Annotated in this window: 55 protein-coding genes and 2 tRNA genes; 3 read left to right on the top strand and 54 right to left on the bottom strand. The window is 38.8% G+C overall.

What is annotated here, in order from left to right; translation table 11 throughout:
• Positions 1-242: 242 nt before the first annotated feature.
• The 17 genes from lysS to spoIIE form a co-directional block, all read right to left on the bottom strand.
• Positions 243-1,727, bottom strand: a complete 1,485-nt coding sequence (gene lysS, locus V7097_RS09295; protein ID WP_438824218.1) for a lysine--tRNA ligase — start codon at positions 1,725-1,727, stop codon at positions 243-245.
• Positions 1,728-1,877: 150 nt separating this feature from the next.
• Positions 1,878-2,879 carry a tRNA dihydrouridine synthase DusB gene (gene dusB, locus V7097_RS09290; RefSeq protein WP_335703325.1) on the bottom strand — a complete coding sequence of 334 codons (1,002 nt, stop codon included), beginning with the start codon at positions 2,877-2,879 and terminating at the stop codon, positions 1,878-1,880.
• Positions 2,880-2,917: 38 nt separating this feature from the next.
• Positions 2,918-3,130: a helix-turn-helix domain-containing protein gene (locus tag V7097_RS09285; protein ID WP_335703324.1), complete on the bottom strand. Its 213-nt coding sequence runs from the start codon at positions 3,128-3,130 to the stop codon at positions 2,918-2,920.
• A complete protein-coding gene (folK, locus tag V7097_RS09280) occupies positions 3,082-3,606 on the bottom strand; it encodes a 2-amino-4-hydroxy-6-hydroxymethyldihydropteridine diphosphokinase (RefSeq protein ID WP_335703323.1) in 525 nt (174 codons plus the stop codon). The genes V7097_RS09285 and folK overlap by 49 nt, the downstream gene beginning before the upstream one ends.
• Positions 3,599-3,967: a dihydroneopterin aldolase gene (gene folB, locus V7097_RS09275; protein ID WP_335703322.1), complete on the bottom strand. Its 369-nt coding sequence runs from the start codon at positions 3,965-3,967 to the stop codon at positions 3,599-3,601. The genes folK and folB overlap by 8 nt, the downstream gene beginning before the upstream one ends.
• Complete coding sequence (folP, locus tag V7097_RS09270) at positions 3,967-4,815, bottom strand: dihydropteroate synthase (RefSeq protein WP_335703321.1); 849 nt, start codon at positions 4,813-4,815, stop codon at positions 3,967-3,969. The genes folB and folP overlap by 1 nt, the downstream gene beginning before the upstream one ends.
• Before the next feature lie 43 nt (positions 4,816-4,858).
• A complete protein-coding gene (gene pabA, locus V7097_RS09265) occupies positions 4,859-5,458 on the bottom strand; it encodes an aminodeoxychorismate/anthranilate synthase component II (protein WP_335703320.1) in 600 nt (199 codons plus the stop codon).
• 213 nt (positions 5,459-5,671) lie between these two features.
• Entirely contained in the window at positions 5,672-6,601 is a 930-nt protein-coding gene (gene cysK, locus V7097_RS09260; RefSeq protein WP_335703319.1) for a cysteine synthase A, read from the bottom strand.
• 111 nt (positions 6,602-6,712) lie between these two features.
• A complete protein-coding gene (locus V7097_RS09255) occupies positions 6,713-7,636 on the bottom strand; it encodes a peptidyl-prolyl cis-trans isomerase (protein WP_335703318.1) in 924 nt (307 codons plus the stop codon).
• Positions 7,637-7,656: 20 nt separating this feature from the next.
• Positions 7,657-8,535, bottom strand: a complete 879-nt coding sequence (hslO, locus tag V7097_RS09250) for an Hsp33 family molecular chaperone HslO (RefSeq protein ID WP_335703317.1) — start codon at positions 8,533-8,535, stop codon at positions 7,657-7,659.
• A 39-nt stretch (positions 8,536-8,574) separates the two neighbouring features.
• Complete coding sequence (locus V7097_RS09245; RefSeq protein WP_335703316.1) at positions 8,575-9,348, bottom strand: type III pantothenate kinase; 774 nt, start codon at positions 9,346-9,348, stop codon at positions 8,575-8,577.
• A gap of 137 nt (positions 9,349-9,485) precedes the next feature.
• The gene (gene ftsH / locus V7097_RS09240) at positions 9,486-11,426 is read right to left on the bottom strand and encodes an ATP-dependent zinc metalloprotease FtsH (RefSeq protein WP_335703315.1); all 1,941 of its coding nucleotides are present in this window, start codon (positions 11,424-11,426) and stop codon (positions 9,486-9,488) included.
• Positions 11,427-11,556: 130 nt separating this feature from the next.
• Complete coding sequence (gene hpt, locus V7097_RS09235; RefSeq protein ID WP_335703314.1) at positions 11,557-12,096, bottom strand: hypoxanthine phosphoribosyltransferase; 540 nt, start codon at positions 12,094-12,096, stop codon at positions 11,557-11,559.
• A gap of 19 nt (positions 12,097-12,115) precedes the next feature.
• A complete protein-coding gene (tilS, locus tag V7097_RS09230) occupies positions 12,116-13,501 on the bottom strand; it encodes a tRNA lysidine(34) synthetase TilS (protein WP_335703313.1) in 1,386 nt (461 codons plus the stop codon).
• A gap of 63 nt (positions 13,502-13,564) precedes the next feature.
• Complete coding sequence (locus V7097_RS09225) at positions 13,565-14,593, bottom strand: serine/threonine protein kinase (RefSeq protein WP_335703312.1); 1,029 nt, start codon at positions 14,591-14,593, stop codon at positions 13,565-13,567.
• Positions 14,559-15,299 carry a vWA domain-containing protein gene (locus V7097_RS09220; RefSeq protein ID WP_335703311.1) on the bottom strand — a complete coding sequence of 247 codons (741 nt, stop codon included), beginning with the start codon at positions 15,297-15,299 and terminating at the stop codon, positions 14,559-14,561. The genes V7097_RS09225 and V7097_RS09220 overlap by 35 nt, the downstream gene beginning before the upstream one ends.
• A gap of 76 nt (positions 15,300-15,375) precedes the next feature.
• Positions 15,376-17,862, bottom strand: coding sequence for a stage II sporulation protein E (gene spoIIE, locus V7097_RS09215; protein WP_335703310.1), 2,487 nt, complete (start codon positions 17,860-17,862; stop codon positions 15,376-15,378).
• 338 nt (positions 17,863-18,200) lie between these two features.
• On the opposite strand from spoIIE, the gene V7097_RS09210 reads away from it, so the two are divergent.
• Together V7097_RS09210 and V7097_RS09205 are read left to right on the top strand one after the other, a co-directional pair.
• Positions 18,201-18,277 (top strand) — tRNA-Met (locus tag V7097_RS09210).
• Between the two features lie 9 nt (positions 18,278-18,286).
• Positions 18,287-18,358 (top strand) — tRNA-Glu (locus V7097_RS09205).
• A gap of 188 nt (positions 18,359-18,546) precedes the next feature.
• On the opposite strand, the gene V7097_RS09200 is transcribed toward V7097_RS09205, so the two are convergent.
• The 26 genes from V7097_RS09200 to metG form a co-directional block, all read right to left on the bottom strand.
• The gene (locus tag V7097_RS09200) at positions 18,547-18,969 is read right to left on the bottom strand and encodes a S1 domain-containing RNA-binding protein (protein ID WP_335703309.1); all 423 of its coding nucleotides are present in this window, start codon (positions 18,967-18,969) and stop codon (positions 18,547-18,549) included.
• Positions 18,970-19,049: 80 nt separating this feature from the next.
• Positions 19,050-19,424: an FtsB family cell division protein gene (locus V7097_RS09195; protein WP_335703308.1), complete on the bottom strand. Its 375-nt coding sequence runs from the start codon at positions 19,422-19,424 to the stop codon at positions 19,050-19,052.
• Positions 19,425-19,443: 19 nt separating this feature from the next.
• Entirely contained in the window at positions 19,444-20,079 is a 636-nt protein-coding gene (gene yabQ / locus V7097_RS09190) for a spore cortex biosynthesis protein YabQ (RefSeq protein WP_335703307.1), read from the bottom strand.
• On the bottom strand, positions 20,076-20,381 hold the full coding sequence (gene yabP / locus V7097_RS09185; RefSeq protein ID WP_335703306.1) for a sporulation protein YabP: 306 nt from the start codon (positions 20,379-20,381) through the stop codon (positions 20,076-20,078). The genes yabQ and yabP overlap by 4 nt, the downstream gene beginning before the upstream one ends.
• Positions 20,382-20,493: 112 nt before the next feature.
• Positions 20,494-20,754 carry an RNA-binding S4 domain-containing protein gene (locus tag V7097_RS09180; protein ID WP_335703305.1) on the bottom strand — a complete coding sequence of 87 codons (261 nt, stop codon included), beginning with the start codon at positions 20,752-20,754 and terminating at the stop codon, positions 20,494-20,496.
• Positions 20,755-21,072: 318 nt separating this feature from the next.
• Positions 21,073-22,521: a nucleoside triphosphate pyrophosphohydrolase gene (gene mazG, locus V7097_RS09175; protein ID WP_335703304.1), complete on the bottom strand. Its 1,449-nt coding sequence runs from the start codon at positions 22,519-22,521 to the stop codon at positions 21,073-21,075.
• On the bottom strand, positions 22,518-24,143 hold the full coding sequence (locus V7097_RS09170; protein ID WP_335703303.1) for a putative polysaccharide biosynthesis protein: 1,626 nt from the start codon (positions 24,141-24,143) through the stop codon (positions 22,518-22,520). The genes mazG and V7097_RS09170 overlap by 4 nt, the downstream gene beginning before the upstream one ends.
• A gap of 338 nt (positions 24,144-24,481) precedes the next feature.
• Positions 24,482-25,018: a stage V sporulation protein T gene (gene spoVT, locus V7097_RS09165; RefSeq protein ID WP_335703302.1), complete on the bottom strand. Its 537-nt coding sequence runs from the start codon at positions 25,016-25,018 to the stop codon at positions 24,482-24,484.
• 233 nt (positions 25,019-25,251) lie between these two features.
• A complete protein-coding gene (gene mfd, locus V7097_RS09160; RefSeq protein ID WP_335703301.1) occupies positions 25,252-28,788 on the bottom strand; it encodes a transcription-repair coupling factor in 3,537 nt (1,178 codons plus the stop codon).
• Between the two features lie 127 nt (positions 28,789-28,915).
• Positions 28,916-29,146 (bottom strand): anti-sigma-F factor Fin family protein, encoded by a 231-nt coding sequence (locus V7097_RS09155; RefSeq protein WP_335703300.1) that lies wholly within the window; start codon positions 29,144-29,146, stop codon positions 28,916-28,918.
• Positions 29,147-29,437: 291 nt separating this feature from the next.
• Positions 29,438-29,998, bottom strand: coding sequence for an aminoacyl-tRNA hydrolase (gene pth, locus V7097_RS09150; protein WP_335703299.1), 561 nt, complete (start codon positions 29,996-29,998; stop codon positions 29,438-29,440).
• 229 nt (positions 29,999-30,227) lie between these two features.
• Positions 30,228-30,857: a 50S ribosomal protein L25/general stress protein Ctc gene (locus V7097_RS09145; RefSeq protein ID WP_335703298.1), complete on the bottom strand. Its 630-nt coding sequence runs from the start codon at positions 30,855-30,857 to the stop codon at positions 30,228-30,230.
• Positions 30,858-30,965: 108 nt separating this feature from the next.
• Complete coding sequence (locus V7097_RS09140; protein ID WP_335703297.1) at positions 30,966-31,919, bottom strand: ribose-phosphate diphosphokinase; 954 nt, start codon at positions 31,917-31,919, stop codon at positions 30,966-30,968.
• 18 nt (positions 31,920-31,937) lie between these two features.
• Positions 31,938-33,317: a bifunctional UDP-N-acetylglucosamine diphosphorylase/glucosamine-1-phosphate N-acetyltransferase GlmU gene (gene glmU / locus V7097_RS09135; protein ID WP_335703296.1), complete on the bottom strand. Its 1,380-nt coding sequence runs from the start codon at positions 33,315-33,317 to the stop codon at positions 31,938-31,940.
• 377 nt (positions 33,318-33,694) lie between these two features.
• Positions 33,695-33,985, bottom strand: a complete 291-nt coding sequence (gene spoVG, locus V7097_RS09130) for a septation regulator SpoVG (protein ID WP_010285377.1) — start codon at positions 33,983-33,985, stop codon at positions 33,695-33,697.
• A 142-nt stretch (positions 33,986-34,127) separates the two neighbouring features.
• On the bottom strand, positions 34,128-34,502 hold the full coding sequence (locus V7097_RS09125; protein ID WP_335703295.1) for a RidA family protein: 375 nt from the start codon (positions 34,500-34,502) through the stop codon (positions 34,128-34,130).
• A complete protein-coding gene (gene purR / locus V7097_RS09120) occupies positions 34,499-35,359 on the bottom strand; it encodes a pur operon repressor (RefSeq protein WP_335703294.1) in 861 nt (286 codons plus the stop codon). Before purR ends, V7097_RS09125 begins: the two co-directional genes overlap by 4 nt.
• 303 nt (positions 35,360-35,662) lie before the next feature.
• Positions 35,663-36,529 carry a 4-(cytidine 5'-diphospho)-2-C-methyl-D-erythritol kinase gene (gene ispE, locus V7097_RS09115; protein WP_335703293.1) on the bottom strand — a complete coding sequence of 289 codons (867 nt, stop codon included), beginning with the start codon at positions 36,527-36,529 and terminating at the stop codon, positions 35,663-35,665.
• A gap of 339 nt (positions 36,530-36,868) precedes the next feature.
• Positions 36,869-37,054 (bottom strand): small, acid-soluble spore protein, alpha/beta type, encoded by a 186-nt coding sequence (locus tag V7097_RS09110; protein ID WP_335365994.1) that lies wholly within the window; start codon positions 37,052-37,054, stop codon positions 36,869-36,871.
• 154 nt (positions 37,055-37,208) lie between these two features.
• A complete protein-coding gene (gene veg / locus V7097_RS09105) occupies positions 37,209-37,478 on the bottom strand; it encodes a biofilm formation stimulator Veg (RefSeq protein WP_335703292.1) in 270 nt (89 codons plus the stop codon).
• A gap of 265 nt (positions 37,479-37,743) precedes the next feature.
• On the bottom strand, positions 37,744-38,613 hold the full coding sequence (gene yabG / locus V7097_RS09100) for a sporulation peptidase YabG (RefSeq protein ID WP_335703291.1): 870 nt from the start codon (positions 38,611-38,613) through the stop codon (positions 37,744-37,746).
• 141 nt (positions 38,614-38,754) lie between these two features.
• A complete protein-coding gene (gene rsmA / locus V7097_RS09095) occupies positions 38,755-39,633 on the bottom strand; it encodes a 16S rRNA (adenine(1518)-N(6)/adenine(1519)-N(6))-dimethyltransferase RsmA (protein ID WP_335703290.1) in 879 nt (292 codons plus the stop codon).
• Positions 39,626-40,189, bottom strand: a complete 564-nt coding sequence (gene rnmV, locus V7097_RS09090) for a ribonuclease M5 (protein ID WP_335703289.1) — start codon at positions 40,187-40,189, stop codon at positions 39,626-39,628. Before rnmV ends, rsmA begins: the two co-directional genes overlap by 8 nt.
• A gap of 142 nt (positions 40,190-40,331) precedes the next feature.
• Entirely contained in the window at positions 40,332-41,528 is a 1,197-nt protein-coding gene (locus tag V7097_RS09085) for a ubiquitin-like domain-containing protein (protein ID WP_335703288.1), read from the bottom strand.
• Between the two features lie 225 nt (positions 41,529-41,753).
• Positions 41,754-42,521, bottom strand: a complete 768-nt coding sequence (locus V7097_RS09080) for a TatD family hydrolase (protein ID WP_335703287.1) — start codon at positions 42,519-42,521, stop codon at positions 41,754-41,756.
• Positions 42,522-42,710: 189 nt separating this feature from the next.
• Positions 42,711-44,675 (bottom strand): methionine--tRNA ligase, encoded by a 1,965-nt coding sequence (gene metG / locus V7097_RS09075; protein WP_335703286.1) that lies wholly within the window; start codon positions 44,673-44,675, stop codon positions 42,711-42,713.
• Positions 44,676-45,293: 618 nt separating this feature from the next.
• Here metG and V7097_RS09070 point away from each other — a divergent pair.
• Positions 45,294-45,578 (top strand): AbrB/MazE/SpoVT family DNA-binding domain-containing protein, encoded by a 285-nt coding sequence (locus tag V7097_RS09070; protein ID WP_335703285.1) that lies wholly within the window; start codon positions 45,294-45,296, stop codon positions 45,576-45,578.
• A 47-nt stretch (positions 45,579-45,625) separates the two neighbouring features.
• Here V7097_RS09070 and rsmI read toward each other — a convergent pair whose 3' ends face one another.
• The 11 genes from rsmI to V7097_RS09015 form a co-directional block, all read right to left on the bottom strand.
• Positions 45,626-46,501: a 16S rRNA (cytidine(1402)-2'-O)-methyltransferase gene (gene rsmI / locus V7097_RS09065; RefSeq protein ID WP_335703284.1), complete on the bottom strand. Its 876-nt coding sequence runs from the start codon at positions 46,499-46,501 to the stop codon at positions 45,626-45,628.
• Positions 46,467-46,766 (bottom strand): GIY-YIG nuclease family protein, encoded by a 300-nt coding sequence (locus V7097_RS09060; RefSeq protein ID WP_335703283.1) that lies wholly within the window; start codon positions 46,764-46,766, stop codon positions 46,467-46,469. Before V7097_RS09060 ends, rsmI begins: the two co-directional genes overlap by 35 nt.
• Positions 46,753-47,496 (bottom strand): tRNA1(Val) (adenine(37)-N6)-methyltransferase, encoded by a 744-nt coding sequence (locus V7097_RS09055; protein WP_335703282.1) that lies wholly within the window; start codon positions 47,494-47,496, stop codon positions 46,753-46,755. The genes V7097_RS09060 and V7097_RS09055 overlap by 14 nt, the downstream gene beginning before the upstream one ends.
• Before the next feature lie 94 nt (positions 47,497-47,590).
• Positions 47,591-47,944 (bottom strand): DNA replication initiation control protein YabA, encoded by a 354-nt coding sequence (yabA, locus tag V7097_RS09050; protein ID WP_335395201.1) that lies wholly within the window; start codon positions 47,942-47,944, stop codon positions 47,591-47,593.
• A 13-nt stretch (positions 47,945-47,957) separates the two neighbouring features.
• On the bottom strand, positions 47,958-48,785 hold the full coding sequence (locus tag V7097_RS09045; protein ID WP_335703281.1) for a PSP1 domain-containing protein: 828 nt from the start codon (positions 48,783-48,785) through the stop codon (positions 47,958-47,960).
• Positions 48,778-49,782 (bottom strand): DNA polymerase III subunit delta', encoded by a 1,005-nt coding sequence (gene holB / locus V7097_RS09040; RefSeq protein ID WP_335703280.1) that lies wholly within the window; start codon positions 49,780-49,782, stop codon positions 48,778-48,780. Before holB ends, V7097_RS09045 begins: the two co-directional genes overlap by 8 nt.
• 19 nt (positions 49,783-49,801) lie before the next feature.
• The gene (locus V7097_RS09035) at positions 49,802-50,242 is read right to left on the bottom strand and encodes a YaaR family protein (RefSeq protein ID WP_335703279.1); all 441 of its coding nucleotides are present in this window, start codon (positions 50,240-50,242) and stop codon (positions 49,802-49,804) included.
• Positions 50,243-50,260: 18 nt separating this feature from the next.
• A complete protein-coding gene (locus V7097_RS09030; RefSeq protein WP_335703278.1) occupies positions 50,261-50,590 on the bottom strand; it encodes a cyclic-di-AMP receptor in 330 nt (109 codons plus the stop codon).
• 166 nt (positions 50,591-50,756) lie between these two features.
• Positions 50,757-51,389, bottom strand: coding sequence for a dTMP kinase (gene tmk / locus V7097_RS09025; protein WP_335703277.1), 633 nt, complete (start codon positions 51,387-51,389; stop codon positions 50,757-50,759).
• 15 nt (positions 51,390-51,404) lie between these two features.
• Positions 51,405-52,838 (bottom strand): aminotransferase class I/II-fold pyridoxal phosphate-dependent enzyme, encoded by a 1,434-nt coding sequence (locus tag V7097_RS09020; RefSeq protein WP_335703276.1) that lies wholly within the window; start codon positions 52,836-52,838, stop codon positions 51,405-51,407.
• A gap of 123 nt (positions 52,839-52,961) precedes the next feature.
• Complete coding sequence (locus V7097_RS09015; RefSeq protein WP_335703275.1) at positions 52,962-53,165, bottom strand: sigma factor G inhibitor Gin; 204 nt, start codon at positions 53,163-53,165, stop codon at positions 52,962-52,964.
• Positions 53,166-53,808: the final 643 nt, after the last annotated feature.

Below are 53,808 nucleotides of genomic sequence, written 5' to 3'. Positions count from 1 at the left end.
TTTTCAAAGAACTTTTTTGTTGCTCTCTCGAAGCAACTTTCTAATAATATCATCTATCTTTTTGATAGTCAATAACTTTTTTTATTATTATTTTAATTCGTTGCCACATCTCAGCGGCAGATATTTAATATACCACCTTGAAAGTTTTAAGGCAAGATTTTTTAGAAAAAAATTATATTAGAAAAGTTTTCCAATTAAAATACATAAAAAAACAGAGTGGAAATCCACTCTGTCTTCATAACTTATTTATGACGCATTTGCGGGAACAGTAATACATCTCTTATAGAAGGAGAATTCGTTAAGAGCATAACAAGTCGGTCTACTCCGATTCCTAATCCACCTGTTGGTGGTAACCCGTATTCTAATGATTCAACAAAATCTTCGTCCATCATATGAGCTTCGTCATTACCTTGCTCTCTTTCTTTTAGCTGAGCTTCAAATCTTTGACGTTGATCAATTGGGTCGTTTAATTCTGTAAATGCGTTGGCATGTTCACGACCCACTATGAATAGCTCGAAGCGATCTGTAAATCTAGGATCTTCTGGATTCTTCTTCGCAAGTGGAGAGATTTCCACTGGATGTCCATAGATAAATGTTGGTTGAATAAGCTTGTCTTCAATCTTTTGCTCGAAGAACTCATTCACAATGTGACCGTATTGCATATTGTCATTAATTTCAACATTATTTTCTTTTGCAAGTTGTCTTGCTTCTTCTAGGCTCATTTCCTTCCAGAAATCTACCCCTACGTATTCTTTAATTGCATCTACCATGTGGAGTCGTTTCCACTCTGGGTTGAGGTCAATCTCGTTTTCACCATAAGTGATCGTTGTAGTTCCTAGTACTTCTTGAGCAATATGGGCAACAAGGTTCTCTGTAAGGCTCATGATATCTTTATAGTCAGCGTATGCTTCATATAATTCGATCATTGTGAATTCAGGGTTATGGCGGGTTGAGACACCTTCATTACGGAATACCCTGCCAATTTCATATACCTTTTCTAATCCACCTACGATTAGGCGCTTAAGGTGTAGTTCAATCGCAATACGCATATATAATTCAATATCTAATGCATTATGATGTGTAATAAATGGTCGTGCTGATGCACCGCCAGGGATAGAATGCATCATTGGCGTTTCTACTTCTAAATAACCGTGATCATCTAAATAACGTCTCATCGCTCTGATGATTTTACTTCTTGTAATAAAGGTTTCTTTACTTTCCGGGCTCATAATTAAGTCAAGGTAACGTTGGCGATAGCGTTGTTCAACATCTTTTAATCCATGGAATTTGTCGGGTAATGGTCGTAATGCCTTTGATAAAATTTCAAATGAAGTAGCTTTAATAGAAAGCTCTCCTACTTTTGTTTTGAAGACAGTACCTGATACACCAACAATATCCCCAAGGTCTGCTATATTGAATATCTCATACTGTTCTTCTCCAACTGCATCAAGACGTACATATAGTTGGATTTGGCCAGTTAAGTCTTGGATATGAGTGAATCCAGCTTTCCCTTTACCACGCTTTGTCATAATACGACCAGCAATCGTTACACTGATTTCCTTTTCGTCCAATTGTTCTTTTGTAAATCCATCATATAAGTCGATAAGTTCGCGTGTACTATGTGTTCTTTCAAATCTTTTACCGAACGGGTCGACTCCCATTTCACGTAATGTATGTAACTTTTCTCTTCTGACAATCAATTGGTCATTTAATTCCTCATGATTCATTTTCATCAACTCCTATTTTGTTACATGATCTATAATAAAACGAATGCTTATAACTTGTCCTATTCCAATATAAACTTAAAGCAGAAAAACTGCCAGCGAAAACTGGCAGTAGGCTACTTACGGGTATTATAGTGTAGCGAACTTTTGATGTCAAACAACCTTCTCACTGTTTTGTTGCTTTTCTTCTTCATCTTCAACAAAGCTTTGTAAAAGTGACACTACTTCATTTCGTGTATTACAGTTGTTGATCTCAATCCGAACTTTTGCGCTACCACGGATTCCTTTTAGGTACCACGCGGCATGCTTTCTAAATTCCCTTACCGCAATCTTCTCATTCTTCAAATTTATTAAACGATCTAAGTGAAGAATGGATACATCAATTTTCCCTCTTACTCCTGGCTCTTCAGTTAGTTCACCAGATTCTAAATATTTAACTGTTTGATAGATCATCCATGGGTTTCCGAGTGCCGCACGGCCGATCATGACACCGTCACAGCCTGTTTCATCAAGCATACGTCTTGCATCCTGCGGAGTTTTAACATCTCCGTTGCCGATTACAGGGATATTTACAGATTGTTTAACTTGTTTAATAATATCCCAGTTTGCATGGCCCTCATACATCTGTAGACGTGTTCTTCCATGTAGAGCTACTGCATGACCACCCGCACGTTCTACGGCTTGGGCATTTTGAATAGCAAAAATATGCTCGTCATCCCAGCCCATACGCATTTTTACAGTAACAGGCTTGTCTACTGCGTCAACTACCGCTGAAACCATTTCATATATTTTATCTGGGTCTAACAGCCACTTTGCTCCCGCATCACATTTCGTAATTTTTGGTACAGGACATCCCATATTAATATCAATAATATCAGCAGTTGTGTTTTTATCGACAAACTTAGCTGCTTCTACTAGTGTTTCTTTCTCGCCACCAAAAATTTGAAGGCTTAGTGGTTTCTCACGTTCATCTATATAGAGCATTCCCATTGTTGTTGCATTTTTATATAGGATTGCTTTATCACTTACCATTTCCGCACAAACCAATCCTGCACCGAATTCCTTAACAGTTAGTCGGAACGCGGAGTTACAAACTCCAGCCATTGGAGCAAGAACAACTTGGTTTTTCATTTCGATGTCGCCTATTTTTAACAAGGTGATCCTCCTTCCTCATTTTCTTAGTAATCTATATACTAATCTAACCCTTTTGGGGTTAAGTCTTCGAGTGGTACTTTTAGTATTTCTGCAACCTCTTGTAAAAATGTTTTACTTGGCATTCGTGTTCCCCGCTCTACTTCCCCAACAAGGGATACGGATACCCCAAGGTCTTTTGCTAGACTTTCTTGAGTATAACCTTTCAACTTTCGAAAAGCACGAATACGTCTTCCCCACTTCTCCGCTTCCATATACGTACACCTTCTCTGTCTTGTAATTCATCTAGTAGTAAGGATATTGGTTTCGTTACTGCTGGAATTTGTAGGTTCTGGTCTATTTCAGCCAGTGGTACCAGAACAAATGCCCTCTCTGTCATTCGGGGATGTGGAACGATAAGACGCTCTGTTTCAATATTCTCATGATCATAAAGCAATATGTCAAGATCTAACGTCCTTGGACCCCATCTTATTTTCCTTTCCCTTCCAGACTCGAGTTCAATTTTTTGTAAAACCTGCAGCAAATCAATTGGTGATAAATCAGTATTAACTTTAATTACCATATTTAAAAATAGATCTTGATCTTCATATCCAACAGGATCTGTTTCATAGATTGAAGAAAAATCATTAATCATTATGTCTTGGTCTTGAATCGCTTTTAGTGCAGAACGTATATATATTTCCCGTTTCCCTATATTCGTTCCCAAGGCGATATATGCCGTATTATTCATGGTGTCGACTCCTTGTGATTTCAACAGCAACTGATTGGAGATGCCCGGGGATGGGCGGGTCTGGCTTTATGACTTTAATTGTACAGCTTGAGACCAGTGAAAAATGCTTCAAAATTTCCGCGGCAATTTTTTCAGCAACGGCTTCTAGTAGTTTATATGGTTTTCCCTCAACAATTTCTCTACATAGATTGTAAAGCTCTCCGTAGTGAACTGAATAATCTAGATTATCAGTCTCCCCCGCTTGTTTGACATCCACTTCCACCATTAGGTCGACAAAAAAGCGTTGACCTAATTTGGTTTCTTCCGTAAACACTCCATGATAGCCGTAAAATTGCATTTGGTTCACATAGATTATATCCATTATCGTATTTCACCTTTACCAACGAGAATATCCATCATTTTAGCCAGTCTTGCATTGACTTTCACATTATGGACTCGAACGATTTCACAGCCTTTTTGAATACCAAGACAAGTAGTGGCACCTGTTGCCTCATCTCGTTCCTGTGGCGGTAAATCAAATATTTGACCGATGAAGGACTTCCGTGAGGTTCCTAAAAGTACTGGATAACCTAGTTCACAAAAACGGTCTAGTTGCCGAATTGTTTCAACATTATCATCTAAGGTTTTAGCAAAGCCCACTCCTGGGTCTAGAATAATATTTTCATCTTTAACACCAGCAGCCTTTACAATTTCAATACTCTCTTGTAGGTCGATAATCATATCATCGATAAGATTTTTATAGTTTTTATCATCTCTATTATGCATCAAGATAATCGGCACATCATAGGCTGCCGCAACTTCTGCCATTTTAGGGTCAGCTTTTGCACCCCAAATATCATTGATGATATGAGCTCCCGCTTCAATCGCTTGCTTAGCCACCTCTGATTTATATGTATCGATTGATATCGGTACGTGAACTTCCGTTGCCAACGCCTTGATAATTGGAACCACTCTAGCAATCTCTTCCTCATCAGAGATTCTTTCATGTCCTGGTCTTGTTGATTCACCGCCAACATCAATAATATCTGCACCATCATTGACCATTTGTTTGGCGTGGTGAATAGCGGCCTCTAGGTCAAAATAAGAGCCGCCATCAGAAAATGAATCAGGTGTGATATTTAGAATCCCCATAATCATTGTCTTTTTGGAAAAATCTAATTGATACGGACCACATGTTATCGATGGTCTTTTGATTCTGTTTTGATCCATTTTTCAATCTCCTTTTTCACTGTTTACCTAGGCAAGTCCTATGTTATTTGAGTGGCACTGTTTCATTTTCACTTCTGATATATAATCTAATTACATTATTAATTAATTGTTTTCCTGCTGTAGTCATAATCGATTCCGGATGAAATTGAACACCCTCGATTGGGTATTCTTTATGGCGTATTGCCATGATTTCGCCAGCATCTGTTTCTGCTGATATTTCAAAGCACTCCGGAAGTGTTTCTTTTTTTACGATTAAAGAATGATAACGAGTTGCTGTAATGGTGCGTTCCATCCCTGAAAAAATGGTTTTCCCATCATGCTTAATTTCAGATGTTTTCCCATGCATAAGCCTTTGGGCTTTAATTACATCCCCTCCGAATGCTTGGGCAATCGATTGATGACCAAGGCAAACACCAAAGATTGGTATACGACCTGCAAAATGAGAAATCGTCTCCAGGCTTATTCCTGCCTCATTCGGTGTACAAGGTCCGGGTGAAATCATAATTAAATCCGGGTTTAGTTGTTCAATTTCCTGAATTGTGATCTCATCATTTCTTTTGACGATGATTTCTTCTCCTAATTCTCCAACATATTGTACTAAATTGAATGTAAACGAGTCATAATTATCAATCATTACGATCATTCTAGCTCACCTCATACTCAAATTTTTTTCTCACTCTACTTACTCAGCTCTTTGTTTAACTCTAGATCGTCTTAGATTTAAATGATGGTTACTTCATCCCTTAACTCTATTTCTATATTTTACATGATATACCCTTACTGGTACACCTTTGAATAGAAAAAAGAGCCTTCTCCTATTAGGATAGACTCTTTAAAATATTAACAAATATTATTATTATTGCTCGTCAAATTGATAAAGAACTGTACTTAAGTAACGCTCACCATTGTCTGGGACAACAGCTAGTACTTTCTTGCCTTTACCTAATTTTTTCGCAACCTGCAATGCTGCGTAAATAGCTGCTCCGGAAGAAATTCCTACTAGGAGTCCTTCTTCTTGGCCCGAACGGCGTGCATACTCAATTGCCTCTTCGTTTTTCACCGTAAACACTTCATCATACACTTCTGTGTTTAATACGCCTGGTACAAAGTTTGCACCTATACCTTGAATTTTGTGCGGGCCTGGCTTTCCGCCAGAAAGAATTGGTGAATCAGCTGGTTCAACCGCTACAATATGAATGTTTGGATATTTCTCTTTTAATACAGGACCTGCACCAGTGATTGTTCCACCAGTACCAATCCCTGATACAAACGCATCTAATTGATCGCCCATTTGCTCAGCAATTTCTTTACCAGTTGTTAAACGATGAACTTCTGGGTTTGCTGGGTTGTTGAATTGTTGTGGCATGAAATAACCGTGTTCCTTAACAAGCTCTTCCGCTTTGTTAACGGCACCTCTCATTCCTTCAGCACCCGGCGTTAAAACAAGCTCAGCACCATAAGCACGTAAAAGGTTGCGACGCTCCATACTCATTGTATCTGGCATAACTAAGATTGCTCTTAGACCTTTAGCAGCAGCTACCATTGCTAAACCAATACCAGTGTTTCCACTTGTTGGCTCAATAATAGTATCACCAGGCTTTAATTCACCTTTTTTCTCAGCTGCTTCAATCATTGATAAAGCAATTCTATCCTTTACACTGCTGCCCGGGTTAAAGAACTCAAGCTTCAAATAAACATCTGCACTATCTTCATCAACTAAGTGATTTAGCTTTACTACTGGAGTTTGACCGATTAATTCATATATTGAATTTGCTACTCTTGCCATGATTCCACCCTCAATCCCTACTATTTTTATTGGTTTTATCTACAATTTAGCAATTATTACCTTAAAAGTCAACGAATTTACTACGAGCAAATTGTGAATTTCCCCCAAAAATTACTGATGATTTTCAAAGAACCATTTGACACCAAGCTCTTTCCAGAAAGGCTCTACTGATATCGCTCCATTCATTTGGTCAATAGCAATTTGGCGCTTGATTTGGTCCTTAACATCATCATAAGAATAGGTTACCGCTTCAATTACTTCATGGAGAATAATGACCGCAAAGCCACCTTCCACCTCGATAGGCTCACTCCATTCATTTGACTTTAACTTACCAGCTACCTCTAAATAGCTATCCGGAGCATAGCCATTCTCCTTATTTGCAAATCCGAGTTCTCCACCCCGATTTGCTGAAAATTCATCAGTAGATTTCTCCATCGCAAGTGCTGTGAAGCTTGATCCATTTTCTAATTCATGACGTACTTGTTCAGCCGCATCTTTTGTTTTCACGACAATATGAGAAATGTGGTAAGACTTTGGAATTTCATATAAATGCTTGTTTTCCTCATAGAAATGTTTCATTTCTTCCTCAGAAATAACCGCGTCCTTTGTTAAGAGCTCTTCTAATAAAATGCTCAACTCAATTTGCTCTTTCCAATGCTCATCATCAATATTCTCATGATCGATAGTATTATACATTGTCTTGATTAACGTCAATTCACGGTCAACTGCATCCTCAGACAAAGCGATGTCATGCTTTTTAGCCATTTGACGAACAACTTCCTCATCAATCATTCCCTCTAAAATTTGTTTCCCATATCTGTCTTCAAGCTCAAGTAACCATTGTTGTCTTGTAATGGATGTTTCTCCGACTGTAGCCACTACCTCTTCTTCCCCGCTTGCAACTACAGACTTAGTCGCCTCAATCGTCTTTTCCTCAGACTTTCCTCCTGATTGACCAGTCACAAAGTACACAACAGACAAACAGTTCGTGATAAAGAGAGCACCGATAATTGACAATAATACCTTTTTATTCATTTTTCCCATCTCCCATTACCTTACTTTGCTTGGTCTTTTAATTCTATTAATTCATCTTTAGAAAAATGATATTTTTCGTTACAAAAATGGCATTGTGCCTCTGCTTTTCCTTCTTCCTCAATCATAGCTTCGATTTCTTCAGTTCCTAAGCTTATGATGGCACTCTCAATCCGCTCCCTTGAGCAAGGACAAACAAAGGATACCGGCATTTTTTCAAGAACTTTAAGATTTTCCTCGCCAACGACCTCGGCTAAAATATCTTCAGGTGTAAGCCCCTTTTCAATCATTTTGGAGATCGGTTCGATTTCCTGAAGTCTTTTTTCGATTAGCGTAATAGTTTTCTCATCTGTACCAGGCATAAGCTGAATTAGGAAGCCACCAGCAGCTAAAATGGAGTTGTCTGGATTCACTAAAACCCCTACCCCAACAGATGATGGAGTCTGTTCAGAAGATACTAGATAATAGGTAAAATCCTCGCCTAGTTCTCCTGATACAATTGGAACCTGCCCAGAGAATTGGTCCCTCATGCCGACATCCTTTACAACTGTTAAGGTTCCGTCTGTTCCAACAGCTCTTCTCACATCAAGTTTCCCATGTTCATTTAAATCAAAATGAGTTTGCGGGTTCGTCACGTATCCTCTTACTTCCCCTTTTGCATTTGTATCAACGAGAATAATCCCGATTGGACCGCCACCTTCAATCTTAATGCTGAGCTTAACCTCTCCCTTTAGAGTTGCTCCTAACATCACTCCTGCTGTCATCGTTCTTCCAAGTGCTGCAGATGCAGTAGGCCATGTATAATGGCGTCTTTGAGCCTCGGCAACTGTTTCTGTTGAATTTATTGCATATGCACGAACCTGTCCATCATAAGCTAACGCTTTAATTAAATAATCACTCATTTTATTACTCCTTTTCGTGTCATCACATCTGATGTATTTTTAATTAGTATCTTTATTACGTTGATAAATAAGCTGTAACCCTTTTAGGGTTAAAAATGGATCGACAACATCAATCGCAGTTGATTCAGCTGAAATCAGTGGAGCAAGTCCACCTGTAGCAATGACCCTTGGTTTCTCCGCGGCTTGGGCTTTAATGCGGGCGACGATACCTTCAACCTGACCAACGTAACCAAATAATATACCTGCCTGCATAGCACTTACAGTGTTTCGCCCAATCACACCTTCTGGACGAGCTATTTCGATTCTTGGTAGCTTTGCAGCCCTAGAATACAAAGCCTCTGTTGAAATTGCAATTCCAGGTGCGATTGCTCCACCCATATATTGCTTTTTCTCATTTATGTAGCAAAAAGTAGTGGCCGTACCAAAATCAACAATGATAAGTGGACCTCCATAAAGATGGATTCCCGAAACAGCATTGACAATTCGGTCTGCCCCCACTTCTTTAGGGTTGTCGTATTTAATATTTAACCCCGTCTTAATGCCGGGTCCCACCACTAAAGGCTTCATTCCAAAATACTTTATGCACATTCGTTCAAGTGCAAACATAATCGGCGGCACGACGGAGGACATAATAATGCCATTAATATCCTGAAAGGTTAATCCTTCATGTGCTAAAAGAGATTTTATAATGAGGCCATATTCATCCTCTGTTTTATTTCGGCTGGTTTCGATTCTCCAATGATGCTTTAAGTCATCATTTTCATATACCCCTAAAACCATATTTGTATTCCCTACATCAAAAACAAAAATCATGTGGTACCCCCTACCCCTGACTTCTAACCTCGCTTAATGGAAACATCATACCACACCTCGTTTTTATTATTCCACAATTAAAGAGCTTAAATGACACAAAAAAGGTGCCTACGTTAGGTTGTAGACACCTTTTAGGATTACTCTTCTTTATCTTTGTTTTCGCCTTCCGTTACTTCCTCTTCTTTTTTAGAGCTAATCGTAACTTTTACATCTTCTTTTGGTTTATCTGCATCGTTAGAAGCGACTGGTCGGTCAGGTAGTTTACCTTCTTCGAACAAGCTCTTAATTTGGGCAGCATCTAAAGTTTCAACCTCAAGTAATGTTTCTGCGATAAGTTTAAGTTTATCTTGATTTTCAGTAAGAATTTGTCTTGCTTTTTCATAGCTTTCTTTAATAAAGCGTTGAATCTCTAGATCAATTTCGTGCGCAATTGCATCGCTGTAGTTTTGCTCATTGTGGATGTCACGTCCTAAGAACACTTGACCACCCTGTGCCTGGCCGAATTGTAGTGGACCAAGTTTCTCACTCATTCCATATTCGGTAACCATTTTACGAGCAATACCTGTGGCACGTTGGAAGTCATTGTGGGCACCTGTACTCACTTCCCCAAATGTGACTTCTTCCGCTACACGACCACCTAAGAGACCTGTGATTTTATCTAACAATTCAGGCTTTGTCATGAAGTAACGGTCTTCCTTAGGAAGCATTACTGCATAACCGCCTGCTTGACCACGAGGGACAATTGTGACCTTATGAACCAAGTCCGCTTCATCAAGTACCATTCCAATAACGGTATGCCCCGCTTCATGGAAGGCCACGATATTGCGTTCTTTTTTCGAAATAACTCGATTCTTTTTCGCAGGACCTGCAATGACACGGTCTGATGCTTCATCAAGATCGGTCATATCAATTTTCTTTTTGTTTTGTCGAGCTGCAACAAGTGCTGCCTCGTTAAGTAAGTTTTCCAAGTCCGCACCGGAAAATCCTGGTGTTCTTGCAGCGATTGCCTTTAAATCAACAGATTCATCAAAAGGCTTGTTACGAGCGTGAACTCGTAATACCGCTTCTCTTCCTTTTACATCTGGACGGTCAACTGTGATTTGACGGTCAAAACGTCCCGGACGTAAAAGAGCTGGGTCAAGAATGTCTGGGCGGTTTGTCGCTGCAATAATGATGATTCCTTCATTTGCACCGAATCCGTCCATCTCAACTAGTAATTGGTTTAAGGTTTGTTCGCGCTCATCATGACCGCCACCAAGACCTGCACCACGCTGACGACCAACTGCATCAATTTCATCTATAAAAATGATACATGGAGCATTTTTCTTTGCATTTTCAAATAGGTCACGTACACGTGAAGCACCGACCCCAACGAACATTTCAACGAAATCCGAACCACTAATGGTGAAGAATGGAACTCCTGCTTCACCAGCAGCCGCACGGGCAAGCAATGTTTTACCTGTACCAGGAGGTCCAACAAGGAGGATCCCTTTTGGAATTCTTGCACCTAGTTCAGCAAACTTTCGAGGGTCTTTCAAGAACTCAACTACTTCAATAAGCTCTTGCTTCTCTTCGTCCGCACCTGCAACATCTTTAAATCTAACCTTTTTCTTTTCTTCGCTATATAACTTTGCTTTACTCTTACCAAAATTCATAACCCTACTACCGCCGCCTTGGGCTTGATTAAGTAGGAAGAAGAATAAAATAAAGATAATAACAAATGGAATAATCGACGTAAAGAAGGTTACCCAACCACTGGTTTCCTTTGCTTTAAGTATATCGACCTCTGCGATCTTCGCAGCCTCAGTAATCCGATCAACTTCATTTTGGCTACCGATGATGTTAGTGACAAAGAATGTATCCTTATCATAGCTCTTTAACTGCCCTCTAACCTCATAGACGCCTCTTTCAGGTTGGATCGTAATATTTTTTACATCTCCTGCTTCGAGATGTTGAACAAACTTGCCATATTTCATCACTTCGGGCTGGCCACCTGCTCCTTGGAAGAAGCTAACCACACCGATAATGACTAAAAATATGAGTAAATAGAATATGACATTTCTGAAAATCCGATTCATCCCTTACCTCCTCCCACGGTGAACAAACTATAGTAAATAGTATCATAGATAATAATTGCTATTCAAATGATATACGTTTAACCCGCAAATTGGTTTCAAAAAAAGTCCAAGTTTTTTAGTAGGAAATGAACTATTCTGAATACACCTCAGGTTTTAACACACCGATATACGGTAAATTACGATACTTTTCGGCATAATCTAGACCGTACCCTACAACAAATTCATCTGGAACAATAAATCCGACATAGTCTGCGCTAATATCGGCTTTTCTTCCCGTTGGCTTATCCAAAAGTGTAACAATTTTAATGGACTTTGCTTTACGATAACGGAATAATTCAACGATGTAGCTTAATGTAAGACCACTATCGATAATATCCTCAATAACGAGAATATCTCTTCCTTCAACAGATGTATCTAAGTCCTTGATGATTTTCACTTCACCGGAAGAAACTGTTGAGTTTCCATAGCTTGACACATCCATAAAATCCATTTCTAAGTATGCATCTACTCTTTTTAACAGATCGCCCATGAAAGGCATAGCCCCTTTTAAAATTCCAATGGCTAAAGGAAATTTGTCCTTATAATCCTCTGTTAAAGTATTGCCTAATTCCTTAATTTTTTGCTGAATTTCTTCTTCGCTAAATAAAACCTTCTCAATATCCTGCTTCATTCTTTTAAAGCCCCCTAAATCATTGCGTGTATTGTAGTACGATATAGTGTGATTTTGTTTTACAAGTTGCTTCATACGATGACTTTTTTAATCCTGGAAGCCACAAAATCTTTCCTTGTTCATCCTCGACAATCGGCCAATGGTCACGTCTGTGAAGAGGTATTTTTTCATCAATGAAAATATCCTTCACTTTTTTAGACCCATTCATTCCTTTAAGTCTCATTTTATCTCCAATTTTTCTCGTTCGGACATAAATTGGCAATTGGATAGTGTCTGGGTCAATGACGAAACAGTCATTTCCGACCAATCTCCCGGGATAGTTCTTCCACACTTGACTCTTTATTTCACTACCATCTTCAAGTTTATAAAGCCCAGGTGTATCAATGTGAAATCGATAGGGGCTTACTTTTTCCTTACAATCCGTATAAGTATATGTACAACTCTCATAAGATTTCACAATTCGCAAACCAGCAGGAAAATGCAATTCTCCGGATGGATGATCACTCGCCAAGAAGGTTAACAAATTGTCAATATGTACGGCAGAAAGAGAAGGAGGAAGTTCTTTGTAGAGATAGTTTAATATTAGTTGAATCCCTCTTCTTTGTAAAGATTTTGGTATCTCCAAAAATGGGGGAATTTCAATCTCTATTTCGTTGTCCTCTTTCCTTTTCATTACTTTATTCATTTTCTCAATTGTTAATTCATCTAAAACTTCATTATCCTCTGTTATGTACTGATTAAATTGCAAAAACTGCTCGTGAACCGCTGAATTTTCTTGTTTTAAAAACGGAAGAACATGATGCCTAAATCGGTTCCTTGTATAATCGTCTTGATCATTTGACGGGTCGTGTCTTGGCGATAGCTTCCAATCCTTGCAATATTCTTCTATGTCCGCTCTTGTCACAGCTAAAAATGGACGAATGATCGACCCACTTGAAAATGGGCGTTTCACCTGCATGCCTGCATAGCCAACTCCCTTACTACCGCGGACTAGACGCATTAAAATTGTTTCTATTTGATCGTCCCCATGATGCCCAAGTACTAAATAATCCGCTTTATGTTTTCGCATGACTTCGTCAAAAAAACCATACCTCACTTCCCTTGCTGCAACTTGAGAGCTTAAGCCATGTTCCTTTTTATAGGATGTCACATCAATTTGGATTGATTCAAAAGGAATTTGATACATTTGACAAAATTCTTTTACATAGAGTAAATCCTCTTCTGATTCTTTCCCACGAAACATATGGTCAACATGGGCAGCAATAACTGTTGATTCCTTCTGATAATGGAATAAATAATGCAGTAACGCGAGGGAATCCGGACCACCGGAAACCCCTACTATTAACGTTGAGCCCTTTTGAATTAATTCATTGTTTTCAATAAATCGGCTTACTTTTTCGATCATTGTCGGACCAATCCTTTTTTGTATCTTAACAGTGTATTTATCGTACCACTTTCCAAGTCATTTTTACAGAATTTGTCCATATAGATAGAGCAAATATCCGAGTGACACAAACAGTAGTAATAATACGGTTTCAAGGGCACCACCTTTTTGTGTCCTCGGTTTTGGTTGTGGATTTGCCCGTGATAAATTAGATAGAGGTTGGGAATGACTAGTTGCCTTTGTCTGAGCTTTCGACTTTCTTGTTGTTCGTGTTTTTTGCACAGGAGTATGATCCTTATTAGCTTGGCTTAATTTCATAACCAAATCTTTACGCATATCTGCCGCCCGGTGATATTTCCCATCAATCGCAGATAAGAGCACGGTATCGAATCTTCGTAGGGAGTCAGTATTTGCGATAATGGATTTTAATTGTTTCACTGGTTGGTCTGTTCGTGTAAAACGTTTTGGATAGGCTGCATTGATGATAATCATCGCTACCGCAAATAAATCATAGCTCGGCTCTGCTTTTCTAGAACCTGCTCCCCAATAGCCACGATCAAAGAACTCCGTAAACTCTTTTATTGCCCTTCCTTGTACAGTTGTTCCTCCGACATCAATACAGCGGATTTTTGGTGAATTCCCCGCAACAAGTAGATTATCAGGTTTTAAGTCACCGAAAACCCATCCTTCCTGATGGAGCCTGTCCAAATCAGAAAGTAATTGTAAGCATAAGATGCCTGTCCACTCTTTTCCTCTTTTTTCGATAAAAGATAAAAAGCTTTCCCCACGAATATATTCCATGACATAAAAGGAGATTGGCGCAAGGAATCCAGGTCTTATCCAATCATCTACATCTATGAAAGAAGGCCCAAGGGCAGAGCCTTGGACCTTAGAGAAATGTTTTAGCACATTTACTTCCGACGTAATTGTCACGCCATTTTCACTAATTTTTAAAGCCACAGGGCCATCAATGCTCTCAGCTAGGTAGACAATACCATTGGCACCTTGTCCTAAAGGTCTCACAATGCGATATGATTTTTTATGCCATTTTCCAGTAATGACAGTACCGGGAGAAACCTTACATGCCTGACTCTTCGTAGTATTGTTCATCATCACGAGACAACAAACTCCTTAATGATCTTTTTTTCTTGAAGTAGGTAAGTGCTTCCCGGATTGCCGGTCCTGTTGGAGTGATACCACCGGTCGTAAGCTTTGGAAAAATACTAGATAAGGATTCTAGTCTTGGCGTCCAATCTAATACCCTTTCTACTTCGACTCTTTTCCCCGGAAATACGAAAACAGAAAATTGATTGTCTCCCATTCTCGCATTTAAGCTTATTGATAGGTCAAGCAACGCTTCTTTGACAGTTGGCAATTTGTGCTTCATACTTGCACTCGTATCTACTAAAACCAGAACCTCTAAATCAACTGTTTCACCAAGTTCATCTACAACCTCCATCACTTCTCCACGCTGCTCCGGAGGCAGGTCTTCCATTGACGTTTTGGCTCCTAAGATTTGCTGGAGCTCCTTGTTGACCACCCCCTGCAGAGTTTGGGTCATCGCTTGTTTTGTTACCATTTGAACAGTTTGAGACAACTGAGTGGAATAAACAATTTGACTTACGCCTCCACCGGCAGTAGCCATTCCTTCTATTTCCTGCATTCCTCGTTCATCAATCGTATCCTGCTCCACTACACCGATTACATTAATGGTTACTCCTTGCTCCCTAGCAAGAGCTGCCATCGCAATCGGATCTTCCCCTTGATTTGAGCAACCATCCGTAATTAATAGAATTTGCTTCAATGTGCCTTTTTGCACGTTTCATCCCCTCCAACTAGGTAAAATTAGTATAAGGATGGACGAAATATTCATATTTTAAACCCTTTTAATAGAATCAAATTGCCTTACTCTTCGTTTTATGATATCCATATGCAGGGATGGCTGCCCATTTTGGTGTATTATGTTTGAGCTCTGTCACTACAACTGTCATATCATCTTCAATTTGACCAGATCTTGTCCGGATTACCTCCTCCATAATTAGATCCGCAATCTCTTGAGGATCTTTTGTTTGAATTTCTTTGATCTTACGTTTCATCCACATATCATAGTTTTCAACATGCTTTGGACCTTCAAAAATCCCATCGCTCATCATGATCAATAGGTCTCCAGCCTTCAATTGCTCATCTACTACCTCCACTTCAAAGTCCTCTATGATTCCCATCGGTAGATTACTTGCCTGTATTTTACTAATCTTATCTCCTCTCTTAATATAGCTTGGCGTAGAGCCGATTTTTAAGAACTTTGCACTGGCATCCTGTAAGTCAATCACCGCTAAATCAAGTGTTGAGAAAATCTCATCTGTTGTTCGTAATGAAAGAATGGAGTTTACGGATTTAATCGCTACTTTCTCTTCAATTCCAGATTGAAGAATCTTTTTTAACAACTCCAAGGTTTCATTGCTTTCGTAATGGGCTCGTTCACCATTCCCCATCCCATCGCTGATAGCAACCGCATGCTTTCCAGCACCTAACTCAATGGTTGAAAAACTATCCCCTGAGACTAATCCGCCATCCTTAGCAGCGTGGGCTACTCCCGTCTCAATGACATATGCTTTTGCAGAACCAAGTGTCACATGACAATACCCATTTGGATATGCTGAGCATTCTTCCTTTTTCACGAGGATCGTTTCTTCCAAAATATCAGATAGCATCGGTGCAATTAATTTTTCACACTCCCCACTTCCATTGCAATATGGAATACTCAATTCAATATCGACATTTCCTTGTTCGACACTATAAATTTCTACATGCCCAATTTGAATTCCAAACGACTGCAATGCATCTAAGATTTGCTCTTCTAACACATGGTGATTTTCACCTTCCCTTTGAATTTCCTTCGCAAAATCACTCATTACCTGGGAGACACCTAATAATTGGTCAGCTACTAGCTTTCTACTCTCCTTTACTTGTTTTTTTAGCTTTTGATTTGCCTGATAATAGGTCAACTCCTGTTCAATTGCATCAATTACTTTTTTCGATCGTACACAATGCTTGTCCCAGTCTCTCGTAAGCTTGTGATTGTATTGAAGCGAATTTGTATCACATCCATGCATAATATCATTCATAAAGTCATATGTTTTATTAAAGTTCTTGGACCAGCACGCCTCCTTTTTAAAACATGATTGACAGGTCTTTTCCGTTACATTGCTTAAAAACAAGTCGATTTCACGGTCTTTGTCCTCTTCATCAATGGGATATCCATATTCTGAAAAACTATTGGACAAAGCCTCAAACACTGTTGAAAACTGCGAAACACGATTAGCGGTCACATCACGAATTTTCCGCAGATATTGCTGTTGTTCTGCCTGATGCTCAGGTGTCCCTGGAATATTTTTCGCCACTTTGCTTATTAAGCTTTTAGGCGTTAGTAAAAATAATAGAATCGCTACACCGGATTCATATAATGTAGGAATAATTTGACTAGCCCCTTCACCGTAAAGGCCAATTAATAGCGTTCCTACAATGAGGCCAAGGGCAACTCCTGCTTTTTTTCCTTCTTTTAAAAGGCCACCTAGTAAACCAGAAAAAGCTAAAAGACTCATTTGGTACAAGCTCGTTACATTCGCTAAGCTTAAAATAAGTCCGGTTACAACCCCTACTGTTGAGCCTATCGTTGCTCCTGCAACAAACGCAAACAAGAGGACAACATAGCGTGAAAGAATATTGGAAATGGACATCTCATAGACGAGCCATCCCATTGTTCCTGTTAACACAGAGGCAATTAAGATAATCAAACAAATAACTTCTTCCGTTTTAAAGGATTGTCTCCTTCGTCTCTCTGTTAACAATGGTACACTTTGAAGGAAAATGAAGCTTAATATAAAGGCTAAACCGGATCCGACGCCAATCATTACCCCGTCATGGATGGTGATTGATCCTTGAGTAACATAAAGGACTCCCACCTTCGCAATCGCAGATGCGATTAACACCAGCACTGGTAGTACTTTGAGAAAATCTACTTTAAACCTTTGAAGTACCTTATAGATTACAAGAAATAAGGCAATTGATAGAAATGTAAAAATAGTGACATCTGCTGAAAGGGTAAATGATCCTGCGATAACGGCTGCCATCGCAAGTCCCGCTTTTCCTTTTTTCATCATAAATACACTTGCGAAAAATGGTAATGCAAAGGGGGTTAATTCATTCAGGATGAGGGCCCGTCCTAATAAAAACCCAACAACTCCTAGTAAAAGCCCTTTTAATAGAAATAGATTTTCAAGTTTGGCTTGAAAGCGTTGAACCCATCTGGACACTGTGTCCTGCGTTTTTTCAATGTTTACATCTGTGATTGGCCCGCTCAGATTCCTCTCTATTCTTTCCATTTACAAACACTCCCCTTGTTTAATAGTTGTTTGTAATTATACAGTTGAAGGAATTCGTATTTTGTCAAAACAACAGGAGCGAAAAGATAAATCATTCGACTGCTTGTCCAGTATTCCAACAAAATAAATGTCATATGGCGAAATTTAGGATTGTAATTTGGTAAAAATAAGGAAAGAATCATAGATTTATTGTATGTATTATGCGAATTTTTGTATTATTTACCTTCAAGACAAAATATATTGACGAACGAATACACACAAGGTATTATATTACTTGTGCTTACTTACTAGAGTTTGAGAAAGAGATTGTCGAACACTATTAAATAGCGAAAAGACATGGCGGTGTAGCTCAGCTGGCTAGAGCGTACGGTTCATACCCGTGAGGTCGGGGGTTCGATCCCCTCCGCCGCTACCATAAATTTTTGGCCCGTTGGTCAAGCGGTTAAGACACCGCCCTTTCACGGCGGTAACACGGGTTCGAATCCCGTACGGGTCATACAAACAGTGCGAGTAAATGCTCGCACTGTTTTTTTGTAGTTATTCAATTCGCAGAGATCACATTTACCTGAATTCAATTTTTGAAGATATCGGACAAACCCAACATTCATACCATTTTAAAAAACAGTACACAAAAAAGCACCCGATTAGGGTGCTTTATCTATATATTTAAGTTACAGCAGCAGGTTATCCTCTTCTCGCTCCACGCCCACCACGTTTTGACTCAGTATTACGCTTTAAGGAAGATAGACGATCTTCACTGTCCTTCAGAAAGCGATTCATTTTTTGCTCAAAGTTTTCAGTTTTGTTGTTGTTACGTTGGTCGTTTCTGTTATTACGCGGACCATTGTGTCGTGGACGTTGTGGTTGTTGTGTTTCTTTTGCTTTTTTAATGGATAAACCAATTTTTCCATCCTTCTCAACATTAATAACCTTGACCTCTACTTGATCGCCGACCTTTAAATGCTCATTGATATCTTTAACATAATTGTCAGCAACCTCACTTATATGGACAAGACCAGTTGAGCCTTCTGGCAGCTCCACAAACGCTCCGAAATTCGTAATTCCTGTTACCTTACCTTGAACCTTGCTGCCTACTTCGATTGACATAAAAAAAATGCTCCTCCTTAAGTTTAAAAAAAATCAATTTATTATATTATACATAATTTAAAAATCAAGTGTCAATAAGACTAAGACCCATCCCCAACTTTAAAGATGATTTCTCCTTCCTTAGATAGAAAATAATCCCTGCGAATGATCTTTTCAATATACTCATCACTGTTGAGTTTCACGACTTCCTCTTCAAGAAGAACTTGCTCATCTTTTAGTGTGTTGAGCTGTTCTTGTAATTGTTCCTTTTGAGCAGTCTTTTCATTCATTGTCTTATGCTGCGAGACAACCATTGAAATGAGCCCATAAGAAATGATTGTTGCCAAGACGAAAAAGGCAATCAATCTCCTCATCAAGCCTTTTCGTTTCACTTGATGGGCCTGTTCTTGCTGCTTATATTTTTCCATATAGGTTGATTGTAACTGTGTAACGTTTTTCTTTCGAACTGCACTCATTGTAGAGAATGCCTCCTACCTATTGTTTCCTAATCTTCTTCCACCATTTTACCAATATAGGTTTGATATTCTCTACTTTTTTCAAAAGTCCTGCACACTTTTGAAAAATCTTTTCAACATTTTTCGTAACAGTGGATGGCAACAGTCTCCAAACCAAGATTCCAATCCACTTAATTGGTGCAAAACAAATTTTAATGATTATCCAGCAGATATTGAGTAGGATTCTCCCAAATACCAGGATGACATTGAATATCCCCAAAAGAATCACGATAATGAGCTTATAGAGCATTTTAATGGGTCGAACGATGAGAAATTCACCGGTTCGAAGTAAAAATTCGTATAAACGTATAATGGCTTGAATAATATGTTCCAATGTTCTCACATAAATTGATTTTAAAAGGCTTTGGTAAGCGGCAAATCCACATAGAATCGCGATAAATACGTAAAATCGCAGTTCGCCCTCATTTACCAACAAAAGTGTATAAAAGAACAACAGGCCTTGTACAATCCAAAAAAGAATATCATTGATAAAAACGAAGAAATACTTTCGCCTCGATCGCTTTAAAAAGCGTTGATACGTGTCAAGAGAGGCTCCTAGCCAACCCCCCATGCAAATCATTGCGAGTAATGTGTAAAACTGGGTTGACAAGGTCATCTAAATAACTTGCTAAAGAATCCCTTAGCCTTCTCCGTGGAATGTTCGTCCAAATAGTTAATATCATAGACCCTTCCTTTGATTGATACAACTCCTTTTTCCACATCTAGATTTTTCATTTGCAGGTTTTGGCCACGAATTGCTAGGAAACCCATAACAGTTTCAAGTAAAAATTCCTCATTATCAAAGCTTTCTACCTGTTTTACACCTGTTATGTCAAGAAGCTTGCGACTTCTCATGATCACATCATGCTCTTGTACGGTTCCTTTATTGGATGGCGTTCCATCATAGTATTGGTTCATCTTTTATCCCCCACATTCATACTTAAGTAGTCAGAACAACTACTTGTTTAATAGTAAAATGTATGAGTTTATGGTAGGATTTAGAACAAGCCTTACGCAAGATTATCAAATGTTACGCATCTACTTTTTCCTCCTTCAGTACGGAGTAAAGCTTGTTTGCATCTTCTTTTTTTGTTGTTTCTTGAAGATCCTCAATATTTATGGTTACAATTTTCTGACCAAAACGAATAGTTAACTCATCCCCAATTTTCACATTGCTGCTTGCTTTTGCAGCTAAACCATTAATCAAAATTCTCCCTTGGTCTGCAACCTCTTTTGCCAGTGTGCGTCTTTTAATTAAACGTGAAACCTTCAAAAATTTATCCAACCTCATATCCATTTCACCTCTTTCAATCAAATGCGCCTTGGCGTATTTGCGCCTGATTTCTAGGCCCACAGGAAGTGGGTCACGAAGACGTTGCCACATGACGTGGCGTTCTTAGTCTTTGTTCACTTTATCAGGATTTTACTGGCATTTGCCCTCAGTGAGGGCTTAGTGCCAGTTAATGCTGAAAAACTTCCTTTGAAAAATCATGACGTCCGCCGGAGGCTTTATAACTTTATTCACTCCGTATTTGACGCTAATCTGAATTTTATACTTTATTAAACATTCGTTCCACACAATAATAGTTCGGACTCCTGCTGAATAAAGTTATAATCCTTTTTGTTTGGCTTTTTCCCATATGGCATCGAGCTGTTCAAGTGTTTGCTCCTCAAACTTTAACCCTTGTTCTCTAAGTTCCTCTTCTATAAATTGAAACCGTCTTGCGAACTTCTGATTCGTCATCGCAAGTGCTTCTTCTGGGTCAAATTTATAAAATCTCGCTATATTGGTTAAAGCAAAAAGGATATCTCCGAATTCTTGAATGGCATCTCCCTTTTGTTTTCCAGTTACGGCTTCCTTGTATTCTTGTATTTCTTCAAAAACTTTGTCCCACATAGGTTCGACAGCATCCCAGTCAAATCCTACTTTGGCTGCCTTTTTTTGATACTGAACGGCCTTCATTAAACCAGGCAAGCCCTTTGTGACGTCATCTAAAATCGATTTTTCTTCTGCTGTGCTGCCTTTTTCCAATCGTTTGATTTGCTCCCAATTGGTCACGACTTCCTCGGCAGTATCTGCTGATACTTCTCCAAATACATGTGGATGTCTACGGATCATTTTTTCGGAAATCCCGCGAATCACATCATCAATCGTAAACATTCCTTCATCCTCGCCAATTTGGGCGTGTAAGAGAATTTGAAGAAGCACATCCCCTAGCTCCTCCGCTAAATGATCGTCATCTTCACTATCGATTGCATCGAGAACCTCGTAGGCTTCCTCTAGCAAATATTTTTTTAACGACTCGTGGGTTTGTTTTTGATCCCATGGACATCCGCCAGGGCCTCTTAATGCAGCAATAATTCTTCTAAAGGTACGAAAATCATGGTAAAGCAGCTCTTCCTCTTTCACAGGCGGGACATAGACGCTTGTCAGATTATTCACTTCGACTCCTCTATCTAATTCATATAGAGGAACTTTCGTGATTTTTTCATCCTTACTACCCGCTGCTGTTACGATATACACTTCATACTCATCAGGTAATTGCTCCATTAATGTTAACTTCACAGTTGATGCAATGAATTGGTCATACACCTGACAGATGATGAGATGCTGGGTAAGCTGTAATTCATCTTTTTCAAAGGATAAGGCATCAAGGAACTGAAACCCTTCAATTGGATCAATCTTCAACGACGCCAATAACGGGTCAATAAAGCTTTGACCACCCTCAATTTGAACCTCGAGGTTTTTGTCCTCAAGTAAAAGTTGCGTTGTCTTTTCTGCTACCATTGGATGCCCCGGTACAGCATAGATAATATTCTTTGTTTTCGCCTCATTTTTTAAAATAGCAACGATCTCTTCATATACCGCCCCAAATTGACCATGCTTTTCGTAAATCTCATCAAATGATTGATAGGAAATCCCTTCGGCTTCTAATTCCTTAATGACAGGATGCTCCTTCGTCCGAAGATACAAATGATCAGTTGCTAAAAGTTTACGATAAATGCCCAGTGGGAGTTGTGATAGGTCTCCCGCTCCTAAGCCAATAACTGTTATCATACGTTCTTACCCCCTTTAAATAAGCTGATTAGATAGGATCCTTTTGATCCAATTGGGATTTCCGAGAGTTCTTCTTCCGAAAAAACTCTCCCTCTCAGAATAAAAAATAGATAAATGACCCCTCCAATAAAAACAGACGATAATGCTTCAAAGCTAGCAAATGTACGTGTTTCTGCTGCTATCGGAAAAAGATGGTGCAAGCCCCATGAATAACAAAGAATAACGAGCGCCATAGCAGCTGTTGCGAAAAGGACATGGTAAACAAATGTCCAATTACCAAGCACCCCAGGCAGCTTCCTTTTTACAATAAAAATATGTATAACTGTTATGAACCCGAAAGCAGCAAATGTTGCAACAGCTGCTCCAATGGTTTCGTATTTAGGTATAAGTAACAGATTGAACATCCATTTAAAAAACATGCCAATGATAACGACTATGGCAGGTATGAAAGGATCTCCAAGCCCTTGTAAAATCGCAGTAATGGATTGCGACAATGTCGTAAATAAAATCGAAAAACCAATAATCATTAAGACATTTGTACCAAGGTTATTTCGAAACAGCATAATATTTGTTGGCTCTAAGACACATGCAAGACCTACTGCCGCTCCAAGTCCCACGACAATGCTTAATCGGAAGGTGATATCCACCTTTTTTTGAATAAAGACCATATCGTTTCTAGCCTTGGCACTTGCGATTAGCGGGACAAGCGATAATGCCAAAGATGTGGCTACTATTGTCCCAAGCTGAAGCAAAGGCTGACCCCTGTCATAAACTCCCTTTACCTGTTTTGCCACTTCCTCTTCCATTCCACCTGAAACTAACAAGGAGTATACAGTGAAGGAATCGACCAATTGAAATAAAATTAATAATAAAGCACTAATACAAATCGTCATTCCTTGAGTGAAAAGGATTTTGACAATCTCCATTGTTTTGATCGATGATTTTTGAAACAGGCGTTTTTGATCAGTCTTCTTCCTTTTCAGGAAATAAAACAACAGAACAGAAATTGTCGCAAACCCACCTGTAATCGAACCAAATATCGCCCCAGCTCCTGCTTCATATGCGCCATAGCCATAATCCAACAGAATAAACGACATGAATAATATGGTGACGACGCGAATGGATTGTTCTGATACTTGAGAAACAGCGGTTGGGATCATATTTTTATGGCCTTGAAAATAGCCACGGAAAACGGAAATAAACGGCAAGAGTAAAAAGGAAAACGAGATTACCTTTATCAGTGTTGATAGCTCCTTGTCACCCATCCAGCCAGCAACAATTTCTGCTCCCCAGAATAAAAAGCTAAAAATCACAAACCCCATTCCGAGTAATGTCACTAAGCTGATATAGAGTATTTTCATAACAGAAGCTTCGTCATGTTGTTCCAATTTCTCTGCAAGAAGCTTTGAAATAATCACTGGAAATCCATATGTAGAAAACACAAGGACAATTCCGTAAATCGGATATGCCTGTTGATATATGTAAAAACCGATATCCCCCGCAATATTTTGGTATGGGATCCGGTAACCTGCACTTAGTATCTTAGTGATCAAACCAGCGAGGGTGAGGGCAAATGCCCCTTCCCAAATTCGTTTTGACCGTTCTTCGGATTGGACGCTCATCGCCCATCTCCTTCCCTCAAATCAAATACGCCAAGGCGTATTTGCGCCCAGATTTTTTAGGCCCACACGACGTGGGTCACAAAGACGTTGCCACAGGACGTGGCGTTCTTAGTCTTTGATCCTAAGCTCGAAAAGCTTCCTTTGAAAATCTGTGGCATCCGCCGGAGGCTTTAACTTTATTCAGTTGGGTTCAAAACCAGAATGAATAAAGTTACTAATTTCCAGTGTATTATAACATACTTCCCCTAGAATGATTGTGCTTGGTAGGACAATTCCTCCCTAACGGAAGAAAAGGCAGCTAAAGTTAGCTACCTTTTCCATATATAAGTGCTTTTAATTTACTGTTCCATCTGACGCGCTAGGAATCCAGCTGCCGTTTCGACTGCTTTTTGTTCTACTTCTCCAAGCGCTTTTTCTTTTGATAAAATTACAACGGCACCAATTGGATCTCCATTTGCAATTATCGGACCGATTGTATATGATGTGATTGTTTCATCGACACCCTCTACGATGGATACTTGGCGTTCTTCTGTTTCTAAAATAGAGGATCTGTCCTCCATCGCTTTTTCGACTAGTTCACTTATATTTTTATTTAAGTATTCTTTTTTTGAGCCTCCTGCAACCGCAATAAATGCATCACGGTCACAAATAAGTACTTGATGCCCCAAGCTATCATAAAGGGCCTCTCCATATTCCTTTGCAAAGTCGCTTAGTTCACTAATCGGTGAATATTTCTTTAAAATGACCTCTCCATCACGATCAACAAAAATCTCTAATGGATCTCCCTCTCTAATACGTAACGTTCTGCGGATTTCTTTTGGGATAACTACTCGGCCTAAATCATCAATTCGACGAACAATACCAGTTGCCTTCATTCTTATGATGCCTCACTTTCATCTGATGATTAAAGAATAGTGGTGATTGATGTACAATTTGTCTAGATTTGAATAAATCACCATTTGTTGTTGAGATTAGTATCTTACACCAACAGAGTTCTATTCACGATGATCGTGATTTTTCATTATAGGAAAAAATAACCATACAACAGAACTATAGGCCACTCAGACTTTGGTTCTATTCGTCAGAATTTTATACTATGCGAATCAAGTTAAACCGCACTTACATTTTCCTTTTTTACATTTTGTAACCCTTTAACCATATCATGGATAATGCCTAACCATTGGTTTTCATCTAATCCCTTTGTTTGGATGACAATTTTTAACTTACTGCCTTCCATCCCAAGACCAACCATGCGACCAAATGTATTTCCTAATTTAAAGATCTTCCCGCCATCGATTTGGCTACTTGCCTCTTCCGATAACAGAATCGTGATTTCCTGTTTAACCTGTTTAATAGAGATCACTTGCTCGGCTAATGCAAAGACCTTGATTTTGGCAATTTTGAAGAGATAATCTACCTCTTGTGGGTATTCACCAAAGCGGTCAACCATTTCCTCTTGGAGTTCCTCAACGTCCTCCATTGAAGAGATACCTCTAAATCGCTTATACATATCAATTTTTTGGCGACCATCAGAAATGTATGCGTCGGGGATATACGCATCCACTTCAACATCGATTTCTACACTGGCTTGTTTAACAGCAGTCTTATCGCCCTTACGTTCCTCAATGGCTTCTTTCAGCATTTGTGAGTAAAGGTCAAATCCAACAGAATCGATAAATCCATGCTGCTGAGCTCCTAAAATATTACCTGCACCTCGAATAGACAAATCACGCATTGCAATTTTAAAGCCTGATCCAAGCTCAGTAAATTCTTTGATAGCTTGGAGTCGTTTTTCAGCGACTTCGTTCAAGACCTTATCCTTCCGATACGTAAAATACGCGTATGCAACACGATTCGAACGTCCTACACGACCTCTGAGCTGATAGAGCTGTGAAAGACCCATTCTGTCTGCGTCCTGAACAATCAATGTGTTTACGTTTGGAATATCAACACCTGTTTCAATAATGGTTGTTGTCACAAGGACATCAAATTGACCATCCAGAAAATTCAAAATCACTGATTCAAGTTCATTCTCAGTCATTTTTCCGTGAGCATAAGCAATTCTTGCATCAGGAACAAGCATGGAGATCTCTTCTGCCTTACGCTCGATATCCTCAACACGGTTATATAAAAAGTACACTTGACCGTCCCTTGCCATCTCCCGTTCAATCGCTTCTCTGATGAGTTCACCGTTGTATTCAACAACGTATGTTTGCACAGGGAATCGATTCTCAGGTGGAGTTTCAATAACAGACAGGTCACGAACACCAAGCATGGACATATGAAGTGTCCGTGGGATCGGTGTAGCCGTCAATGTAAGAACGTCAATATTTGCTTTTAATTGCTTGATTTTTTCCTTATGTGTAACACCGAAACGTTGTTCCTCATCAATAACTAATAGGCCTAGATCCTTATAGGTAATATCCTTAGACAAGAGGCGATGTGTTCCGACAACGATATCAATTGTCCCCGCTTTCAGTCCTTTCATAACCTCTGTTTGTTGTTTCTTTGAACGGAAACGACTTAATTGTCCAATTGAAATCGGGAAGTCCTGAAACCTTTCTCGGATCGTTTCATAATGCTGTTGTGCCAAAATCGTTGTTGGAACTAGGATGGCTACCTGCTTTCCATCCATGATTGATTTGAATGCAGCACGAATCGCAACCTCTGTCTTTCCATAGCCTACATCACCGCAAAGAAGTCGATCCATTGGACGCTCTCGTTCCATATCCTTTTTAATTTCATGAATCGACCTTAACTGGTCCTCCGTTTCTTGATATTGAAAGGATGCCTCAAAATCTCGTTGCATTTCTCCATCTGGGGAGAAAGCGAATCCCTTACTTGCTTCACGCTCAGCATAAAGCTTAATTAAATCATCAGCAATATCCTGTACCGATGATTCAACCTTCTTCTTAACACGCTTCCAGTCGGTACCACCTAATTTGTAAAGCTTCGGTTCCTTGCCTTCAGAGGCAACATATTTTTGCACCAGCTCAATTTGCTCTACCGGTACATAAAGCTTGTCATTTCCTTGATAGCGAATATGCAAATAATCCTTATGGATGCCATTGATTTCTAATGTTTCAATTCCTAAATACTTCCCAATCCCATGGTTAACATGAACAACGTGGTCGCCGACATGTAATTCGGAATAGCTTTTAATCCGTTCTGCGTTGGATAGCTTTTGCTTACGTTTTGTTTTTTGCATCTTTTTCTTAAAAAGCTCTTCCTCCGTGATGACCGCTATTCGTTGTAAAGGCAATTCAAAACCATCCTGAAGGTCCCCAAGCAGGATTTGTGCTTTTCCTAGCAAAATATCTCCATTGCTTTTACTAGTTGATACATTGATTTCATAGTCAGACAAGACCTGCTCAAGCTTTTTCACCCGCTCCTCATTTGAACCGAGGAAAATAACAGAGTAATTCCCTTTCTGCCAACGCTCTAGCTCTGTTTTTAGAACATGCATCTGGCCGTGGAAATTTTGCATCTGTTTACAGGACATATTTAAGATGTTCTGTGGGCTAGTATGAGGCACGTGCCTTAGAAAAAGAGATAGATACACCAAAGGATTATTTGATTGTTGAAGAAGCTTAGTAAACTGGTGTGACAAGGTAATATTATGGATGATCTCACCTTGTGATAAAAGACTTGTAACCCATTCTGCTTCTTCCTTATCCAGACTATCTGCCATGTCCTGGATTCTACTAATTTCATCTAAGATTACGAGACCATTTTTAGGTAAATAGTCTAGTAAACTAGCAGGCTGGTCATAGATAAGGGATAGATATTTAAACATTTGCTGTAAAACTTGCCCATTCTTAAATTGTTCAAGCTCGTAAGAAATATTTTCTATTAATAGTTCCTTTGCCTTTTCATCCTTAACCTTCTTTAAGCTTTTGGCTAGTCCTTCTTCTAATGCATGTACGCCTTTTTCCATATTTGTTGGCGTCAGAAGAATTTCGGTTGCAGGTCCAAGCACGACCGAGTTGATTTTTCCTTGTGAACGTTGATCCTCTAGTGAGAATGTGCGGATTGAATCCACTTCCGTATCAAATAACTCAATCCGAACCGGATTTTCCTCGGTTAACGGGTAGATATCGAGAATCCCACCTCTCACACTGTATTCACCCGGTGCTGATACCATTGATACCCGTTCATACCCCATCGCAACGAGTTTTTCTAGTGTGTCTTCAACTTCAATATCATTTCCGACCGTAAATGTCAGCTGACTTTTCTTCCATAACGTTTTAGGCGGAAGTAGCCTTTTTAATCCTGCAATCGGTGCAATAATGACCCCTTTAGATTTGTGGCTCCAATAATTCAGGGCTTCAATTCGTTGCCCTTTAAGCTCAGGGCTTGCGATTCCAATTTCTGATGCAATTAATTCATTAACAGGATAGAGGTAAACCTCATCTTCCTCTAATAGCCCATTTAAATCCTCATAAATTTTTTGAGCCTGGAACAAATTATGAGTGACAACAAGGATAGGGCGTTTTGTTTGTCTATAAAGCGCTGCCGTAAGCACGGTGCGAGCAGACCCGGATAAACCGGCAATTAACTGCTCCCGTAAGCCCTCATCTATTCCATTTATGATTGATTTTAATTCGTCATTGTTTCCAACATATTGCTGTAATCCCTTAAGCAACTCGGTTACCCCCTCTCTAAGTTCGTAGTCTATCCTTTGATTTCAATCGAACTTAGGAATCTCAAGTCTTTATCTTAAAATAAATAGAAAAACGCTTTGGTGTGTCGGCCAAAGCTTTTTTCTTATTTTATTGAATAAATGATTCAAATTGATGATAATCAGGGTTACGCTGCAATGCTTCCTGACAATCCTCACATATTGTCTTTACATGAATGTCGCCATTTGTTTGGTATGAAATCATCTCTTGACGTTCTTGATCTGTTAATTGATGGAACCCGAGACTTTCACTATGTAGGGACAAGCTATCAATGCTACCAACCTTCACACCACAATGTCGACAATGGTAGTGTAGTGACATAAGAATCCTCCTCGTGAGATTACGACTCAAAAGTTTATACATTCTAGTATAAACCTCGAAAAGATTCTTTATTCACAACTACTAATTATCAGATGCGCCTTGGCTTATTTGCGCCCGATTTTTAGGCCCACAGGAAATGGATCATAAAGACGAAGACATCAGGATGTGGCGTTTTTAGTCTTTGATCTTACTGCTTGAAAAATTCCCATTAAAAAACCGTGGCATCTGCCGGAGGCTCTAACTATATTAAGTTGGGCTGAACCCCGACTGGATATAGTTTATCATACTACACTAGTCATTAAATTCATTCATTACCTGTAAAAATGGTGTTGACACCCACTTTTCTGCAGCCTCTGCTGACTTCTGGATCGCATCCTTTATATCCTCTGACTCCTCTGCATGAAATCGCCCTAAGACATAATCAGCTATTTTCATCCCATTTGTTGGACGGTTGATTCCAATTCGAATGCGCTTAAACTCTTGAGTGCCCAAATGGTTGATAATTGACTTCATACCATTATGGCCACCAGCACTTCCTTTTTCACGGAGCCTGATCTTTCCTACAGGAAGGTCAAGCTCATCATATACAATTAGTATGTCATCTACTAGAATATCATAATAATCCATAAGTGGCCTGATACTTTCTCCCGATAAATTCATATATGTAAGGGGCTTTAAAAGTAGAACCTTCTCCCCATTTACTAGGCCTTGTCCAAACCCCCCGTTGAATTTTGCTTTGTCTAGAGAGATATGTAATTTGTCTGATAGCTCATCGATAACCTTAAAGCCGACATTATGTCTTGTTTCCTCATACTGCCTACCTGGATTTCCTAACCCAACAATTAGCTTCATGTTTATTTCCCCCATTTAATCAAATGCGCCAAGGCGTATTTGCTCCCAGATTTTATTCGAGCAGGCTCGAAAAACTTCCTTTAAAAAATCTGAGGCATCCGCCGGACGCTTAACTTTATTCAGAGGGTTAACCCCCTTGAATAAAGTTATATAAAAGGCTAGCGTGCCTGTGGCAAAAGGACGTAACCGTATTGATTACGTCCAACCTTTTCGTCCTTTTTAAGTTACATTACTCGGATTCGTTGGTTTCTCTGCCTTCTAGATTTTCTGGTTCACCAGGCTCTTGCTCTTCGCCTGTACTAATCTCTTCTTCCTGTCTAGGAGCTAGTACAGATGCCACAACCTGAGACAAGTCCTGATTAATGGTATATTTACCTTTCGTATCTATATCATCAAGCTTAATAACATCCCCAACCTCTACCTGTGACACATCGACATCAATGGTTTGTGGAATGTCGGTAGGAAGGGCAGAAATCGATACCTGATGAATCGACTGCTGAAGCACTCCACCATCCTTCACACCAACTGCGTCCCCAACTAAATTAATATTCACATCTACAGTTACCTCTGTTGACATGTTCACAATTTGAAAATCCGCATGAATGATCTCACTTTTAATTGGGTCTGTTTGTATGTCATGAAGCATGACGGAATGTTGGTTATTGTTAATTGAAAGCTTGATTATCCCATTTCTTCCGGTAGCGCGAATCGTTTTTAAAAAGTCCGCACTACTTACGAAAATCGGTTGGCTTTGATTTGGACCATTTAAAATCGCTGGGAAGTTCCCCGCTTGTCTAATTTTTGTTAGTGTTGAATGTTTATCTATTACTCGTTCTGTCGCTTCTAAAACTGCAGACATGTTATACACCATCCTTGGAAGATTTAGTCATATTACTAAATTTCCCCTAAAGATGGTGAAGTAAACCCTCTTTTTAAAAAGAAGGACTAACTCTTTCCGCTTTTCTTATCAATCAAATAGCGTGCTGACAGATTGTTGCTCATGAACACGGATAATTGCTTCACCAATTAACGGAGCAACCGAAAGCTCTTTGATTTTATCGATCTTTTTCTCTTCAGGTAAACGGATTGTATTGGTAACAACCAATTCTTTGATTTTTGAATTTTGAATACGTTCAATTGCTGGTCCTGATAAAACAGGATGTGTACAGCATGCATACACCTCTGAAGCACCGTTTTCAACTAGTGCATTTGCAGCTAATGTAATTGTTCCTGCTGTATCAATAATATCATCAATTAAAATTGCTGTTTTTCCTTCGATATTACCAACAATGTTCATAACCTCAGCCACATTTGGTCTTGGTCGACGTTTATCAATGATCGCAATTGGAGCCTTAAGTCGGTCCGCCATTTTACGAGCACGTGTAACCCCACCGTGGTCAGGAGAAACCACCACGATATCCTCCAGATTTTTGCTTTTGAAATAATCTGAGAGGATTGGTACACCCATTAGATGGTCAATTAAGATATCAAAAAAGCCTTGGATTTGTGGAGCATGAAGGTCTAATGTAATCACGCGGTCTGCCCCTGCTGTTTCTAACAAATTGGCGATCAGCTTAGCAGTAATTGGCTCACGTGCTCGTGCTTTACGATCCTGTCTTGCATATCCGTAATAAGGCATAACAATATTAATCGTCTTTGCGGATGCACGTCTTAATGCATCGATCATGATCAATACTTCCATGATATGTTCGTTTACAGGTGCACTCGTTGATTGAATGACGAAAACATCACATCCACGAATACTTTCTTCAATGTTAATTTGAACTTCTCCATCGCTAAATCGTGTGACAGAGCATTTTCCAAGCTCAACACCAATCGACTTAGCAATCTCCCCAGCCAAAGGTGCATTCGAATTCAACGAAAATACCTTTAAACTTGAGTCACGGTATTCTTTAGACATGATCTTACCCGACCTCCATTAGGAATTATTCTTTTGATCAAGACGTTCTACATAATTCTCTTTATTCACTTGACGTGCTCTTGCAATGGAAAGAGCGTTGCTTGGTACTTCACTTGTAATGGTTGAGCCTGCTGCAACATATGCTCCTTTTCCGACCGTTACCGGAGCCACTAGATTTGAATTACAACCAATAAAGGCATTATCTTCAATTTTCGTTAAAAATTTATTCTTTCCATCATAGTTTACAGTGATAGAGCCACATCCAATATTTACATTTGTGCCGACCTCTGCATCCCCAATATAGCTTAAATGAGAGGCTTTACTTCCTTCACCGAAAACAGCTTTTTTCAATTCAACAAAGTTGCCTACCTTTACTTTATCACTAATTTGCGAGGCAGGACGGATATGTGCAAACGGTCCAATCGCTACATCATTTCCAATACTACTATCATGTGCTATAGAATGACGGATTACTGTTCTTTCACCAATTTTACAGTTCTTAATTTCTGTATTTGGACCAATCTCACAATCAGTTCCAATTTCAACATCCCCGATTATCATCGTTCCAGGATGTAACACAGTGTCTGAACCAATTTTTGCATCAGCGGAAATGTAAGTATTATCAGGATCAATGATCGTTACACCATTCAACATATGATGTTTATTAATTCTTTGTTTCATTAGTTTTTCCGCTTGTGATAAGGCATAACGATCATTTACTCCAAGCGTTTCATCAAAAGAAACCGTTTGGAATGCAGACACGATTTCACCTTTGTTTTTCAGGATTTCAATCGCATCAGGAAGATAATACTCCCCTTGTACATTATCATTCGATACATTTGAAAGTGCCTCAAATAATGCTTCGTTATCGAAACAATATGTTCCAGTATTAATTTCGGTAATTGTACGTTCTTCATCTGTTGCATCTTTATGTTCAACAATGCGCTCTACATGTCCTTCTGCATTGCGGACAATTCTTCCATAGCCTGTTGGCTCTCCCGCTACAGCTGTAAGGATTGTTGCTTTTGCCCCAGCATCCTCATGCTGCTTTAGTAAGGCTTCCATTGTCTCTGCTGTAATAAGAGGAGTATCACCACAAACAACCAAAGTTACTCCCTTTTCGTTTGCTAAGTGGTTTGCTGCCTGCATTACGGCATGTGCAGTACCTAATTGCTCTGCTTGAAGAGCATATTCACTTTTATCACCAATTTGTGCTTTTACTTTTTCCGCTCCATGTCCAACGATTGTCACAAGTTTTTGTAGGGAGAGTGTTGAAATCTGATCCACTACATGTTGTACCATTGGTTTTCCACAAACAGGGTGTAGAACCTTATAAAGCTTTGATTTCATGCGTGTTCCTTGCCCTGCGGCCAAAATTACGCCATATCGATTTGTCATGTTCAGGCCTCCATATCAAATTCGCCTCGGTGAATTTGCGCCCAGATTTTTTAGGTCCACACGAGGTGGGTCACAAAGACATTACCACAGGACTTCAATCTGTGGATGCATTTTCCGCAGAAAATTACCTTTGAAAATCTGTGGCATCCGCCGGAGGCTTTGACTTTATTCTATCAAGGGTTCACCTCGACAGAATAAAGTTAAACCTTTTTATCCATTTCGAATATATCTTAAAAAGAGTCCATTTTCAAGGAAACTAACATAAGTACATGATTTTTTTGATTGGAAATTTTTATATGAGGGAAGCAGGATATATTTTGGGGATAAGAAAAAGAGCCTATCAGGATGTAGGCTCTTCGATGCTATATACGTTTATTTTAAGATGCTCCTGCTTCTTCAAACTCAACCTCTACTTCACCTAAACGGTGATACTCAGCTAGTACTGCATCTTGGATCTTTCCACGCGTACTTGAGTTAATTGGATGAGCGATATCACGAAACTCTCCATCAGGAGTACGTTTGCTCGGCATAGCAACAAATAAACCATTATTGCCGTCAATTACACGAATGTCATGAACAACAAATTCATGGTCTAACGTAATTGATGCAATCGCTCTCATTCTACCTTCAGTATTAACGCGGCGTAATCTAACGTCTGTCACTTCCATTCTGTTCACCACCTTTTTAACTATATAAAAACTTAGTTATTCATATTCAACGGAAAATCGGAAACTCCTGCTAAATATTAAATATTTTTTTAAAAAGATTCATACTTTTTTGTAAATGAACAGAATATTTGTAAAAAAAGACTTATTTCACTAGCGCAATAACTTCAATTTCAACCAAAACATCCTTAGGAAGTCTTGCTACCTCAACAGTTGAGCGAGCTGGTTTATGTCCAGCAAAGAATTCTCCATAAATTTCATTTAGTTCTGCAAAGTCGTCCATATTTTTAATAAATACAGTTGCTTTTACGACAGTATCTAATGACGCACCTGCTTCAGCCAAGACAGCTTGAAGGTTTTTAAAAACCTGTACTGTCTGTTCTTTAATTCCACCACTCACTAATTCCCCAGCCGGTGTTAACGGAATTTGGCCTGAGCTAAAAAACATATTGTTTACAATGATCCCTTGTGAATATGGTCCAATTGCTGCCGGAGCCTGGTTTGTTTGAACTTGTCTCATTCTTCTTCCCCCATCTCGTCCTCAATTTCAACTTTCTGTAGGTAGGACTCATAATTACCCACCGTTACTTTTATTTGTTTTTCCTTTACATCAACATCTGTTAACTTTACTAAGGATATGTATTCATCTACAAGTCTCTCTTCGACGTCTTCCGACTCAACGAGAACACCGATCCCTTTTAGATTCGCATTGAATTCTTCAAGAATACTGACCATTCCTTTAACAGTGCCGCCAGCTTTCATAAAGTCATCGACGATTAAAACATTAGACCCTTCCTTCAGGCTTCTTTTTGCCAATACCATCGTCTGAATCCGCTTTGTTGATCCAGAAACATAATTAATACTCACGGTAGAACCTTCCGTCACGCGATTGCCATGCCTTACAATCACTACAGGTACATCTAAGTACGAAGCAACTGCGTATGCAAGAGGGATTCCCTTTGTTGCAACTGTCATCACAACGTCAATCTCGTGATTGGAATAGATTGAAGCAAAGATTTTCCCGATATTATTCACAATTCTAGGGTCTCCAAGTATATCAGTTAAATATAAATATCCACCCGGAAGAAGCCGATCTGGATTTGCTATTACTTCACAAAGCTCATTAACAACCTTACTTGCTTCTTCTTCCCCGACCATTGGAATAAATTTCACACCACCAGCTGCTCCCGCCACAGTGATTAATGTACCAATTCCTTGTTGCTCAAAGGTCTGCTTGATAATCGCCAAATCTTCACTAATTGAGGACTTCGCAGAATCATATTTATCAGCAAAATAGGTAAGAGATACAAGGTGCTGTGGGTGTAAAAGCAAGTGATTTGTCATATCAACAAGTCTACTACTCCGTCTAAATTTCATGACTGCCTCCAAAAAACCGAATGTTTTATTGATAATATATCATTAACGTACGTTATAATCAAATACGCCTTAGCGTATTTTCTGCCCGATTTTTTTATGCCCACACGAGGTGGGTCACAAAGACGAAGACATCAGGATGTGGCACTCTTAGTCTTTGATCATATGTTCGAAAAATTGCCTTTTAAAAATCGTGGCATCCGCTGGAGGCTTTAACTTTATTCAGTTAGGTTTAAACCACCAACCGATGTATACTCTTTTACATTAATTCCCCACATATAACTAGTGTATTTCTTCTGAATAAAGTTAAACTTTATTTCGTTCACCGAGCAGTCGTACCGCATAGACCTGGTCACAAAAACCACGTAATCCGTTATAAATACGTTGCATTCTAGATTCTCTTTGAACAAGCCCAAAAACAGTTGGGCCACTCCCGCTCATTAATACCGCATCCGCACCAAATCGTTTCATTTGGTCTTTAATATGAGCCACTTCTGGATGAAGCTTTAAGGTTACGTCCTCTAAAACATTTCCAACTCGATTACAAATCCCATCAAAGTCCTTCGTTTCGATTGCCCGAATCATTCCATCCACATCTGGATGGTTAATTTGATCAATGGATAGATTTCGATATACTTCCGCTGTTGAAACACCAATTGTTGGCTTTGCTAAAATGACCCAGCAATGTGGTGGTGCGGGTAATTCTGAAATAATTTCTCCTCTACCCGTAGCGAGTGCGGTCCCTCCATAGACACAAAAAGATACATCTGAGCCAATTTCCGCACCAATTGATGCAAGCTCATCCAAACTGAGTCCTAGGTCCCAAAATTTGTTTAATCCTCGCAACGTTGCGGCCGCATCACTGCTTCCTCCAGCTAATCCTGCAGCCACTGGAATTGATTTTGTAATCGAAATGACTACACCTTTTTTCACACCATATCGTTTTTTTAGTAAATTGGCGGCTTGGTATGCCAAGTTACGACTGTCATCTGGTACAAAGCGATTATGAGAAATGACCTTAATTTCATCTCCCTCATAATCGGATAATTCAAGCCTGTCCGATAGATCAATGGTTGTCATAATCATCCGCACCTCATGATAACCATCCTGACGTTTATGTAAAACATCTAGCGCCAAATTGATCTTCGCTGGGGCTTTAACTAATAGTTTCATGAAAACACCTGCTTTAAACGTAAATTCAATATTGCCATTGTACCATAAAGTAAACATGGTAAAACAGTGATACAAAAGTGTCTGTACTGTTTTTTATGAAATTTGTATATAATGACCTTTTACCTATATAAAGAAAGCCGAAGCAATTCTGCTTCGGCGTCGTAGTTCAAAGACCTGTTTTAGAGGATGTTTAAAAAGTGCGGTGAATATGACGCATCGAATTTCTGCGTTGGCTTGCTTCTCCGTTCCTCACGTATTAACTGCATACGCTCCGGTACTCAAAGCTGCACCGCCTTGAAATTCTCGGTCCTCTTCATCCTCCTTTTTAAATACACACTCTTATTGGTTCTGTCCTTTATTGGCAAGCTGTTGTTGTCCAATTTCAATTGCACGTTTTACCATATTTCCAGCATCACGTGATCGGATTGCACCCCAACCTTCATTTTTAACGGTATCGTAAAACCCGAGTTCTTTTGCTAATTCTTCTTTAAAAGCTTCTGACATGATACCACGACGTCTTCCCAATAACTACAACCCCTTTCTTCATCTACGACATTCATAGGGTTAGTTATAGTAACAAATAATATCCTATTTCATCTTTTTTAAACAAAAAACGTAGTACTTTATACTAAAGTACTACGTTTTTTTGAAAAAATAAAAAAGCAGCAAACAATGAAGTCTACTGCCCACTTATAGCTACGTTCCCGGATGTCTCTTCAAAGAAGGTTAATTGAACGGTTTCTGTAAGGATATCAGCATAGCTGTATGAAACCCGCTCAAAGGAATTCTCATCCTGGTCTAGTTCAATTACAAATACAGAGGGGTACGTTTCAGCGAGCACTCCTGATCGCTCAATTGTCTTTCTACGACCACCATTTGCCTTTAATGTAAGTCGCTTACCTAAATTCGTATCTAGAGACCGTTTAATATCAAGCAAAGTTTTTGCCATTTCACTCCACCTCACTATGTATTAGTATACCAAAATAAACGCCGAACGTCAAACAAAACTAAAATTATAACAATGATACAAAATACTTGTCAATGAATTTTTTCCTACAAATTTTTCAGCACACAACCAATAGTATGTTCAAAAGTGTAGCCAATATGTATATAAATCAAGATTTCTTTTCATCGACAAAATTTTTACCCTCTATAATATGTAATAAAATACCAAGAGGATCTCTAGCGTTACGTCGTTAGAGATCCCCAATCCCCTAATCATCAACCAATTTTTGATAAGGCATACCAGTTCGTAATACACCCTTTGTTTCAATCCCACCTAAGCCTTTTTCTCCTGTTAATGTATTGCGGAGAACATCCCATACATGGATTCTTTCATCAAATGGCGTAAAACTAATTTTCGCTACAATATATACAGGGTCTAAGGCGTGTATATTGACTCTAGACGGTGAACTTGCATAATTTGCCCCCGCCCGTATCAAAGATTCAAAATGTGACTGACAGGCGCCTGCAAAGATGACAAGCTGATCTAAATGTGGAAATCTTTTTCTAGCTTGTCGAACTGTTTGAGCAAAATGTCGGGAATGTCGGTACGCTTTTAGCTCCGTAACCTTTCCCTTTGATTTAGAATAAGCATCATGACCTGTTATAACTAGAATATCGGGTCTATATCTATCAAGTAATTCATCAATCCTTTCAGGCATTTCCCTTTCATGACAGTGAAACCCATATACTGGAACACCAATTTTTTCATATAACGCAAGGCACTTATTTAGATAGTTGGGGTCACCATCAATATGCAGAACTCTTCCTGGGATTTGAAAAAACTCTGCATCATTTGAATACCCACCTGTAGCATGGTATTCACTTTTTTGTCTAACTAACTGATAATCTTGTCGAAATAGTCGATAGGAATGATCCACTTTTTCCCGATCTGTTCGTTTCCTTTCTAGTCTTTCATCCTCGTCAACTAGGACTAAGTCATCATACGGAGCATCTGCAATTAACCTTACATCCTCACCATATAAATTAACAGTTTGGTCATGTGTTATTTCTGTTACTTTGAACAATAAGTCAAACTGATGTGATTTTCGTGCAACAAAATCGCCAACTTTTATATCCATCCTCACCCACTCCAACTTTCGAGGTTATTTCCGCTATTGAGATGCCTTCTTGTTAGCCTATGCAGCATAACGCAATGTGGTGAGGAGAAAGGAGGCAGACATTTTGATATAGAAAAAAGGACCTACTGCAACATTAAGCCCTTAGTTTAATGTTTTATATAATTCATCACTTAGACGCCCAAATTCCTCAATCGATAGGGTTTCCCCACGGCGTCTTGGGTCAATATTTGAAGTGGCTAAACAGCCCTCAATTGCCTCTTTATTTGCCTTTCCATTTGGCAGATTAGAGGTCAAGTTATTTAAGATTGTCTTTCTCCTTTGTCCAAAAGATGCACGAACAACATCAAAAAAGAAGGACTCATTTTCTACTTTAACAGCAGGTTCCTTTCTTTTTAACAAACGTATTACTGCTGAATCCACATTTGGCTGGGGAACAAATACGGTTTTAGGAACCGTCATGACTGTTTCAGCGGTTGTGTAGTATTGGATGGCAATCGACAAGGAGCCGTAATCCTTTGTACCAGGCACAGCTGAAATCCGGTCTGCCACTTCCTTTTGAAGCATAACAACAATTCCCCTTAATGGGAGGTTTTCTGTTAGCAACTTCATAATTATTGGCGTTGTTACATAATAAGGGAGATTAGCGACTACCATGATATCATCGATTCCCTGCATTTTTTCATTTATGACAGACTCGACATCTGCCTTTAAAACATCTTCATGGATAATTTCGACGTTTGGATACGGAGATAGGGTGTCTGCTAAAATCGGTAAAAGTCGCCCATCAATTTCAAATGCAACAACTTTTTTCGCTCGCTTAGCAAGCTGCTCAGTTAACGCACCAATCCCTGGTCCAATCTCGATCGCAGCTGTTTCTTCTGTAACTTCCGCATGGTCAACGATGCGATGTAGTATATTTGTATCAATTAAAAAGTTCTGTCCTAAGCTTTTCTTAAAAGAAAAACCATGCTTTTCTAAAATAGCTCTCGTTCTAATAGGTGTGGCTATATCTTTAATCACTTTGCCTTTCCCCCTGTAATACTTTTTCAACGGCCTGGTCAAATGCCTCTTTTGTGATTTGGAACATCTGTAGACGCTTATAAAGCTGTTTTCCGTTAGTATAACCAATTTTTAAAAGAACGCCTAGCTTTTCCCTTCGTTTCTTCGCCTTGCTTCCACCAATTAATCCTGCGTCCACTAGGGCGTCAAATTCAATTTCCGAGTGAAAGTCTTCCTGTTCTTGTTTTACGTCCGCTAAGGCCTTCCTAATCGCCTCTGGAGTGGCATGTTCAACGCCTACCTTTTTACCTGACTTTGCAAGTGCCTCATTTTTAGGTAAAAACGCATGCTTACATCCTGGAGCGGCTTTTGCGACGATTTTACGAATTCGTTCACCTGGGTAGTCCGGGTCTGTAAAAACAATAACTCCTCTCACTTCATGAGCATGTTTAATTCGTTCTAGCACTTCTTTATTAACGGCTGAACCGTTTGTTTCAATTGTATCGGCATTGACAGCCCGCTTAATCGCAACAGTGTCATCTTTTCCTTCCACAACAATTATTTCTTTTATTTTCATTTTTTTTGAAACCTTTCTCGATTTATTTCGTCTAACAATATAGATACAAATATTACATAATTATAACAAAAAAGACATAAGCATAAAAATAGAGGAAAAAGACATAAAAAAACAGAGGAGAATCTCCTCTGTTGAACGCAAGTTAATTTAAGATTTGAATTTTGACCTTTCGTTGCCCCCAACGATAGGCTTGTGATTTCTCGGAGAAAAAGACATCAATCTTATGACCTTTAATCGCGGTACCCTTGTCAGCAGCTACTGCATAGCCATATCCTTCGACATATACTTTTGTACCTAAAGGAATGATACTTGGATCAACTGCAATAACCTTAACATTTGGATTTGCACGAAGATCCAAACCTGTAGCAGTTGTACCTGAACACCCGCTACAATAAGCTGTATATGCTGTAGAAGATACATAGAATTCGTTTGCTACATTAGCTGTACCACGGGAAACCTGTTGCACGATTTCACGTGTACCAACTGCAACAACCTTATCCTTGCTATCCGTTAGGCTTTCTGTTTTAGTTAGCTCTCTTGAAACTTCTTTTCCATTCTCAAGAACAACTTCATAGTGTTTTGCAACTTTACCCTCTTGACCAGGAGTTACAACCTTTTCTTTGCCTTTATCAATGCTGTTGTCTTTTTTCCGAACAACTGCAAAGGCAACTGATTCTTCCACTACATCGGTGACTTTTTCTACTCGTACAACATTAACGACACTATTTGCTGTAATCTGTTCTTCCATCCCTGGCTCTACGCGATCCAATTCATTTAGTGCAACATTTTGACCTTTTAAAAAGTCAGCGACAGTAGTCGAAGTGGACCAAACTTGACTTTCAGTTCCGCCGTCATTAAGCGTAAGTTGAAATGCCCTTTCAACTTCTACTTTTATATCTTTTGTTAACTTTGTATCTAAACTCGGATTGACTTTATCGTGCTCCGTTATTTCTACCTTCTCATCTTTGAAAAGATCTCCCACGGTTTTGACTGTTGTCCAGACCTTTTGTGGTTGGTTATCGACAACAAGCTCAACTGGAATGGCCTCTTGCCACGACACCTTCATATTATTCTTGATTGCCGTATCCATAGATGGTGAAAGCTCGTCATGCTTTGAGACATCAATCTCTAAATCCTGTAGAACTTCAGCAACCGTGTTTGCGTGCGTCCTTATAACTTGCTCATTTCCATTTAATGATAGTGTAACTGTATCCTTAGTGGTTTCATATGCAGCATATCCTGTACCAGTACCTGCTAATACTATAAAACTACTTATCGCGACTATTAATCTCTTTTTGTGCTTCGACTCGGAAAACAGTTTTTTCATGTTTTTAAGCAAATGAAAAACGCCTCCTTCTCTCAGTGGATTATATAAAGGATATATTAATCTGTCAACCCCACCCCTTTTTTACGTCACCGTTGTAAAATATTATGCAAGAAGAGTTTTTAAAAAGGAAGGATTAGTTGTCGACAAAGATATATATGAGACGAAGGAGACATGTAGAACTTTTTCTAATCAACTTATTATAGGACAAGCTACCCTATTTTCTGACAAAAATTGCTATCATTTTATGCCGAAAAATCGCTTCGCATTGTCGGACGTTTTTTCGGCAATTTCCTCAAATGAGACCCCTTTTAGCTCTGCAATTTGCTCTGCTACATATTTCACATAGCTTGGTTCATTTCGTTTTCCCCGAAAAGGATGTGGAGTTAAATAAGGACAATCCGTTTCAATTAAAAGGCGATCCAGTGGAATTTCTGCTGCCACTTCTTTTGGTTTTTTCGCATTTTTGAAGGTCACAGGGCCACCAAATGATATGTAAAAATTCATGTCGATGCATTGTTTGGCAACTTCGATACTACCAGTAAAGCAGTGCATAATCCCTCCCACTTCACTGGCATTCTCTTCTTGTAGAATCTCGATAATATCAGCTGTTGCTTCTCGATTATGAATAATAATAGGTAGTTTTACTTTCTTTGCTAAACTGATTTGTTTTCTGAAGACTTCCTTTTGAATATCCTTCGGAGACTTATCCCAGTGGTAATCAAGACCCATTTCTCCTAATGCCACAACCTTTGGATGGGCACTAAGCTCTTCAATCCACTCGAGGTCTTCATCCGTCATATCAATCGCATCAACGGGATGCCAACCGATTGTTGCATAGATAAATTCATATTGATCCGCTAATTCAATCGCTCTTGTGATCGTTTCGCGGTCAAAACCGACGACTACAATTCTTTCTACACCTTCACTAAGTGCTCTTTCGATTACTTCATCTAAATCGTCTTGATACTGTATCGCATTTAAATGTGCATGTGTATCAATTAACATCATACAGACTCCTTTATTACTGAATTTTCGTATGTAAAAAGGACAGATAGCTCTGTCCTTTTTCGTGTCTAGCTCCAGGCGCCATCGGCTCGAGGTCATAAGCCAATCGCTTCGGAAGGTAAAATGCACCTTCTGTCAGCGCTCGTCTTGTGCTTGTCGCCGATAAGCGGGCGCCTTACGCTTTTCTTGTTATTTAACTTTAGCTCCATTTGGTAGGCTTTGATCAATCGTTGCGACCGATAGTTTTCCATCAACAGATCCTGCTAGAATCATACCTTGTGATAGCTCACCGCGAAGTTTTACAGGTTTAAGGTTCGTCACACAGATCACCTTTTTACCTACTAGTTCTTCAGGAGTATAATACTGTGCAATACCAGAAACAACCTGGCGCTTTTCAAAGCCTAAATCTAATTGAAGCTTTAAAAGCTTATCAGCCTTTTTCACTGGCTCTACTTGAAGCACTTGCGCAACACGAAGCTCAACCTTCATGAAATCATCGATTGTGATTTCATCAGCTTGTTCAACTTCCTTTACATGCTCTTCCTTTACAGGCTCTTCTTTTTTCGTACCACCCTGCATTTTTTCCTTAATATATTCAACTTCGTCGGCAATTTCTAAACGAGGGAAAATCGGCTCACCCTTTGTAACCTGAATGCCTTCTGACTTAATTCCAAATTGAGTTAAGCTTTCCCATGTTTTCAATGCATCATCTTTAATACCTAGTTGTGCAAAAATTTCTCCTGGAGTTTTAATTAAGAATGGTTCAAGCATAATGGCTGCAAAGCGTAGAGATTCCGCTAAGTGACTCATGATAGAACCTAATTCATCTATTTTCGCTTCATCTTTTGCAACAACCCATGGCTGAGTCTCATCAATGTATTTATTTGTACGGCTTATAAACTGCCATAGGGCTGTAAGTGCAACAGAAAACTCCATTTTCTCCATTGCCTCTTCGTATTTTGCAACAGTTTCCACAGCGAAATTCGCTAACTGAGTATCATACTCTGATCGATTTCCTTGATAAGCTGGAATTTTACCATCAAAATATCGCCCAATCATCGCTACAGTTCGATTTAGTAAGTTTCCTAAGTCATTTGCTAAATCAAAATTGATTCTTTCAACGAATCCTTCTGGGGTAAATACACCATCAGCACCAAAAGGTACCTCACGTAATAGGTAATAACGTAGAGAATCAAGTCCATAACGATCAATTAATGTGACTGGATCAACGACATTTCCCTTTGATTTTGACATTTTGCCATCCTTCATTAACAACCAACCATGGGCAAATACTTTTTTCGGCAATGGTAGGTCCAATGCCATCAGCATAATTGGCCAATAGATCGTATGGAAACGAACGATTTCCTTTCCGACTAAATGAACATCAGCTGGCCAATATTTTTGGTATTTAGTATCATCTTCTGTACCGTAACCTAAAGCTGTAATATAGTTTGATAGCGCATCAATCCATACGTAAATTACATGCTTTGGATCACCAGGTATTTTAATTCCCCAATCAAAGGTTGTTCTTGATACAGCCAAATCCTCAAGTCCAGGCTTAATAAAGTTATTAATCATTTCATTTTTACGGGACTCGGGCTGGATGAATTCAGGATTTTCTTCATAGTACTTAAGCAAGCGATCTGCATACTTACTCATTTTAAAGAAATAAGATTCTTCCTTCACCTTTTCAACTGGACGGCCACAGTCTGGGCAATTTCCATCGACTAATTGTCTTTCGGTAAAGAAAGATTCACAAGGCGTACAATACCAGCCCTCGTATTGATCAAGGTAGATATCTCCTTGTTTTACTAGTTGATCAAAAATCATTTGAACAACTTTTTTATGTCGATCTTCCGTTGTACGGATAAAATCATCGTAGGAAATCTCAAGTTTCTTCCATAGTTCTTGAATGCCTGATACAATCTCATCAACATATTCTTGTGGCGTTACACCTTTTTCCGCTGCAGAACGTTGGATTTTTTGACCATGTTCATCAGTTCCTGTTAAAAACATTACATCATATCCACGTAGTCTTTTATATCGAGCCATAGCATCCGCTGCTACAGTTGTATAAGCGTGTCCTATATGTAATTTCCCACTTGGATAATAAATGGGTGTGGTTAAATAAAAAGTTTTATTCTCTTGAGCCATCGGTAAACCTCCTCTTAATCAAATGCGCCTTGGCGTATTTGCGCCCAGATTTTTTCGAGCTTGCTCGAAAAACTTCCTTTGAAAATCTGAGGCATCCGCCGGAGGCTTAACTTTTTTCAATAAAGGTTGCCCCCGCAGAATTGGATACATTTATTGTGTTCGTCCTACAAAATTTTAGAGTGAAAAAAGTTATAGCCCGAATAAGCAAGACATTCCTATTCATCTATTCCTATTATATCTTCAAAATATACCTAAAGCACAAGTGGAATGTCAATTTATAGAGATTTATATACGTATGTATTATAAGAAACAATTCAACACATCTTTTTTTCGACAAAATTCGGTTGGTTTTTGTAGAATTTTGTCGAAAATATTCTACGTTTTTTCCACTATTATGGTACAGACTTTTTCAAAAAATATAGTAGATTGGTAATGTAAAGACCTCATAAAACCCTTCTGTTATACGACACCACGTACCATTTTTATACATATTTTAAAAGAATTGTAGTTAAAATGATTGACGTTAAATGGAAATCTTGATATTATTATCTAGAAATCAATTTGTCGAAAATTGACGATAAAGAGAGATAAATAGAAATATTGAGAGGAGAAAAACAAATGAAATCTACAGGTATTGTTCGTAAAGTTGACGAATTAGGTCGTGTTGTTATTCCTATCGAGCTTCGTCGTACATTAGACATCGCTGAAAAGGATGCTCTTGAAATCTATGTTGACGATGACAAAATCATTTTAAAGAAATACAAGCCAAATATGACTTGCCAAATTACAGGTGAAATCTCTGATGATAATTTCACTCTAGGTAATGGTAAGATTGTTCTTAGCCGTGAAGGTGCTGAACAAATCCTTAAAGAACTTCAAGATAACCTTACAGTTGTAAAATAATAGATGTTATGAAAAAAGCTTCTCATCCTGAGAGGCTTTTTTCATTTTTACAAACCATGATATTCTTGGTAAATTTCTCTCTTTTGCTGTTTTCGGTCTTTTGCAACTTGTTTAATTGCCTCTTTTGTTGTCATGGACCCGGACTCCACATAGTGGTTAACATGTTGTTCGATTGATAGTTCTTCCCACCAGACCTCAGCAAGGTCGTCTTCACTAAGATGAGTTCCCTCCACAACAAGACAAAACTCTCCGCGAACCGTATCCTCCTCTGTCCACGCAAGAACCTCATCCAGGTCTCCACGAATAAACTCTTCAAACTTCTTCGTTAATTCTCTAGAAACCGTTATTTTGCGATTTCCAAGTACCTCTCTCATGATCTTCAGTGTTTCTTTTAAGCGATGTGGTGCTTCATAAAAAAGCATCGTTGCTTGAATATGTCCTAAGCCTTCCAACTGTTTTCGTTTTTCTTTCTTATTTCGGTCTAGAAAACCGTAAAAATAAAAGGGTTGCGTACTAATTCCGGAGGCAATTAAAGATGTTAATGCAGCATTCGCACCCGGAAGTGGCACAACATACATTTGTTCCTGAACCGCCTCGACAACTAGTTCGTAGCCTGGATCAGAAATCGTAGGCATGCCTGCGTCACTTACGAGTGCCACATCTTTTCCTTCTCGTAATATAGTTAGGATTTTATCCCCGCTCACCTTTTTATTATGTTCATGATAACTAATCACAGGTGTTTCAATTTCAAAGTAATTGCAAAGCTTTTTTGTTTGTCTTGTATCTTCTGCTGCAATAAAAGCAGATTCTTTCATTATTTTAATTGCGCGGAAAGTCATATCCTCCAAATTCCCAATTGGAGTTGGAACGAGATATAAGGTTCCATATTCATAATTTGGTTGAAAGCTTTTTTGCTGCCACATATCGCTCCTCACTTTCCATTGCCAGTATCTGTTCCTTCTCAGGCCGCTTTAATTGTTTAAATCTGTATTCTGCACGCATCGCTTCTTCTTTCGTTTCAAATTCCTGAGCAAATAATAGTGTAATCGGGCCTCTTCCTCTTGTATATTTGGCTCCTTTTCCCTCATTATGCTTTTTCATTCTTTGTTGAACATCTGTTGTATAACCTGCATAATAGGTTCTATCCTTGCACTCCACGACATAAAAATAGTGCTTATTCGTCTCCATAGAGAATGGTCCTTATCTCTTTTGTATACTCATTATGTTCATCGTATACATATAGTGGAGGTAAAATTTTCAAATCTGCATTTCCCTGTTTGATTCCTTCAACTAAAATGGTATTTGCCTCTTTTCCGAGTCTTGGATGGACAAATTGCAAACGCTTTGGCTCAATTTGGTAATGTCTCATTAAGGTAAGAATATCCATTAATCGACCTGGGCGATGAACTAATGCAACCTTACCTCCTTGCCTAACCAATTGGCTACTTACACGGACAACATCTTCTAATGTACAAAAAATTTCATGTCGAGCAATCGCAAGGTGTTCATTTTTATTGATATTATCGTCTTTTGGCGATGGAAAATATGGAGGATTACAGGTCACAACATCATATTTTCCATGACCCAGCTTTTCTGGCATGTCCTTAATATCCCCGTGAATAATCGAAAGCTGATTTGAAAGTTCATTGTACTCAATGCTACGTTTTGCCATATCATAAATACGATCTTGAATTTCAACACCTGTAATCTCTGCCTTTGATCTCCTGCTTAATAATAATGGGATGACACCATTGCCTGTACACAAATCAATGATTTTTCCTTTTTGAATCGGTACATACACAAATCTTGCTAAAAGCACCGTATCCAATGAAAAAGCAAAGACAGAAGGGCTTTGGATGATTCTTAAATTCTCTGCTAACAAATGATCTAATCGTTCATCATCATGTAATTGAACCATTGCATTATTTTTCCTTCCTTACAGTTATGTTATCTATGTATCATTATAAGGCTTTTCCATAGAATTGAAAAAGTCCTCCCCTGTTGGAAAGGACCTATTTCTTATTTAAAAAGGAGAGACAAAATAAGCAGTCGCCATCAGAACGAACACTTCCATAGTGAACATTACAAATGTGGAAGCCCTCCTGATAAAGTCTAGCTAAATTATCATATCCTTCACCGATATCAACTAGCCTAGCTTCTTGTAAAGCTTTATCATTTTTTTCTTCTTTTTTCTTAGAAATGGATTGATCAAGTCGGCGACGTAAAAGGTCATTCTCCATTTTTAGATTGTGATTCTCTTCAAGTAATTGCCCAAGATGTTCTTTTAATTCTCCTAGCTGAGTATACAGATTTCCAATTTGAGTCTCCATACTACTAACAGATTCAAAAATATCTTTTTTATCCACGCACTCCACCTCGTCATTCTGTGGCTTGAATCGAAATCGCTCCTTCTTTCAGTAGTTCCTCCCACGTATATTCGACAACTCGTTCACGGCCAATTAATTCTAGCTGAAGTACTCGTTCTAAAATATTGAGTCCAACAACCTTCCCAGTTCCACTTGTTGTTTCAATCATATCGCCGAGGTCTGGAAGCTGTTCCTTTGCACTTTCGTATTCATCATTCTCATATTTTAGACAGCACATTAAGCGACCACATAAACCTGATATTTTAGTAGGGTTTAACGAAAGGTTTTGATCTTTTGCCATCTTAATTGAAACCGGCTCAAAATCACCTAAGAAGGTTGAGCAACAAAGCATTCTTCCACATGGACCAATTCCACCTAGCATTTTGGCTTCATCACGTACACCAATTTGTCTTAATTCAATTCTTGTACGGAAGATTGCCGCTAAATCCTTCACTAATTCACGGAAATCAACACGTCCATCTGCTGTAAAATAGAAGATTACTTTATTTCTATCAAACGTATATTCTACATCAACAAGCTTCATATCAAGGCTATGCTCTACTACTTTTTCCTGGCATACATCATACGCCTCTTTAGCCGCTGCTTTATTTTCTTCTACAATTAATTTATCCTTTGAATCCGCAATGCGGATAACCTTTTTCAATGGAAGTACGATGTCATTTTCATCGACTTGCTTTTTATTTATAACAACCTTGCCAAATTCAATTCCTCTAACCGTTTCGACAATGACATATTCGCCATCGGGAATTGTAAAACCATTTGGATCAAAGTAATAGATTTTACCCGCTTTTTTAAAGCGTACACCAACTACATCATACAAGCTTATATCCCTCCTGTAACTTTATTACCAATTGCTCCATTAATAAATGTGGGTTCATGTTGGTGTATAGGCGACGTTTCGCCTCTAATACCGCTGCTATTTGATCACTCACACGTCTTGTTGACGTCTGAAGTGCATGTTGTTTTAAGCTAGTAATCTGGTCATGAAAAATAAGCTTTTCTTCATCACCAAGCTGTATATATAATAAATCTTTAAAAATAAGCAATAATATATCTAAACCAAAGCTAAGCTGCTCCTTCTCTTTAAAATGCGGCAACCATTGGTCCTGCAGAAAAAAGAAAGCATGAGTTGGCCTTGTATGGATTACTTCATATAATTGTAACACTATTGAACGGGACTGTCCAAACCAAGCATCCTCGCTTAATTCACGAGCTTCCTCTAAATTATTGGTTGTATGTGCAACAAGTAAAGCAATCGTAGGTGATATTCCTTCATCGATTAGCCGCTCAGAAATGACCTTTGGAGCGAGTGGCTGAAACGATAAAACCTGGCATCGGGATAAAATCGTATTTAAGATCCGATGGATTTGTTCAGTTAACAAAATCGCCACTGTTTGACTTGTCGGCTCTTCTAGGAATTTCAACAAACTATTTGCGGCATTTGTTGTCATTTTATCAGCATGATTAATCAAATACACTTTACGATTTGACTCTACACCCGTTTTTGAAAACTCTTCTTGTAATGCTTGGATTTGCCACTTTTTAATCGATTGACCATCTGGCTCAATGACATGGACATCGGGGTGGTTTCCCGATGAAATCCTGCGGCAATTTGTACATTCATTGCACGGTCTATACCCATTTGGATGCTGACAGAAAATACTTTTAGCCAAAAGAAAGCCTACTTCCTTTTTGCCCGTCCCTCGGCTTCCCTCAAATAAGTAAGCATGGGCCACTCTGTTCTTCTTGAGACTATTTTCAACCATTTTTAGGACAAGTGGTTGATATTCCTGAAGTTGTTCCCATGTTTTTCCCACCATATATCACTCTTTCAAATCACGTATATAAGTTAATTAATAGTCCTTTTATTAATCCAACTTTTCCGAGAATATCGATTGACCCTTTTTCTTGGTTAACCATTTGTTCAGTTAAATCCAAAAGTTCCTTATCGATTTCCTCAACAAGCTTATGTGTTCTCCCTTGTCCATTAAAGTTCCAGCTGTGGGACTCTTTAACATCCATCCCATACTCTACAGCCTCATGGATAAAGCGTTTCACAAGGGATTTATAGGAAGCCAAATCCTGAAAAGTTTGAGAGCGAGAGAGTCGCTCTCCCGCCATGTCAATTTGAGAAAGTAGCTTCGTCAATTGTTCCATTTGAAGCTTATTTCCTTCTTGATGAACAATTTTGCTAAAAGTAAGATTGCCCGAAACTTTATTAGATGTGTTTTGCTGATTTTTATCTATATTGACACGAAAATCCTGGTTTATTTTCATGAAGAATAAAACACCTACTTAAAATTGATGGAACTCGTCAATCGGTAACACAAACACCGTAGCGCCACCCACTTCAACCTTCACTGGGAATGGAACAAAGGAATCTGCATTGCCACCCATTGGTGAAACAGGGGCAATCATTTGCTCCCGATGTTTGCAATTATCCTTGATAATATCTAATAATTTATTTATACGGATGTCCTCTGTACCTACAAGAAACGTAGTATTACCTGATTTTAGAAAACCACCTGTTGTAGCAAGCTTTGTTGCTCTAAAATTATGTTCAACTAATGCCTGTGACAAACGGTTGCTGTCCTTATCCTGTACAACTGCAACGACTAGCTTCATCATATTGCCTCCCTTTATTTTATCACTTTTATGTGTTCCTTCATATTACGAAATTTGGTAACTATATGTGCAAATGTCCATTAGTTGTCTTTATTCTATACCAAATATAGCCAGAACGAAAAGAAAAACCTCAAAAATCATCAGACTTTTGAGGTAATTCGAATGATTAGGCTTTATTTAAATGTTTTTCAATCATTTCAAGTGCTTCCTTCGTTACTGTTTCGATTGAATTCTCTGCATTAATCGTGTGGAACCGGTCCTTAAAACGATCTGCAACCATTAGATATCCTTCATACACCTTTTGGTGAAAGGAAAGCTTCTCTAGATCAAGGCGGTTAACTTCTCTTTCATCATTCTTTTTAATTCTTGTTAGTCCTTTTTCAGGCTGAATATCAAAGAAAAGGGTAAGCGAAGGCATAAGCCCATTAATAGCAAATTCATTAATCGATAAAACCTCATCAATTCCTAGCTCTCGCGCATACCCCTGATATGCCAGTGAGCTATCAACAAATCGATCACACAGGACTATTTTTCCTTCTTCTAAAGCTGGGATAACTTTCTCAACTAAATGCTGACGGCGAGAAGCAGCGTATAAAAGCGCCTCAGTACGTCCATCCATTTTCGTATTGTTCTTATCTAAAATGACAGAACGAATTTGTTCTGCTATATCAATTCCACCTGGTTCTCTAGTGGTAACGACATCATATCCTTTTTTTGAAAGCTCTTCCTGAAGTATTCCTAATACGGTTGTTTTACCCGCACCCTCAGGTCCTTCAAATGTTATAAAATAACCTGCCAATTCTTTTCAAGCTCCTTACATATCTAATATCTTTATATACTTTCCCTTCATGTCCCCACCTTGGAAATGTGCACCTGTCTCAATATAGGTAGTAAGGATTTCAATGTGTCGTTCAGTTACACATTCTCCTTCCATTAAGACAGGAATCCCTGGGGGGTACGGTATAATCATTTCTCCGGAAATGTTTCCAATTGCATCTTCAAACGAAACAACCTTTTTATTGTACACTTTTATTTGATTATAACAAAGTTCAAGAGTGGAAACTGTCTTTCCTTCATCATGTAAATCAATAAATTTACGTTTAATCGGCGAATATTCCTGAACAGCACAACTTATTTTACTAAAAATTTCATCAGCATCAAAGCCCTCTGATAATGGCAACACAAAAAGCACATTGTTTGGGTCTGCCATTTCGGTAAAAAGGCCTTCTTTTTCAAAGGAACTTTGTAGCTCATATCCATTTAGCTCACATTGAGATTGGATAGTAAGCTTTAATAGGTCTGTTTGGACGTCTTGGTTTTTCGAAGTCACAACCTTTATTTGTGGTATTGCTTCGAGCCTATTAGTAAAAGCAGTAATTTTTTCAATGATTTTGTTCGGACCCTTTTCCTTCATAGTAGCAAGATAATGCCTAGCAAGATCAAGTGAGGCCATAATTGGATAGGATGGACTACTTGATTGCAAAATTTGCAGGTATGACTCGACCTCTTCATTTTGAATGAAATTACTATTTAGATGTAATAAGGAGCCCATTGTCATCGCTGGGAGAGTCTTATGCGCAGAATGCACGACAATATCAGCACCTAAAGAAACAGCTGAAGAAGGAAAACCTTTTAACATAAAATGAGCTCCATGTGCTTCATCAATTAATACTGCTGCTCCTTTTTCATGTGCATATGTAATAATCTGGGCCAATTCATTTGGATTCACCATTCCATAATAGTTGGGACTCGTTAAGATAACAGCTTTAATTTGTTTGTATGTATCAAATGCCTCTTTTACTGTTGTAAAGGAAACATAGGAGGCAGCCTGCACTTCATTATCATACGTCTGATGAAGAAAAACAGGTCGAGCTCCTGCCATCTTTAACCCATTTAAAATGGATTTATGGGAATTTCGTTGCACAAGAACAATATCATTTTCAGAACATGACGCAAGAATCATTGCTAAATTTCCCACCGTCGAACCATTTACTAAAAAGTAGCTTTTTTCGACCCCATATAAATCTGCCACTAACTCTTGAGCTTCCAAAATGGCCCCTTCAGGATGATGCAGATCATCGAGTCCAGTTAATTCTGTTGCATCAATTTCTAATACTTTATGAAAATAGGTATAACCCCTACTTGAAAATACTTGTCCGTATTTATGACCTGGTACATGCATCGATTGAGGTCTTAACTTCACATGACCATCGAGTGCATCAAACAATGGCGTTTGTTGTTGTTTCATAGTTATATATACCTTTCTTATGTACTAACCTTATTATAAAACAAAAAAAGGGACCTATACTACTAGGTCCGACAACAACTTGAGATTGCCCCTAACGCGAAAGCAATTCCAAGCGGTTTGAAACTATGAATATATCTCTGGGGTAGTAACCTTTTTAAGCCTATCTAAATAAAATTGATACTTAAGATCATTTGTTTCCGTACGGATTATGTCTTGTTCACAATCCAAACAAATGAATCTTGTATAAAGGTGTATGCCTCTCTTTTTCTCTTGCTCACATATAATACACGTTTCCCCATAATGATTTCTATTTGCGAGTGAACTCATTGCCTCCACCTCCATACACATATTTTGCCCGGATTCATCAAAATGTATACACAATTATAAAAATAACGAACAGTTGTAATTTAGTTTATTTAGTAATCTATGAAGTTCGGGAGCTAGTTTGTGTATGTCTTAGTTTAAAAAAGTTTTAACTAATATGGAAATTTGTGGTATATCAATTAGCAAATTTGCGGTTATTTCGCTGGGTCGTATACCCTTTAGCGTGTTTGCGGTGTATCATTTATTGTTTTGCAGCTCCGCGATATATCGTTTATGCCGTTTGCGGTATATCATTTATTGTTTAGTAACTGAGCGATATACCGTTTAAGCCATTTACGGTATACCATTTCTTGTTTTTCGGCTGGGTGATATATCGTTTATGTCGTTTGCGGTATATCATTTATCGTTATTCGACTAGAAGATATATCGTTTATGGTACGTTACCCTTTTTTACAATTCAATCATCAAATAGGAATGATTAAGCACTTTGCCTTACTCTTCTCTACATCCCAATTAAAAAACGGGTACGATTCCAGAGTTTTCGTTACTTTTATAACAACTTTAATCGCGAAATGGTCACGAATCCTGAATTAATCTTTAAGGCAACAAAAAAAGACCAACCATATCGGCTGATCTTTTGTTTGCC

Origin of the sequence: Bacillus sp. JJ1562, assembly GCF_036962705.1 — a bacterium.
Taxonomy (GTDB): Bacteria; Bacillota; Bacilli; order Bacillales; family Bacillaceae_L; genus Ferdinandcohnia.
Note: the sequence above shows the minus strand (reverse complement) of the source record. Positions and strands in the feature narration are given on the sequence as shown.

Coding starts and splice junctions, on each gene's coding strand:
- hpt (WP_335703314.1), bottom strand. CDS start 12,096: ATGAAGCAGGATATTGAGAAGGTTTTATTTAGCGAAGAAGAAATTCAG.
- V7097_RS09225 (WP_335703312.1), bottom strand. CDS start 14,593: ATGATGAACAATACTACGAAGAGTCAGGCATGTAAGGTTTCTCCCGGT.
- spoVG (WP_010285377.1), bottom strand. CDS start 33,985: ATGGAAGTGACAGACGTTAGATTACGCCGCGTTAATACTGAAGGTAGA.
- hslO (WP_335703317.1), bottom strand. CDS start 8,535: ATGAGTGATTATTTAATTAAAGCGTTAGCTTATGATGGACAGGTTCGT.
- V7097_RS09035 (WP_335703279.1), bottom strand. CDS start 50,242: ATGAAAATAAACCAGGATTTTCGTGTCAATATAGATAAAAATCAGCAA.
- V7097_RS09255 (WP_335703318.1), bottom strand. CDS start 7,636: ATGAATAAAAAGGTATTATTGTCAATTATCGGTGCTCTCTTTATCACG.
- yabG (WP_335703291.1), bottom strand. CDS start 38,613: ATGGATATAAAAGTTGGCGATTTTGTTGCACGAAAATCACATCAGTTT.
- veg (WP_335703292.1), bottom strand. CDS start 37,478: ATGGCAAAAACTTTGCTTGATATTAAACGGTCTCTAGATACGAATTTA.
- mazG (WP_335703304.1), bottom strand. CDS start 22,521: ATGATAACAGTTATTGGCTTAGGAGCGGGAGACCTATCACAACTCCCA.
- pabA (WP_335703320.1), bottom strand. CDS start 5,458: ATGATCGTAATGATTGATAATTATGACTCGTTTACATTCAATTTAGTA.
- yabP (WP_335703306.1), bottom strand. CDS start 20,381: ATGAACCAATACTATGATGGAACGCCATCCAATAAAGGAACCGTACAA.
- V7097_RS09170 (WP_335703303.1), bottom strand. CDS start 24,143: ATGAGCGTCCAATCCGAAGAACGGTCAAAACGAATTTGGGAAGGGGCA.
- V7097_RS09015 (WP_335703275.1), bottom strand. CDS start 53,165: ATGAGTTCACTCGCAAATAGAAATCATTATGGGGAAACGTGTATTATA.
- yabQ (WP_335703307.1), bottom strand. CDS start 20,079: ATGACCTTGTCAACCCAGTTTTACACATTACTCGCAATGATTTGCATG.
- purR (WP_335703294.1), bottom strand. CDS start 35,359: ATGAAATTTAGACGGAGTAGTAGACTTGTTGATATGACAAATCACTTG.
- spoIIE (WP_335703310.1), bottom strand. CDS start 17,862: ATGGAAAGAATAGAGAGGAATCTGAGCGGGCCAATCACAGATGTAAAC.
- V7097_RS09125 (WP_335703295.1), bottom strand. CDS start 34,502: ATGAGACAAGTTCAAACAAACCAGGCTCCGGCAGCAATTGGACCATAT.
- folK (WP_335703323.1), bottom strand. CDS start 3,606: ATGAATAATACGGCATATATCGCCTTGGGAACGAATATAGGGAAACGG.
- V7097_RS09030 (WP_335703278.1), bottom strand. CDS start 50,590: ATGAAGCTAGTCGTTGCAGTTGTACAGGATAAGGACAGCAACCGTTTG.
- cysK (WP_335703319.1), bottom strand. CDS start 6,601: ATGGCAAGAGTAGCAAATTCAATATATGAATTAATCGGTCAAACTCCA.
- lysS (WP_438824218.1), bottom strand. CDS start 1,727: ATGAATCATGAGGAATTAAATGACCAATTGATTGTCAGAAGAGAAAAG.
- V7097_RS09155 (WP_335703300.1), bottom strand. CDS start 29,146: ATGTCACTACACTACCATTGTCGACATTGTGGTGTGAAGGTTGGTAGC.
- metG (WP_335703286.1), bottom strand. CDS start 44,675: ATGGCTCAAGAGAATAAAACTTTTTATTTAACCACACCCATTTATTAT.
- V7097_RS09140 (WP_335703297.1), bottom strand. CDS start 31,919: ATGTCTAAAGAATACCGTGACTCAAGTTTAAAGGTATTTTCGTTGAAT.
- V7097_RS09180 (WP_335703305.1), bottom strand. CDS start 20,754: ATGAGGTTGGATAAATTTTTGAAGGTTTCACGTTTAATTAAAAGACGC.
- V7097_RS09145 (WP_335703298.1), bottom strand. CDS start 30,857: ATGTCTGCAGTTTTAGAAGCGACAGAACGAGTAATAGATAAACATTCA.
- V7097_RS09245 (WP_335703316.1), bottom strand. CDS start 9,348: ATGATTTTTGTTTTTGATGTAGGGAATACAAATATGGTTTTAGGGGTA.
- folP (WP_335703321.1), bottom strand. CDS start 4,815: ATGGATCAAAACAGAATCAAAAGACCATCGATAACATGTGGTCCGTAT.
- rsmI (WP_335703284.1), bottom strand. CDS start 46,501: ATGTGGCAGCAAAAAAGCTTTCAACCAAATTATGAATATGGAACCTTA.
- V7097_RS09195 (WP_335703308.1), bottom strand. CDS start 19,424: ATGAGTGCAGTTCGAAAGAAAAACGTTACACAGTTACAATCAACCTAT.
- ftsH (WP_335703315.1), bottom strand. CDS start 11,426: ATGAATCGGATTTTCAGAAATGTCATATTCTATTTACTCATATTTTTA.
- pth (WP_335703299.1), bottom strand. CDS start 29,998: ATGAAGCTAATTGTTGGGTTAGGAAATCCAGGTAGGCAGTATGAGGAA.
- folB (WP_335703322.1), bottom strand. CDS start 3,967: ATGGATATAATCTATGTGAACCAAATGCAATTTTACGGCTATCATGGA.
- spoVT (WP_335703302.1), bottom strand. CDS start 25,018: ATGAAGGCAACTGGTATTGTTCGTCGAATTGATGATTTAGGCCGAGTA.
- V7097_RS09285 (WP_335703324.1), bottom strand. CDS start 3,130: ATGGAAGCGGAGAAGTGGGGAAGACGTATTCGTGCTTTTCGAAAGTTG.
- tilS (WP_335703313.1), bottom strand. CDS start 13,501: ATGATCGAAAAAGTAAGCCGATTTATTGAAAACAATGAATTAATTCAA.
- V7097_RS09080 (WP_335703287.1), bottom strand. CDS start 42,521: ATGTTAATTGATACACATGCACATTTAAATGCGATACAGTATCAAGAC.
- V7097_RS09060 (WP_335703283.1), bottom strand. CDS start 46,766: ATGGAGACGAATAAGCACTATTTTTATGTCGTGGAGTGCAAGGATAGA.
- V7097_RS09020 (WP_335703276.1), bottom strand. CDS start 52,838: ATGAAACAACAACAAACGCCATTGTTTGATGCACTCGATGGTCATGTG.
- rnmV (WP_335703289.1), bottom strand. CDS start 40,189: ATGAAAATAAAAGAAATAATTGTTGTGGAAGGAAAAGATGACACTGTT.
- ispE (WP_335703293.1), bottom strand. CDS start 36,529: ATGAAACTATTAGTTAAAGCCCCAGCGAAGATCAATTTGGCGCTAGAT.
- glmU (WP_335703296.1), bottom strand. CDS start 33,317: ATGACAAATCGATATGGCGTAATTTTGGCCGCAGGGCAAGGAACACGC.
- V7097_RS09200 (WP_335703309.1), bottom strand. CDS start 18,969: ATGTCAATCGAAGTAGGCAGCAAGGTTCAAGGTAAGGTAACAGGAATT.
- V7097_RS09070 (WP_335703285.1), top strand. CDS start 45,294: ATGAAATCTACAGGTATTGTTCGTAAAGTTGACGAATTAGGTCGTGTT.
- V7097_RS09055 (WP_335703282.1), bottom strand. CDS start 47,496: ATGGTTCAATTACATGATGATGAACGATTAGATCATTTGTTAGCAGAG.